Here is a 55,690-nt window from a genome sequence, read left to right as displayed (position 1 = left end):
CCGGACCTGACGTCCCACAGCCCTACCGAGCCATGCAGGCCAACGGTGGTGAGGGTGCGGCTGTCGGGGCTGAATGCCATCGACACGACCGAGGTCGCATGCCGGGTAAGCCGGTGTTTGAGAGGCGCACCGGCAGCGACGTAGAGGCTCTCGACAGCCTGGGATGTTGGGCTGGTCTGGTAGGCGTGGATGGCCAGCAGCGATGCGAGATCGGAGTCTGTGCCGATGAGAGCGGTGGATTGTGCGGCGAGCTGACGGGATAGAGCCACCTTCCGCGCGGCGTCGGCGTTCTGCCGCTGCTGGTCGCTGAGCCCGCTCTGGTTCCACGCGATCAGGCTCGCGGTCACTGCAAGGACCAGCAGCACCGACAGTGTCACGGTGAGGCTGCGCAGGCGTCGCGTGGTGCGGGCCGCAGCGCGTCGTTCCTGCTTTCGCGTGGCAAGGCTGGCGGTGAGGAATGAGTGCTCCAGGCCGGTCAGGTCCCCGGGAAGCGCGTCGCCGAAGTTTTCCTGGGCGGTGGCGAGGCGGGTGCCGCGGTACAGGGCCCCCGCGTCGCGGCCCAGTTCCTCCCAGGTGTGCGCGGCGTCGGTCAGTTTGCGGTGGATGCGCAGGCGTTCGCGGTCCTGTTCTATCCAGCCGCGGAGCCGGGGCCAGGCGGTCAGCAGGGCTTCATGGGCGAGTTCGACGGTGTCGCCGTCGAGGGTGAGCAGCCGCGCCCGGGTGAAGGCCTCCAGAACGTGCCCGGTTTCCGTCTCCTGTTCGGTCTCCTGCCTGCGGGAGACCTCAAGCTCGTCTTGGCCGGTGGGTCGGCGGGTGTCGGGGGTGCCGTCGCCGGGGGCGACCAGGCGCAGCAGCATGCGGCGGGCCGCTACAGCCTGGGCTTGGGTGAACTGGCGGTAGGCGTCCTCGGCGGTTTTGGCGACTGCGCCCTCGATGCCTCCGGCTGCTTCGTAGCCGGTCAGGGTCATCGTTTTGCCGCGGCGGCGCCGCCAGGTTTCCATCAGCACGTGTGACAGCAGCGGCAGCCCGCCGGGGGCGTCGGCGACTTCCTGGACCAGGCGGGAGGTCAGGGCGCGCTCCACGGTCAGGCCGGCCACAGTGGCCGGCCTGACGATGGCCTCGCGCAGTTCGGCCGGGGTCATGGGGCCGGCCAGCAGGTTGGCGTCACGCAGCGCGTGGGCCAGGTCGCGGTGTTCGGCGCAGCGGCCGTAGAAGTCGGCGCGCACCGCGATGAGTACCCGCAGCCGGCTCTCGGGTTGGCGGGCGGTCAGCAGCAGGTCGAGGAAGCGGGCTCGCTCGGCCGGATCGGGGCAGAGGGTGAAGACCTCCTCGAACTGGTCGACGATCACGAACGTGTCCGCGGCTGTGCTTCCCGGTCTGGTGTCACCGGGATCGAACACTCGGGCGTGGGTGCGGGCCGGGTGTGGGCCGGGGGTGAGGATGCGGATGGCGGCAGGGCGCAGGCCCAGCGCCTGGGTGTGCTGGAGGGCGGGGATCAGGCCGGCGCGGAGTATGGAGGACTTGCCGCTGCCGGACGGCCCGAACACCGCCGCGAACCTCTGGCGGCGCAGCAGGTCCACGAGGTCGGCGGTGAGCCGGTCACGGCCGAAGAACCGTGCGCTGTCACCGGTCTCGAACCGCACCAGTCCCTTGTACGGCGGCTCCGTATCCTCCCCGCCATCTGCGTGGCCCAGGACGGCAACCTCGTCCACGGCCTGCTTCCACCGGGCCTCCCAGTCCGCTGCATCACCCCCGCACGCCGCCGCGTAGGCCAACACCACCGGCAGCGTGGGAAGTTGCTCACCGCCGGCTGCCTGCGACAGCGTTGTGATCGAGTAGCCGGCCCGATCCGCCAGCACCCGGTAAGTGACCCCGCCCGACTCGGTACGCAGCTTGCGCAGCTCGAAAGCGAACCGCTGCACCGGACCCGCCCCAGGATCCACCGGCACCTCACGACGCCCCGCCACGCCCCCACCCCCGTCAGCTGCCTTCGCACCAGACCGGCCAGCCACGCTACGGACCCACCACAAACCCGGAAAGATCGCGTCCGGCCATTGTTCGGCCGCCTGACCAGCAGTGCCAAACAATGCGCCGGCCGCTGAACTCGCTGATGCGAGCGGCGAAAGCCCGCTCTGGGGGGCTCCCTTGCTTCGCTGTGAGGGCGAACAAGCGTGAGCCCTCACAAGATTCGAATTCAAGAATCCAGCAAAGGAGTACAGCATGCGTATCCGTCATGCCCTCACAGGCGCGGCCTTGGGGGCAGTTCTCACCCTGGGGGCGATAGCAGCCCCCGCCCAGGCGGCCGGACCGGCCCGGGCCGCCGCGGGGTGCGAGACACTGCGGGCAACCGTCCTCAACTCCCAGGGCAGCAGCGGCGGCACCGTACAGGCGACCATATGCATCGACCCCACCGGCGGAGCCATCCTGAACGACTCCTACTACAACTACGTCCAAGACCATCAGGCCGACGGCGTCGCGGCCCGCGCCTACATCCACGACAGTTGGGGGCCGTACGGGCCGCTCGCCGTGGACGACACCTCCACGTCCGGCGGCCAGGACCTGGGCTCCTGGGAGTCCACGGCCACGAGCAACACCTACGTCCGCGTCTACGTCTGCCTCGGTCTGAAGAGCCCCGGCCAGTCCGGGGCGCGCTGCGCCTCCGACGTCACGTACGCGTAAGCGACGCCCGACGGGACCGCGCACCCACAGTACTTACGGCCCCGCCGCCGACCGGGCGCCAGTGCCTTCACCGGCCATGCAGGAGCCAATCCCTTGGAGGACTTATTGCGAATGTCGGCAAACGCCTCGCATGCAGCACGATCGCGGCCGCGCTGCTCACTGGGGCCCTGGCCCTCGCGCCGACGGCCCGGGCCGGCGAGGAGACGGCCGCGTCCTGCTACGGAAGCGCGATCAGCTACTCCAAGCCGGAGGGTGACGTCGATCTCCCAGCCGGTCGGCTGTTCGTGATGTCGGGCAACTGCGCCGACATCAACATCAAACCCAAGACCAACCGTTACATCAGTGAGAGCCGGCGCCTGTCGTGTCCTGGACTGCAGCCGGTGGGGCCGTCGAAGGGCAATTCGCGGATCAGTTCCTGCTGATGAAGCAGGTTCAGCCGTTTCGCCTCACTGTGGACGTCCACGACGGCGGGCCTGCCGCTTGGAGGCGGGCGGGCCCCCGTCGTGGCTCTGCTCAGTAGCGGGACTCGACCCACCAGGCGATCAGCCCGACGGCACTGGTCCCAACCGCGTATGAGGCCCCGCGGAGCGCGTTGAGAGCCATCATGTGCCGGCGACGGCGGAACCACCGTGCAAGGCGCTTGGCCCACCCGCGCGTTCCCCTTGGCGTCCGCGACCCGGACTCGTTCAAGTTCACGTTGCCCCAACTCCTTTTCGCGATCTTGCTAGATGAGCCGACGGGTTGGGATCCCAGTCCTTCTCGGTGCGGAGGACAGTAGTGAGCGGGTACGACCTGCGTCATTACATCTGAGGGGAAATTGAGCATCACGATCGGATAGCAACCGGACACGTGTCGTAGCGGGTGTGCGCGGTCGCGTATCGGCCGGGTAGCCCAAGCGGCGCTGTGCGCGGTACCGGCACGGCACGGCTTCGACGTCACGCGGGCGGGGTGTGTTTCGTACTCGATATATGGTTCACTGGGGGCATGACAACCCTCCGGCTCACCAAGCCGACGATCGCCGTCCTGGCGGCCCTGCTGTCTGCGACGGAAGAAGAGCCGACCTGGGGCCTCAAAATCTGCCGCGACGCCGACCTCGGCCCCGGCACCGTCTACCCCATCCTCGACCGGCTCACCGAACGCGGCTGGGTCGCCAGCCAGGAGGAAACAGGCCCGCACCCCGGTCGCCCCGCGCGCCGCTTCTACGAACTCACGGACACGGGGCGCCAGCAGGCGGCCGATGCTTTGCAGAAGCGCAAGCTGAGTCGCTTCAGCCTGGGCCTGGAGGGAAACGACGGCTAAAGTGCCGTCGTCGTCCCTCAGCGTGACTGCCTTGGTGCACGCGTTTTTCCCATGGTGAGTACGTACGATTGATGAACCGGGCGCACGGATGAGACTGCTGGTCGCCGAGGACGACAACCATGTCGCCGCCGCTCTGTCCACGGTACTGGCGAGTCGCGGCTTCGAGATCGCCGTCGCCCGTGGCGGCGAGGAGACTCTCCAAGCACTCGCCCCAGACGGAACCGTCAGCTCTCCTCGGCCTTGGCCTGCCCGACCAGGACGGGTACGAGGTCTGCGGCAAGATCCGCAAGCGCACCAGCACCCCGGAGTCGTCTTCCGCCAGGAGTAGATCATCAGCGAGGTCTGGCGCACCGGTTGGGAGGGGACCGGAAGCACCACAACGAGATGGCGGACAACGTCGAGGACATCCTGGAGCAGTAGCGTGCCTTCGTCGCCGACGCCTCGCCCCGGCTGCGCAACCCGCTCTCGGCCCTGCTGCTCGTCGTCCTGATGGCGGCTGTGCTGCTCCCGCTCGGCATCCTCCTCGCCGTGAGCGTGGCCGCCTCTGAGCGGCAGAAGGTCGTCGCCGACCGGATCGCACGGCACACCTCGCGGCTCGTCTGCCTCGCAAGTACCGCTAACAATCGTTCACTTCGCGCGTTATCCAAAGAACATCAGCACGGTCATCGACACTTCCATCGGCGGATGCGCCACGCGACACGTTCGAGGAGGCGGAAGAGGCCTGGAAAAGCGTGTGAATTGGGCATGGTCCTTCAAGTGCGACGGCATCGAGGGGCGGCGGCGGGCTCAGGGGATCCGGGTTGTCTGCGAATGCGGGTGGCGCGGACCTCGCCGGCCGGTGGATTTGACGGACCCTGATCAGTGCGATTCGGCGTTGAGGCGGGAGTGGCTTCGTCACGTCGAGATCAGCATGTCCCGCACGCTGCCGGAGCAACTCCAGCGACTGCTCGACGAGGTGGAGGAGACGGTCCGCGGCCTGAGTGCGCCCCTGCGACCGGGCGGCGAACCTGACGAACGGCGCCCTCTTCTTGCCGCCTACGCGGCGACCCGGCTTCAGGCGGCCGCCGAGAAGTGGCAGCAGGAGGCCGTGCGCGCCGCCAGGGCAGCGGCTACTCCTGGGATGAATTCGCCAAGCCGCTCAGGACGACCAAGCAAAGCGCACACGGCAAGTTTCTCAAGTACACGCAGGATGGTTCATGACTACCGCCCTGTCGACGCCGCCCGCCATTGCCCCTGGCCACCTCCCTGACTCTCCCCAACCTGCGCTTCCCGCCACTGCGGGCCTGCTGCTGCGTCCCTGGGAACCATCCGACGCTCCAGCATTCCTCTCCGCTTACCAGGACCACGAGATCCGCCGCTGGCACACGCGTCGGCCCTTCTCCGAGGGCCAGGTCCGGGAGTGGTTCGACGCATACCGCCAGGACTGGGAACGCGAGGAGGGCGGTCACTGGGCGACCACCCGCGACGACGGCAAGGTGCCGGCCGGATCGCACTGCGCCGCCTGGATTTCGACGACGGCATCGCCGGCGTCGCGTACTGGGTGCTCCCGGCCGCCCGCGGCGCCGGTGTCGCCTCTCGCGCCCTCACTGCCTGCGCGTTGGACGAGATCAAGCGCGCCAGGTGGATGTTGGTGGTGCCTCAGTGATGGATCGAGCCGACGACTGGGGCGGGAGCGATGTGACCGGTTGCTGGAAGGGTCTGCGCCAGGGCGAGGCCGATGTCGACCAGCGATGACCGGCGCAGGCCGCCGACGTTGGGTATCGGAGTCCAGACCGGCTTGGCGATGTCGCCGTTCGGCTCGGGCCGAAGTTGCCCGCCGGTGATGCGGGCCCGGTAGAAGACGCCGACATTCTGGTGCTCGACAATCTTTCGGTGCAGAAGTCTTCAGCACATCGGATTCTGTGCGACAGCACGCAAATTGGGCGGAGGCCCGAACTCGAGCCGCACGGAGTCGCTCTGCGGGACAACCAGGGCAACGCCGTCGGCGCGCGTCCATTGGTATGGCAGCAGGACGTACTGGTTGCCGGATCGGAGGATGAGAGTCAGCCCGTCGTAGCGGTAGGCGTAGGCGGCTTTAGGGTCGTGACAGCGAGTCTCACGGACACCGGGTGCACTGATGCTCAGGCTGCGCTCGCTATAGAGCACAGCAGACGGGTAGTCGGCTATCTGCGCTACGAAGGTGCGGGCCCGACTCTCGCCGACAGAGGCAGCGTAGTCGTTGGCGGCCCAGACGAGACCGAGCCCGATTAACACGAAGACCACTGCCCATTCGACGAGTGCGGCCCATTCGGGGCGTGCGGCGGGCGCGAGACGAGTGCTGCTGGCAGTGTCGTCGTCCGTGGTGCCGACGGAGTCGGGGTCGCTGCCCGGGCTGCCAGCGTCGTCTCCTGAGGGATCTACGGCAGCGGGCGGTGGGTGGGGCGGCGCCGCAGCGACAGCACGTCTCAGATGGAGGGCATACGCCAGCAGCGTCACGCCGACGGACAGGCTCAGAGGCGCCAGCGCGAGGATCCGGCTGAGGAAGGTCTCCGTGAGCGTCGACCAGAATCCGCCGAGAGCCAGTAGGAACCCGACGCCCGTGAGGGTCGGGACGGCGTACTGCAGGACCTGCGGCGGCGCCTCGGCTGTGAGCCGTCCCCGCAGTAGATCGTGCCCCCAGAACGCGAGCAGTCCAACGGCTGCTGTGACTGTCATCGGCACCCACAGAGCATCGAGGCTGCGCCTGAGGTAGTCGGCGGTACTGAAGTCCAGGACGGTCGAATTCACGCCGAAGTACGCGAAGAACCAGTACGCGTGGTAATAGCCGAAGTAGTACAGCAGCCCGGTGACCAGGCTGGTCGGCGCGACGAGTGCCCCTACGATCGAACCGAGCCGTCTTGGCCCGGTGCTCCCCTCGTTCATGAGACGCCGAGGGCGGCCGTGGTAGAGCTGTCAGGCGGTGATGAGATGGGCGGAACAGAGGGCGGGGTGACCGGCGGGACACTGGGTGGGCTGTTGTCGGGGGACGGCTCGACGGGTGGCGATTCACCGATCGGCTGGTCCGTTCGGGGGTCGCAGGGCCCCTTGCCGACGACTTTCACCGTCGTATGAGGGTCGACGGTCTCGCCCGAGGCGGGCTCCATGTGCCAGTAACCACAGACCGTTTCGATGGGCGCGTCGTCTCGGTACTCCCGTACCAGGGTCACGCACAAGGACTGGCCGCCGCAGCGCTCCACGAAGAGCGCGGTCAAGTCATCCCAGTTCCTCTTACCTTCCCCGACCTCGCCGAACGGCCGAGTGTCCCGGTCCCACGGCGGAATCTTCAACCGTGAGGGCTTCGCGCCGCCTTTGGCCCCGCCGCTCCCCGGTGCCGGCACCCCTCCGATACCTTCACCGCCGCCGCTGTTCGCACTACCGCCGCTTGAGGTGCTACCCCCGCTAGCTCCATCACCGGGTGTCGGCACCCCTCCGATGCCTTCACCGCCGCCGCTGTTCGTACTACTGCCGCTGGCTTCCGCACCGGATCCAGCGCCACCGTTGGTGTCGCAGGCGAGCGCGGTCGACAGACAGAGCAGCAGAACAACAGCGAGCCGGACGGCACGCGTTGATATCACCATGTCACACCACCGATCCCCCGAAACTGCGTGGTATCCGGAGAATGGCACGCCAGATCACCGAGTGCATCCTAATTCCCCTGATTTGGTGCGTAGTTGGTCCTGTGAGGCGGAGGAGTGCTCGATTTGGTGTGCCGGGCGTCCGGGGACTCTGCGGGTGCCGATAAAGCATCCGTGTAGGTCGCGGCCTTGATCGCTGGATCTGTGGCTGCCCCCGACACTCGCCCGGGGTCTTCATCTGCACGGGCCGCCGGCGGCATCATGATGTGTCGTGCTGCTGCGCCTGGCCTACCTCACCGCGGCCAACGCTCTGGCGCTCCGGCACCAGCTGCTCGTTCTGCAGTGCCAGGCGGCCGGCGAGGAGATGCGAAACCTCGCATGACCGTTCCCGTCGGCACTTCCCAGTCAAGTTCTTCTGTTCAGCTTCTTGAAGCTGGTGGCTTCCCGCGGTCTTCGATCATTGAGAAGATCATCATCCTCATGACCACTCCGTTCCGCATCAACCGAATCCTCGGTGACCGTCCCTTCGCCGAGGTCGGTGATCCCGCCCTCGCTGTCGTTGACGAGGGTCGCCGCCTGCTGGCAGTGGCGGGCATGCACGAGTTCAGCAGTACTGCGCCGGTTGGTGTCTACGGCACCGATGACTTGGCCTGCCGTGCCCTTCTCCGTGCGCGCTACCCAGTGCACGCGATGGCCTTCCACCCCCGGCTTCCCCTCCTCGCAGTCGGCACGGGCGGTTACGACGGCGGCTACTTCTTCGAAGGGGAACTGCTCCTGCTGGACCTGGAGACGGGCACAGCCACGTCGCTCATCGAGCACGAGCTCGGCCGCCAGGTCCTGGGCCTGGAATGGCTCAACGAACAGGAACTACGCGTGCTGATGGCACCGCCTGACGACTGGCAGGACAAAGACGCATGGGTCGAGGGGCACGTCGCGGTGGTGCATCAGCCCGACTGGAGGTCGGTAGCGCCCCGGTCGATCACCGGATACGACCTGGCCGGACCACGGGTGGCGGCCGCGCGGCCCGACGGCCGGGAGGACGCCCGCCGATCGGTCTCCGGTCTGAGTACGGACTGGGATCCGCGGCGTAACGTCCGCGCGATCGAGGAACTGTCCGACGGCAGAGTCGTGGCGACGCTTGAAGGTGTCCAGCTGGAGTCCTGGCTGCCCTCGGCACAGCGACAGTGGGCTGTTCCAGACGACGACGGCGGCCGTGACATCGTCATCGCCGCAGATGAGCGATCGGCCTGGGTAGGTCTGTTGCGGTCTGAGTGGGAGAAGCGTCCTCAGTCCGTAGTCCGACTCTCGCTCGAGGACGGGGCACAGCTCGACCATCTCACTCCCGCCGCCCCGATGTCTGTGTTGCGCTGTGCTGACGGCCTGCCGGCCCTCGCGCCCGCAGGATCCGCCGGGGAGCGGAGCAGGCTTCGTATCCGGCGTGGCAGCCGGATCTACTTCCGGGAGACCTTGCGCAAGGAGGGCGAGCGCAGTCCTAGACGGGGTGAAACGTGGCTCGCCGCAGCCGGCCTGGAGGTCGTACCAGTTGCCGAACGCCCGCGTGAGCCGGCGGAGGCGGAAGTCAGACGGCTGTTCCCCTACTCCTGGACACCAGGTGAGACACACTTCGCCGGTCCCGGCGTGGAGACCGCGGACGGTCACCTGGTCCATGCCGGCACCGTCTACCACGGCCACGGGTTGCTGCCCGGTGGCTCGTTCGTCGTACGGCGCGAGGTAACGAACGGGGAGCCGACTTGGGTCTTCCGGACCAACCGGAAGGCCACCGGCCTCGACTCCGACACGGAGACCGTCTATGTCACCTACGACGATGGCGAGATCGTCGCGCTCGATCTCCATGACGGCGCCGTGCGCTGGCGCCAGCACCTCACCGTTGCCGCAGTGCCCGTCGTGTTGACCGCGCTGACCGTGGCCGGACCTGGCCGGCTGCTCATTGGCACCAGCGACGGGCGACTCCTGGATTGCTCGGTCGGATAGGGGGTTGCCCGCGCAGTCCAGGCCGACTTCGAGCCTCTGCCATGCACAACCGGCGGTATGCGGACATCAGCTCTGTCACGTTGTCGATCGAGGGAACGGGATAACGTTGTCGGAGGCTGGCTCTGTTGACGCTGTCTTCCCGTCCGGGTTGGCGTCCTCGATCAGTTGCAGGAACTGCTGGTAGAAGACGCTGTTGCGGGAGGACGCGGTCATCGTGAGGGCCTGGCCGTCGGCGGGGCGAAGACCGCCGTAGGCCCAGGCCTTCTCCGGTCCGCGGCTGTAGTCGAGTTCCGCTTTGATGCGGTGGCCGTCGGGTCACCAGGCGGGTGCGGGCGGGAAGGTCCGCGGGATCACCGGCCCCAGCTCGTCGGCGCAGATCACCGTCGCACCGTCGGGCGGGTGGGTGTAGAGGCCGATGATCCTGGTCCTTTTGGGACGAAGTCCGGGTCCTTCGATCGCATCCAGGACCGGGTGCGGCGCCAGCGCACTCCCTTGGCGAGCAGGATGCGTCTGACCTGCGAGCGGCCCACCTCGATCCTTTCGGCCCGCGCTGCCGCGGCCAGGGAATCCAGGGTCCACTCGGACGGTCCGGACTCGTCGAAGGCCCACAGTTCCCCGACGGGCTCCCACCTCAGTCGCCCCGGCGGCACGGTCTTGACCAGGGAGATGATCCGGGATCGTTCCTCTTCGGTGATCCGCCGTTTGCGGCCCTGCCCGCCCAGATCCTCCAGCCGTTGCAGGCCCGAGCGGTTGAAGCGGTGAAGCCAGCAGCGAACCGTTTTCTGGCTGCAGTCCAGCTCCGCGGCGATCGCCGGCACCCGAAGCCCCGACCAGCTCAGCTCGATCATCCGGGCCCGCATCACTGCATCCCGTGGTGCCTTCCGTACCCGCGACAAGCGGCGAACGACGGCCCGCTCGTCCTCGTCACGCCCCGGCCGTGCCCATAAAACCATCGTTCAGCACACCCGCCCCCGGAGCACCCGAACCACCCCGCCACCAGGACATATACCCAGCTAAAGAGGAATCCAGCAGTAGGTGCGGATCGTTTCAAGTGACGGCCTCGATTGTGGGCGACCTTGACCGTGCCCCGCGGCGAGCTGCATCGTCGAGCCATGAACTCAGCTACCGGTCGCAGTCATGACGAGGCGTGGGTTGAGCTGTTGGACAGCCATCGGCCACCCCATTCGGAAGGTGACTGGGCGTCGCCTTCGATGTGGCTGCTGCTTCAGGCCGCAGTGGCCGATCCGCTGTTGTCCTCGCTCTACCCGTGGAAGGGCATGAACACCCTGAGCGTGTGTACATCCGATGCATGGCGTGACTTTGGCACGGAGGGGTTCCCGGGAGTCGCGGCCGGTTCTGGTGTGTACTCGGTGATCGCCCACCCCGTGGCCGAGGGCCGTGTCGTTCTGGAGACCGATGATCCGGCCGTCGCGGTCGAGGTCATGGCTGGGGAGGTCCAGAGCCGGTTGGTGAGGCGCACGATGTGACGGACGACCAGCCGCGCCCGAGTGGCGCTGGCCTGGGTGATGCACCAGCCGGCCGTCACCGCGCCGATCGTCGGCACCATCAAGCCACACCACCTCGCCGACGCCGTCGCCGCCACCGAGCTCAAGCTCAGCACCGAAGAGCTGACCCGACTGGAGCAGCACTACACCACACGCCCCGCCTCCGGCTTCTGAGCCGCGCCCACTCGACTCTGCCCGTTCGGAACAAGACGGTCACCCCGGGCCGCGGTGAAGTGCGGGTCCGCCCCGCCGCGCACCGATACTGGCACGCACCCCGAAACGGAGCCGCGATGCGCGGCGACCTTCGAGGCGACGCCCCCCCGGAGGGCGGCGAGAACTCGGCGTCGGCAGTGGCGGCGGCCGCCTGGACGAGCGCGGCGATCTACGCAGAACGCATCGTCAACGCGGCCGATGGCGTACCAGGGCAGCTACGGCTGGAGGACCGAGATCTCCAGCTCAGGATCGAATCCGGAGTCCGAAGCAACCCTGCGAGCGAACTCGCGAACACCCGCCAACTGGCGTTCGCCGAACGAGAAGTCCAGAGCCTCGGTGTAGTAGCGACGCAACGCCTGCTCGTCGAACGCCTCCCACCGGGCGGCCTGCTCGCACACCTTGTCAACTTCGGCCATCGAGAGGTCCCGGGACTCCAGGAAGGCCCGGTGCACCTCGCGCACGATGCGAGGGTTCTGCTCCAAGTAGTCCTTGCGGACGGCCCAGGCCGCGAAAACGAACGGCAGACCAGTCCACGCCTTCCACATCTCGCCCAGGTCGTACACCAGCAGTCCCAGATCATCGGCCTGGTGAAGGTAGGCGCGTAGCGCGGCGTCACCGATGACGACCGCGGCGTCCGCGTCCTGCATCATCACCGGCAGGTCCGGCGGGCAGGTGAAGTACTCCGGGCGGACCCCTTCCCGCTCCTCCAGCAGAAGTCGAGCCAGGCGTACCGACGAGCGCGAGGTGGAACCCAGGGCGACCCGGCGCCCGTCCAACTCGCGCAGTGGGACCTGGCTGACGATCAGGCAGGAGGTCACCGCACCATCGCTGCCCACCGCGATGTCCGGGAGCAGCACCAAGTCGTCGGCGTGCTTGAGGTACTCCATGCAGGCGATCGGACCGATATCCAGGGTCCCGTCGACGAGCAGACTGCTCAGCCGGTCCGGAGTGTCCTTGGTCAACTCCAGGTCGAGCAAGGTGCCTGTGCGGGCCAGTCCCCAGTAAATCGGCAGACAGTTGAGAAACTGGATGTGCCCGACCCGGGGACGCTTCGCCGGTTCATGCGGGACGCGAGCTACGTGTGAAATATCCACGCCCACAGGCTAGTACTTCGGAGTCTGCCCGGAGCCAGGGGCACCCGGTCAGGGATCAGGCAAGCCAAGGGCGGTTGTGGGGCGGCGGAACATGTCAATCCCCGCAAAGGCTGTGGTCACATGTACTTGTCGGCGATGGCCAGCCTCAAGTCCTGCCCCGCGTCCAAGGCGTACTACCAGGGGAAGAGGAGCGAGGGAAAGGGACACAAGCAGGCTCTCCTGGCCCTCACCCGTCGACGCGTCAACGTTCTGTGGGCGATGCTCCGTGGCAAAGGGTGTTACGACCCTTCACTCCCCGCCGCGGAGGCGGCTTGACATCAGCATTGGGAAGTCCCGTAACGGCGGGGCGCGAGTGAGATGATCTCTCATGCCGTCAGTGTGCTCGCGACCACTGACAACGCCCGCGGCGGCCCAGTAACGCCCATCTGGACCTGCCTGGGCGGGCGGCGGCCACCGGCGGGTGCTGGCGGTGCTGAGATTCCCGGAAGGAAACGGCTGACCCCGGGCGCTCGCCGAAGGCCCGGCCGACGCCGGGGTGGCGAAAAGGTTGGTGTGCGGGGCCGACGGAAGCGGGTAACGTCTTAGTCATGTTCTTCCAGGCGCCGATTTACGAGTGAGAGCGTGATGGGCCCCTGCTGACGTCCTTCGACGTCGCCGCCCGTCCTCCACCGATGAATCCGTAGATCACTTCAAATCATTACCGGGAGAACCCGTGACCGTGAGCAAGAACATCAACAACCCCGTGGGCATGGGCGGCGGCCAGCGCAAGAAGCTGTCCCGCGCCGAACGGCAGAACAACGGTCCGCACCGCAACCTCGACCGCCAGGGTGCGGCCGACCAGAAGGCGGAGCTGGTGCGCAAGATGCGCGAGAAGGCAGGCGCAGCTGAGGGCGCCGGGCAGGCGGGCGACGACACCGCACAGAGCTGACGCACCGCCGCCGTAGGGCGGCACCGCACGGGGCAGGGCCCGGACCGCGACGCGCGGTCCGGGCCCTGCTGTCGTACCGGGCGCGGCCGGTCCCGCTCAGCTCTCGGCCGACCAGCCGCGTCTCAGCTGGCCACCCGGGGCAGCCGCAGATTCGGCAGCCCCGTCACCGCCACCACCCCGAGCTGCACCAGCAGCTCAGCGCGTTCTCCGTGCCCAGCCGATCGGCGGGTCCGCCTAAGCGCAGTCGTCGCCCTACCCGGCGAGGGCGAGATTGTGCAGGCGGGCAAGGCCGCGGATGGCGTGGTGGACGCCTTCGCCTTTGAGGCGGCAGTCGCGCAGGATCTTCCAGTCCTTCATGCGGGCGAAGACATGCTCGACACGGGCGCGGACTTGCTGGTGCGAGCGGTTGTGCGCCTCTTTCCAGGCCGCGAGCTCGGCTTTCCCTCTTTCACGGCGGTGGGGGATAAGGAGCCCGGGGCGGGGGCGGTGCGGCCGAGCAGGTCCAGCGCGGCCTGCGGGCTCAGTTCGCGGCGGGCCGCTGTGACTTCTTCCAGGTCCCAGGCCATTGCGCCGACGACGGTGCGGCGCGGGCCGCGGGTCTCGACGGTGCCGTCCAGTTTACCGACTCTTGGACCGACCGGATGGGCTGTGAACTGGGCAGATGCCTCGCGTAGGTGTCCGTGACGGGGTGAGCTCGTTGGCGAGGGCGATCTCGCTCGTGTCTGCGTGGAAGCAGAGGGCGGCGCTGAACGCTTCGCTGGCGGGGTTGAGGCCGAAGTGGGCGGCGAGGGCCTCCTCGACGCTCTCGCCGAGGCCCTGGACCCACATTGCTGGCTGAGACGGTCGGACTCCCTAACGCTGGATTCCTCGAAGGAAGTACACGTATCGGCGGCGTAAGCGCCTGGTGGGTGGTGCGGGTCTGCCCCAGATCCGGGGTCGGGCGCGGGCGTTGAGCTGGGCCGTGGCCACTTCGGTGGCGTGGGTGTTGTGGTCGCGTTCGCCGAAGGAGCGTCCGGCCAGGGCGGTCTTGCGGAAGATGCGCCACCAGCCTTCTTGGAGGTTGAGCCGGCAGGCGCCGACCGGGATGAATACATGCTGGATGCGGGGATGTTCCTCGAGCCAGGTCCGGGTGGACACGCTGTTGTGGGAGGACGGATTGTCGGTGATCGCGTAGATGTCCCCGACGGGGTTGGCGTCCTCGACCAGCTGGAGGAACTGCTGGTGGAAGGCACTGTTATGGGAGGTGGCCGTCATCGTGACCTCGTGGCCGTCCCGGATGCGTAAGGCGCCGTAGACCCAGGTTTTCTCCGGTCCGCGGGAGTACGGGTCCACGAGCGCGTGCGCCGCCGGCGCACCCCCTCGGCCAGCAGGATCCGGCGTACCTGGGAGCGGCTGATCTCGATGCCCAGGTCCCGGGTCGCGGCGGCCAGCGCGTCCAAAGTCCACTCCGAGGGCCGTGGCTCGTCCGCGGGCCACATCTCGTTCGACGGCTGTACTTCCAGCCGACCCGGCGGCGTCAGTTTGACCAGGCCGTTGATCCTCGAGCGCTCGGCCTCGGTGATCCTTCGCTTGCGTCCCTGCCCGCCCAGATCCTCCGGTCCCTCCAGCCCCGAGCGGTTGAAGCGGTGCAGCCGGCGGCGCACCGTCTTCTGACCGCACCGCAGCTCGTCGGCTATCTGCGGGACCAGCCAGCCGCCCCAGCTCAGCTCCACCATCCGGCAGCGCTCCACCACAACCTTCGGCGCCTTTCTGGCCGACGCCAGGCGGTGGACCACCGCTTGCTCACCCTCGTCACGGCCCGGCCGTGCCCTCAGCACCACTACCCAGCACCCGCCCCCGAGCACCCGCAACTGCCCCGCTACCAGCAGCTATACCCACCGAAGGAGGAATCCAGCACTAGGCCGTTGCCCGCTGGACACGGTAGCTCCAGCGTGTGAGTGACCGGACGACGGTTTCGGCACCGATGGGGTTGGCACTGTGAACGAAGACCGCTCCGATCCGAAAGGGCCGTCCGTTGAAGGCGGCTTCTTCCATGAGGGTCACCACCGGCATGATGGTGTCGTCGCCGCCAAGATCATGGTCGAGCCATAGCTCGTCAATGAAGCTGTCGCGGTGCTCTTCCAGAAGCTGGATGCCTTCGCGGCTGGTGCGGGCAATCCGCGTGGCCCTGGGGAGCGGTCGGAGGTCGTCTATGCCGAGGACGATGGGCATCGGCGCAGTCTGGGCTTCCTTCACTGGAATATTGTCACAGCGGGCGGGCGGGATAACCACGAGGTATTGAGGCTCTGCTGGGCGGGCCGCCGGTGCCCACAACAATGTGGGCCGCAGGCTCCTGCTGATCCGTGCTGAGCGGACCGGCACCCGTCTTGCCCGACGAGAGTGAGCGGAGGAACGGGACAGACGGGTGTCAGCCCAACGCTGGCCACCTCTCCCGGCAGAACTACCGGGACTCCTGGTAAGGGTGAAATAGCGGACCAGTTCGGCCTTGCCGATTGCCGGGAAGGACCGCAGACCCTCCAGCTCCTCGTCCGAGAACACCCGCGTGGCCATCGGCCCTCCCGCCCCGCGCGATCAACGCAGACGGGCACCGCCGGTACCCGGCCGAGCCGAGCGGGCAGAAGATATCTCCGAACTGACCCAAGCAGAACGGGGGTTAATGTAGCCTCCAGCGCCCCGTCGAAACGACCGGGGACCCTCTCGACGGGGCGGCTGCGACACTGCCGGGCGAGAGCGCCTGCCGCCGCTCGCCGACCACATGCCTGGGGGCACACATGGGCACATTCCAGCGCACCAACCTGTTCTACGGCGTCGACCACGAGCAGGTGTACGCCGCGCTGGAGGAGTTCTGGCGCCGCGAGGAGCACACGCTCAAGCTGGAGGACGTCAACGACGTCAACCGCGACTCCTACGCCCTGCGCGAGCGGCGCGGCGACTGGACCGTGCTGGAATGGACCCGGGGTTGGGAGTGGGACCTGCGCCGACGCGCCCAACTCTACGTCTCGCGCGCCTACGACTGTCCCGGGCTGCTGGTCTTCATCTACGACGACGACTTCTGGGGCTGCGAGCTGTTCCACCACGGCACGGCGATCGACCGGTTCCAGCAGGAGACCGACAACATCGGCTCGTTCTTCGGCGATCTTCCGTGCCAGGGGCGCCCCGACCTCCTGCTGGCCCAATTCCCGGCTCTGGACCTGGACATCGAGCATGCCCGCGCCTACCTGACCCATTACAGCATCGACGACCCCGCGTACGAGGACATCGAGTGGGAGAACGAGCACGACCCTCGAAACAGCCCCGCCCGCCCCGGCGATGGGTACGGCCGCCTTGAAGGAGGCGCGGACGCTGTACGCCCGTTGCGATAAGCGTCACCCCGTGACGGATATCCGTCACGATCGGAGCCTCTCCGGCCGCCGCCCGCGAAGGACCGGACGATTTTGGCGGTAGAGCGGTGATCTTGATATTGGACCGGCTGATCACGTGGCTGGCGCATGAGGTATGCCCGGCCGAGCTCAGCTGACCGCCCTGGCGTCGCTCTCGCCTCGCCACGGGCTGACGTGAGAGAGGACGGGATCGGTGTGAAACTGGGCACGGAAGGGTGATCCCCGTGTCGGACCCACCGCAGGCGTCCTCGGGTCCCGACACCGCCGTCGACGAGAATCGGCTGGAAGAGCTGATCATCGAGGCGCAGACTGCCCTGCCAGTCGAACTGCCCGCCCTGGCGAACCGGTGCGCCTCCGCCCTCGGCCTGGACACCGCGTTGATCTACCTCGCCGACCTGCAACAACAGCTGCTCATCCCGCTCGACGAGGCTTTGGAGCCGCTGCCGGTGGACCGCTCGTCGGCCGGCTGGGCGTACCGCACGGTCTCTCCGCGGGTGTCCGAGGCCGACGACGGCTTGATCCTCTGGATGCCTCTGGTCGATGGTGCGGAGCGGCTGGACGTGCTGGCGGTGCGAACCGCCTGGCTCGACGGGGTGCGGATGCGCCGCAGCCGGATGCTGGCCCATCTGTTCGCCATGCTGATCACCTCCAAGCGCGCCTACAGCGACTGGCTCGCCGCCCGCACCCGCACCGCGACCATGCGGTTGCCCGCCGAGATGCTGCGGGCCTTCCTGCCACCCCGCACCATCGGCAGCAGCAGATGCGTATCGACCGCGGTCCTGGAACCGGCGTACGGCATCGCTGGTGACGCCTTCGACCACTCGGTGGTCAAGAACATCCTGCACACCATGATCCTCGACGCCATGGGGCACGATCTGACCGCCGGCCTGACCACGTCGGTCGCCATGGCGGCAGCGCGCAACGCCCGCCGGGGCGGTGCCGACCTGGCCGACGTCGTCGGCTCCGTCGACCAGGCGCTCGCCCAGTGGCTGCCCGACTCCTTCTGCACCGGCGTGCTGTGCCGGCTCGACGCCGAGACCGGGGTGCTGCGCTGGGTCAACTGCGGTCACCCCCCCCACCGCTGCTGATCCGTGCCGAGCGGGTGGTCGCCCGGGCGCTGGACAGCCCCCACAGCCGCCGATCGGCCTGGCCGGCCCACTCGCCCCGGCAGCCTGGCAAGTCCACGAGGCGACCCTGGAACCGGGCGATTGCGTCCTGCTCTACACCGACGGCGTCGTGGAAGCTCGCGACGCGGACGGTGCGGAGTTCGGCCTTGACCGGTTCACTGACTTCATCATCCGCTCCTCCTCCGCCGGACAACGCCCGGCCGAGGTGCTGCGGCTGCTCATCCACGCCATCCTCGACTACCAGCGCAACCAACTGCGGGACGATGCATCCATCCTGCTCTTCGAATGGCGTCCACAGCACCGGTGACACGGCAGTCGGTGCGGGATGTCCTGTGCAACGGCGTCGCCGCGGCCGGACATGACCCTCACGCCATTCTTCTGCATCAGGCGAGTGTTCGTCACTTTTTGTGGACAAGGCATGCACAATGGGCGATGATCCACCTTCCTCTCCGTGGACGTGTTGGTGGGAGGTGGTTTCCTGCTGCTGTGGGCACCGTGGCAGGCCAGGGCGGTCGCCTTGCCGTTCCCTCACCGGGGCGACCGCCTCTCTTTCGTCAAGCCGGGTGAGGATGGTGGGCATGACGGATCGGGATCGGTTGGGGCGGGCCGCGGTGCACTCTGCGGCTGGCAGTGGAGACGTGGACGGCCTGAGGGCGCTGTTGGCTGAGGGTGCCGCCCCGGGGGCTGCCGATGTCGAGGATTGGACTCCGCTGCATTTTGCCGCTCAGGCGCAGGTGCCCGCTGCCGTCGAAGTCCTGTTGGCTGCGGGTGCGGCGGTTGATGTCGTGGACCGTCATGGCAATACGCCGTTGTGGAGGGCGGTGTTCTGTTCGCGGGGCGAAGGCGGGCAAGAACTACAAGACCCGCCTGTCGATCGCACTGCGCCTGCTGTGGCCCAAGCGCCCCTCGCCGCGCTCCGTTCTGGCGGCCGGGCTGGCGCATGGTCGAGGCGCCCGCCCTCGTGGGGGCGACAACTGCGTGAAAGCGCTCGCGGTCCTGGCCGACAGCACCGGTGAAATCCGCACCATTGCCAACCCGCGGCACCTCGACACAGCGCTCAGGCATCTGCGCCGGGCCTCCCACGTCGTGTGCCGCCGCCGGGGCCCCGACCGCCGCACTGGCCAGAAGCCGTCGAAACGGTGGGAAAAGGCCAACACCCGCCGTAACAAGGTTCATCACCGGGTGGCGAACCTGCGCACCGACGCCCTGCGCAAGCTCACCACTGCCGTGACCGCCGAGTTCGGCACCGTCGTGGTCGAGGACCTCAACGTCGCCGGGATGCTCCGCAACCGGCGCCTGGCCCGCCGGATCGCCGACGCCGGGTTCGGGGAGATCCGCCGTCAGCTCACCTGCAAGACCCGGAGGAACGGCTGCCGCGTCGTGGCCGCCGACCGCTGGTTCCCCTCCTCCAAGACCTGTTCCGGGTGCGGCGCGGGGAAAGCCAAACTGCCGCTGCACGTGCGGACCTACGAATGCGACGCCTGCGGCCTGGTCATCGACCGGGACGACAACGCGGCCCGCAACCTCGCCGCCCTCGCAGCAACAACAACACCAACTGGTACCGGAGTGGCCGCAGACCAGGACACCGCCAAGGTGTCGAAGCCTCGTGGAGTCGACCACAAGACCCGCACCACCCGTCCCCGCCGCACGACAGGGACGGGGCGGGCAGGCGGCGCAACCCTGCCGCACCAGCGCCAGACAGAAACGAGAGACCGTACTCAAGCCCAAGCCCCCCAGGCTTCGGTGATGTGACGGACCATCCAGGCCGAAATGAACCGGATTACCGAGAACTGACTACAGTCTCGGCAACGGAGATATGCGGGTGCCGACCGCCCGCAGGAGCGGGTGGGCCCCCTGCCAGCCCGCTCCTGCACGCATACGGCAGCCCGGGCGCCTCAGTGGCATGGGCGCCTGGGCTGCCGTTGTCGACGACGGCGTGGCCGAGAGGGTCGCCTGCCCGGCCCGCTGTCCGTGACCCCTCGACATCGTGGATGCCACTCCGGCCGGTAGCCGGGATGTCGCGTATACGGCTGCGGGAGCAGGGCCTGGGTGTGACTCAGAGCGAGGGCCTGATCTTCCAGTCGGACGGCATGGACGAGCTCGCCCGTCTGCGCTGCGGCACTATCCGCCGGTATTTCCGTGACCCGTCGGGTGGGTAGCCACCGCACCCGGGGCGCATCAGCGCGCCATTGAGATACCGGCGACACGAGGAGCAGTAGTCCATTTGCGGTCTTCCGGGGCGGCATGCCGTCCGGCCCGGTCACGTTCGCACGCGGAATCGAGCGGCCAATAGCACCAACGGCGCTTTCGAAAGGTTATGTGCAGCCCATGTGATGCTCCTGCGGGGATTATCGGTAATTGCATGTGCGCGTCGTGCGCGCCTGGGTGTCCGCAGTCGCGCCCCGTGATCACGCCAGGCAGTCCTCGAGGTCATTACTGGTCGGCCTTGGCGGTCGGCAAAAGGAATCCCTCGTCCGCATAATTGGGAAAGTTGCAGAATGTGTGCCCAAATGTGGGATATCCCGGGTGGTGTGTAACGCGGCGGCGGCTGCGTGACGCAGACCTATACGGGCCCGCGATGACCCATGAGGCGGTTGCCTCACCCCGGCTTGCAAGACGATGCGTCAGATTGGATTCCAGTGAGTAATCCCGACCCGATGCCCGGATACCCCTCCTACGGCCAAGCCCCGGGCGAACCACGCCGCTACCAGCGGAACCAGGGCGCTGCCCGACGGGCGGCCCTGGCCATCCAGACGGTCGCCGACATTGCTGCCGGCTTCCTGTTCCTGTGGATCCTGCTCCACTTGCTCGGAGCCAATGAGGGAAACGCCTTCGTCGAGTTCGTGCACGGAACGGCCGACTTGTTGGCCTGGTGGGCGCAGGACATTTTCACCATGGACACAGAGGCCCTTCGGGTTCTCCTCAACTACGGTCTGCCCGCCCTGCTTTATGTGCTCGTCGGCCATGGGATCGCTGTGCGGCTCAGTCGCGTCTGACCGCATTCCTGCCCTTGAAGTCACCAAGGATTTCAGGGTCCGTTCAGGCGGCACAGAAGTACGACACCAAGGAGGACGAGCCCTGTGACATCCAACCCGACCGAAAATGATCACCTGCCGGTTTACGAAAGCCTGGTGCGTGAACGCGGCGATGCCGTGGCAGAAGCTCGCGTGGTGGCCGAAGAGACGCAGCGCCGGATAGCGCAAGTCTTGAACTGGCATGACGCACGCCATCTCGGGCACCCTTCGAGCTAACTCGCCCTGGAAGTCGGAGTGCGGAGCCTTGTATGAGCAGCCTGGACATCGTGGAGCCTGAACACCTGGAAGTGTCCCATCTCTTTTACCGAGACCCCGCTCTGTACGACAGCGTGCAGTCCGACCTGAACGCAAGGAGTCCCGGCTCGATCTCTACAAGTTGAGCCACCGGCTTGTCACCCTCGGCGCGCCCCCTGGGCGATGTAGCGGTGGAGCAGAGTGAGTCCGCCGGTGTATCCGAGCTCGCGCGCCGCTCTGTCCCCGTGCGTGGGTGAACGAGGTCTCCACCCTGAAGGCCGTTTGAGTGACTGGAGCATCAGCTTCCGTACGCGGACACGCAACGTGTGGTGCGATGCCCACGTGAAATCCGGGGGTCGGGCTCGGAAAGTGACGCCCGCCCTGGATCCGTGGACGATTGAAGGGAAGCCCATGGTGCTCCGCGCGCTGGCCGCGACTGGTGTTGCCGCATCATTGTTCGGCTCGTCGGCCTTCGGCGGCAACCTGCCCTCGCCGTCGGACCGGATCGTCATCGACACGGTCGCGGTCAACGGCTCCGGCTGCCCGGCGGGGACGGCCGCCGTGACCGTGTCCCCTGACAACACCGCCTTCACCGTCATCTACAGCAACTACCTCGCCCGCGTGGGGCCCGGGTCGGCGCCGACCGACCGGAAGAAGGACTGTCAGCTCAACCTGCGAGTGCACGTCCCCGGTGGCTACACCTACGCGATCGTGTCCGCCGGCTACCACGGCTTCGCGTCACTGGCGCCGGGTGCGTCCGGGACCCAGCGGGCCAGCTACCACTTCCAGGGCAACGCCCACACCACCAACTCGACCCACCACTTCACGGGCGGGTTCAACGGCAACTGGCAGACGACCGACACCGTGGACGTCGCCGCCCGGGTCTTCGCCCCCTGCGGAGAGGAGCGCAACCTCAACATCAACACTGAACTGCGGGTCGAGCGCGGCACCTCGAGCCCGAGCGCCACCAGCTTCATGGAGATGGACTCAACGGACGGCAGGATCAAAACCGTGTACCACATGGCCTGGAAGCGGTGTCGTTGATCTCCTGGCGCTGCGATCGGCGGGTGCGTCCAGCCCAACGGCTCTCGTCATCGGTGGTAGCACTGTGTAGTGATCACCGGAGGAGAATGCGCTGGCGGAGCAGGGGTAACTCGGCTCGCCCGTGCATCTGCCTCTTGCGGCATGCGAGCTGCCGAGTGACATCCAAAAGTCATCAACGTTGATCAAGCCGACACCTCCTTGAGTGACTCCCGAAGTCACCGACGAAGAAGCAGGCGCAGTCAAGCGACGGCCCGAGGTGGTCGATGATGCGGTCGGCCGCAGACAGCAGAACCCGGTCCGGACGGATGCGGGCGGTGTGGCGAGGACGCGGTGTCAGGGCTGGTCGATCTGCGCGGCGGCCTCCTCCAGGTCGGCGACGGTCCCCGACATGATCATCCGTACATGCCTGGTGATGGACTGCAGGGGCCAGTCCCACCACGCCACGGCGAGGAGCCGGGCGATGTCCGCAGCGTCGTAGCGGGTGCGGATGAGCCGGGCCGGGTTGCCGCCGACGATGCCGTAGTCGGGGACGTCTCCGGTGACCACGGCGCTGGCGGCGATGATCGCGCCGTGACCGATGCGTACACCGGGCATGACCGTGGCGCCGTGGCCGAACCACACGTCGTTGCCGACGACCGTGTCGCCCCGGCCGGGCAGGTCGGTGATCAGGTCGAAGTGCTCCGCCCAGGAGCCCCCCATGGTGGGGAACGGAAAGGTGGAAGGACCGTCCATGCGGTGGTTGGCGCCGTTCATGATGAACCGGGTGCCTGTCCCCAGCGCGCAGTACTTGCCGATGACAAGCCGCTCGGGACCGTAGTGGTAAAGGACGTTGCGCGCCTCGAACGCGGTCGGGTCGTCCGGATCGTCGTAGTAGGAGAAGTCACCGACCTCGATAAGCGGCGACTTCACCAGCGGTTTGAGCAGAACCACGCGCGGGTGCTCGGGCATCGGGTGGAGCACGGTGGGGTCAGCGGGAACGGGCGGCATCGTGGAGGCGGTTCCTCTCTAGTGGACCTAGGGCGTCATCCTGGTGTGTGCTGGGAGGTGTCCCGCTGGAGGAGCCTCCAGCGGGACACCTCCCAGCCGAGGCGGTTGTTGTTGTCAACGGCTGTTCGCGGATGCCACGTTCGAGGTGGTGACCGCATCTGCATCGGTGGAACGTTGCGGCGCCACGGAGCCTTCCGCGGGCTTGGCCCTCGCCAGCCACAGGCCGGTGAACACGGCGGTGGCCAATGTGATGGCGCCAGCCGCGACGAAGGCGCTGTTGAGGCCCGTCTCGAAGGAGGCGCCGCCGGATTGCCGGGTGCGGACGATAGCTCCGAGTACCGCCACGCCGAGCACCGCGCCGATCTGCCGGGTGGTGCTGCTGATGCCTGATGCGAGGCCGCCTTCCTGCGGGCTGACTGCTTGGATGGCGGCTCCCGTCAGTGGGGACATGGTCAGGGCGAAGCCGATGCCGACGACTCCCAGCCGCCACCACACGTTCCCGTAGCCGGTGTCGGCGTGCACCATACCGAGCGCCAGCAGTCCCAGGCCGGCCAGGACCAGGCCGGTGGTAACCACGATTCGGAAGCCGTACCGGGCGGCGAGCCGGCCCGCGTACGGGCTGACGATCACCATGGCGAGGGATACCGGCAGGGTCTGCAGGCCGGCGCGCAGGATCGAGCTGCCCTGGACGTACACGAAGAACTGGGAGAAGAAGAACGACGAACCCATGAGCGCGAACCCCACCACGACCATGGCGGTGTTGGACACGGTGAACAGGCGCTGCCCAAACAGCCGCATCGGCAGCATCGGCGCGGAACGACGCGCTTCGACGGCGACGAAGGCGGCGAGGAGGATCACCGCGGCGGTGCAACTGCCCAGGATCGCCGGCGACGTCCAGCCGCGGGCACCACCCTCGATCAGCCCGTAGGTCAGCACCCCCACTCCCAGAACGGACAGCACCGTCCCCGGGATGTCGATCGCGGGGGCGCTCGGATTGCGGGTCTCTTCAAGGCTGTGCAGACCGAACAGCAGAAGGACCACGCCGATGGGCAGATTCACCAGGAAGATGGCGGGCCAGCCGAAGGCATCCGTCAGCACGCCGCCAGCCACGGGGCCTGCGGCCAGACCGATTCCGCTGAATCCGGCCCACATCCCGATCGCCTTGATTCGTTCTTGCGGCGCGGGATGGGCGGCGGCGAGCAGGGCGAGCGAGGCAGGGCTCAGCGCCGCGGCCCCGATGCCCTGCAGCACCCGGCCGGCGATAAGCCAGCCGAGCGAGGGCGCGAGGCTGCACAGCAGCGACGCGGCGGTGAACACCGCCACGCCGGTCAGGTACACCCGCTTGCGGCCGAACCGGTCGGCGAAGACACCACCGGACAGCAGCAGCATGGCGACCAGCAGTACGTACGCGTCGACGATCCATTGCAGACCGGTCAGCTGAGTGTGCAGCCGGTGCTGCATATCGGGCAGCGCCGCTCCAACAATCGTGTTGTCGAGCAGGACCATGAACTGGCCCAGGCAGGTCACCGTGAGCAGCACAGCCCGGTTCGATCGACTGCCTACGGTCGCATGCGATGCAGCCATGGGGATCCCCCTCAATCGGTAGTTGCGCCCGGTCACGGTCGATGCGGGTGGCGATACAGCTGAGCGCCCTAAAGCAGTCAGTGACTGCGTTAGGCGACTATAAAGAGGGTGGCCTCGCAAACGCAAGTCGTGACTGCGTTAAGGTGGGGGCATGAACGAGCGACAGCGAGCCCGGCGGCCCGGTGGGCGCAGCGCCCGCGTCGGCGCGCAGGTGCACCAGGCCGTCACCGACCTGATCAGTGAGCGCGGCTACGGCAACTTCACCGTCGGCGAGGTCGCAGCCCGCGCAGGCGTAGCCGACAGCAGCATCTACCGCCGGTGGGCCAACCTGGAAACCCTGCTCACCGACGTGGCGCTCACCCGCCTCAATGCGCAGTCGCCGATGCCCGACACCGGGAGCCTGGCTGGCGACCTGCGCACTTACGCGGCCCAAGTGGCCCGCGAGATCACCGGACCCGACGGTCCGGCGGTGCTGCACCTGGCCGTCGCCCTGTCGAGCAGCGGTCGGCAGGGCCTGCAGGCTGGTGCCGACCTCCGCGCCGAGCGCACCCGCCAACTGCAGTCCATGCTCGATCGCGCCCGCGACCGTGGCGAGCACGCACCCGACGCGTTCGACGTGCTGGACCACATCCTGGCCCCGATGTATATCCGCGTCCTGTTCGGCATGGGCCCGCTCGCCCCGGACTACATCGACGGCCTGGTCGACCGATTGCTGTGACCTCAACCCGGTTCCCGCGATCAGCCCTCGGACGCGGTGCCAGGGCTCCGTGAGGTGCTCGCCGACACGCGCCCGGCCAGCTCAGGCATCCGGCCCTTGGCTGGCTCACGCGGCCTGGCTGAATCCGTCGGTCGGCGGGCCGTCGCCGCGGATCGGGGTGAAGTCGACGTCCAGGTGCGGGTTGTAGGCGTCGAGTTCGTCGGCGGCCATCCGGACTCCAAGATCATCCCGTGGCGGGTTTCTGGCGTATCTGGGTCATTCCCCTTGTAGCGGCGCGGGGCGACTCAACTCTCGTAGTGCTGGACCGTGCTCCACCGCGCGGGATGCCCGCAGCTCAGTGGCCCCGGTCTGGGTGTGGCTGGGTCGGCAGGGCCCGGACCGGAGGATTGGGCTGGGACAGCGCGTGGAGGAGCTGTCGGTTGTGCGTGGTCAGTTGGTTGACGACGCGGACGAGATGCTCGACGTCCGTCCGCAGCTGGGCGAGTTCGGTGGCGTCCTTGGCGCGGAGCTCCGGCAGTCACGCCCGCGGGGGGAACAGCGCCGACCACCTGTATGTGAAGTCGGCGGCCGCCGCCTGGCTCCGCAACCGGGACACGCAGGCCGACCTCGAGTTCGTCCAGCCGGAGGGGGCGCCGATCGGCTCGGTGGTGGACCTCCGGTTTCAGCACGGCGGGCTGCCCGTGCACTTGGACCAGGCCTCGGGGTCCTAGCCCAGACACCAGCCGCAAAGTAGCGGATGATCACACGCTCGCCGCTGTGGCGGCCTTCGCGTCGTGCTCGAGCAGCATCCGCATGACGGTGGCGGGTGAGGGGTGCTGGCCCTTCTTCGTGCCGGTGGTGATGACGAGCCTCTTGGCGATGTCGCGAAGGCTCATCTCCTGGTCGCGCAGGTGGAGGGCCATGGACAGCATGTCGTCGTTCGTAACGCCCGCGCCGCCGATGGTCTTGCCGCGCTTGCGGGCGGACTCGTGGCCTTCGAGGGTGCGGTCGCGGATGTACTCGCGCTCCATGCCGGACATGGCCGCGAGCACGTTGAACACGATCCCGGAGGGGTCGTGCGAGCCCTTCAGTTCTCCGGTGAGGAACTCCAGGCCGACGTCGCTGGCCTTCAGCTCTTCGGTGAGCATGGCGAGTTCGATGCCGCGGCCGAGCCGCTTGTGCTCGTGGGCGACGAGGGTCACGGCGACGCCGGAGGAGCGAATCTCCCCGGCGAGCTTCACGGCGGCGTCCAGCTCGGGGCGCCGGGTGGCGCGGGTGGAGATCTTCTCTGAGAAGACCCGGGTCGCCCCGGCCTCGGCGAGGGAGTCGAGCTGCGCGTCGAGGGACTGTCGGGCGGTCGAGGCCCGTGCGTAGCCGAGGCGGATGTGCCCGACCGGTTCGGCGCCGGCGCTCACCGGCCGGGGCAGCACGGTCCACGCCGACCCCGGCTTGCGTAGGGCGGGGGTCGGCACGCTGAGCATCTTGGCGAGTTGGGGCACGAGGCGGAAGCGGGCGGTGTGGTACTGGATGGCCACTTTGCCCTTGCCGGTCCGGCACGGGGAACCCGCGGGGGCCGCGCAGGTGGACATCGGGCAGTCGCGCGATTCCACGAGCTTGAAGTCGTTGCTCGCGCCCTGGAGCGTTTCATGAGGGTGTTTCAGGAGTCCAGCTGTTTGCAACAACTCATGAAACGTGATCGCCGCAGGTGGACCGCCGGGCGGGCGGGTGTTTTACGAGCGACCGCCTATGAAACGGGGTGTCACATCAGGCGCGTCCGGCCGACGGTCGATCTCGCGGCGGATCAGTCAGGCGAGTCGGCGCTCGCCGAAGGTGGCGATGGCCTCACCGCCGGACCCGGCGACCGCGACGGCGATCACTGGGGTCGGGGGGCGGGGTAGGGCTGGACACGCGACCCGCGTCGTAACAGAATCAGTTGCGACACAGTTGACGGGAGGCATCATGGGCGCAAGCAGTCGCATGACTGTGGCCACGCACGCGCTGACTTGGATGGCGCGGGTCTGCCCCAAGCGCCCCGATGGCATCGTGACGTCCGAACAGATCGCCGCCAGCGTCAACACCAACCCTGTCGTCATTCGCCGCACCCTCGGACGTCTGAGGGATGCGGGTCTGGTGGAGTCGCAGCGCGGTCAAGGGGCGGGCTGGCGGCTGGCCCGCACTCCGGAGTCGATCACCCTGAGGGATGTCTACCTCGCTGTCGAGCCCAATCCGCTCATCGCGCTTCACCCTGCGCCTCCCAATCAGGAGTGCCCGGTCGGCAGGGGCATCCCGCCCGTGCTGCGGGAGGTGTACGGCCGTGCGGAGGGGGCGATGAGAGCCGAACTAGCAGCCGTAACCGTTGCTGACATGGCGAGGGAGACGGTTCCCGGCCCTTGATTCCAGCCAGCAGTTCCAGCCAGCAGCTCCTGTCGGCCGGTCCCCGCGGACCGGCCTCTCTTCGGAGCGCAGTCGTAACCATCTCTGTTACATCAGAATACCTGGAGGCCCCTGCATCGTGTACCGATCGCTTGTCGTCCTCGCCGCCGGAATGTTCGCTATCGGCACTGACAGCTTCGTCATCGCCGGGATCCTGCCGGACGCGGCGGACTCCCTCGGCGTTCCCGTCGGCACCGCGGGTTGGCTGCTGAGTGCCTACGCCTTAACCTACGCCGTCCTCGGCCCTGTCATGGCGGCACTCACCACCCGCTGGCCACGCCGCATGCTGTTTCTCGCCGGATTCGCCATCTTCACCGCCGGCAACCTCGTGACCGCCTTCATTCCCGTCTTCGGCGTGGCCCTGGCCGCGCGAGCGCTCGCCGGGCTCGGCGGAGCCATGGTCACCCCCGCCGCAGTCGCCGCAGCCGCCGCGCTGGCTCCCCCGGAGCACCGCGGCAGGGCCATCGCCACCGTCATGACCGGCCTCAGCGCCGCGACCGCCCTGGGTGCGCCCATCGGCACAGCGCTCGGCAGCCTCACCGGCAACTGGCGCGCCACCATGCTGTTCGTCTCCGCACTCGGAATGCTGGCCGCCGTCGCCATCGCCCTGCTCCTGCCCGCGATCTCCACGCCCCCGGCAGTCCCGCTGCGCACCCGCGTCGCCCCGCTCACCGACCGCCGCATCGGCCTGACCCTGTTGACCACCCTCCTCGTCTACACCGGCCTGTACACCGTCTACTCCTTCATCGGCGAAAGCCTCAACCGCGCCACCGGCGGCAGCGGCACCACCCTCGCCGCGCTGCTGTGCGTGTGGGGCCTGGCTGCCACCGCCGGAACCCTTGGCTCGGGCGGCCTGATCGACCGCTTCGGCAGCCGCCGCATCATCAACACCGCGATCACCGTGGCCGCGATCGACTTCGCACTGCTGCCGTGGACGAGCGCACACCTGACCTCCACCATCGCGGCACTCCTGGTCTGGGGCGTGTGCGGATGGGGGCTCCTGGCACCGCAAACCCACCGCCTGATCACCACCCTGCCGACAGCAGCCCCCCTGCTCACCGGACTTGCCTCAGCCACGGTCTACATCGGTGTCTCGGTCGCACCCCTGGTCGGACAAGCTGGCATGGCGCGGTTCGGCGCCCACTGGCTAGTGCCGCATCAGGCAACGTTTGCCCTGTCCACGAGGGCGCGTAGGCGCCGGTCATCGGCGTGGCGGTTTCGCCAGATGATGTAGCGGCGGATCATGCTGCCCTGTTCCTTGTGGCTGGCGTGGTCGGTGCCGTCGAGGGTGAAGTAGCGCAGGGCGGTGAACTGGGCCTCGATGCGGTTGAGCCAGGAGCTGTTGGTGGGGGTGTAGGCGATCTCGACGTTGTTTGTGGTGGCCCAGGTGCCGACCCGCTGGCACCGTTTCGTGGTCAGGTGCGGGGAGAAGTTGTCGCAGACGATCGCGATGCGGACCTCGGGTGGATAGAGGCTGCGCAGGTAGCGGCAGAACTCCAGGAACTGGGTGCGCTTCTTGACCGGCTTGATGTGGCCGTAGAGCTTGTCCTTGGCCAGGTCCAGGGCGGCGAACAGGTGCCGCACTCCGTCGTAGCGGTTGTAGGTCGCCCGCCGCCTGCGGCGGGGTTCGCGGTCGGGGTCTTTGTGCCTGCCGCCGCGTTCGGCCCACTGCCGGCCCGGGTGGGGCATCAGGTTGAGGGGCCCGAACTCGTCCATGCAGAAGACGACTTCGGGCTCGCCCTCTTCAGGTATGACCTCGCCGTCGGCGATCGCGTAGAGGTGTTCGACGCGGGCCTTCTTGGCCGCGTAGTCGGGGTCGCGGGAGGTCTTCCAGGTCTTCAGGCGTTGAAAGGAGACGCCTTCCTCGCGGAGCAGGATGCGCAGGCCCTCGTGGCTGATGTCGTCGACCACCCCCTCGGCGACCAGGAAGTCCGCCAGCTTGGTCAGACTCCAGGTCGAGAACGGCAGGTCGTGCTCGGCCGGCTTGGACTTCGCGATCTTCTTGATCTCGCGCCGCTCAGGCAGGGTGAAGGTCTTCGGCCGACCACCCTTGTACTTCGGATACAGGGAGTCGAAGCCGTCGGTGTTGAAGTTGTGGATCACATCGCGGACCCGGTCATCGCTGGTGAACGTCACTTCGGCGACCTTCGCCACCGGCATGCCCTGCGCGGACAGCAGGATCATCTGGGCACGCCGCCAGGTCACCACCGACCCGGTGCCCCGGCGGATGATCCGAAGCAGCCGTCTGCCCTCGTCATCGTCGATCTCGCGTACACGTACTCGTTCCGCCACCCGGACAGCGTGACGGACCCGCGCCGCCCGGCACAGCACCGAGGCGGCGCGTCACATCACAACAGGGCAAACGTTGCCTGCCGCGGCACTAGTAGCGTGTCGCTGCTTAGGTATGGGCTGTTTGATTGAGAGGCTTGCGTCTGGCAGATTCCTCTCCCGCTCTGCCGGACAGGACTGGTGCGATGGGTTCGCAGAAGAAGAGGCCGGTGGTGCTGACCGCGCAGGACCGCGAGGAGTTGGTCCGGGTGACCACGACGGGGGTTCATCCGGCCTCGGTAATCAGGCGGGCGAGGGTGCTGCTCGCACTCGACACCTCTGCAGGCGGGATCGGCTCGCAGGAGGTGATCGCGGCCCGGCTCGGCGTCTCCGGTGAGACGTTGCGGCTGGTCGCCAAGCGTTTCACCGAAACCGGTGGCGATGTTCACGCCACCATCGCGCGGAAGAAGCGCGACCTCCCGCCGGTGCCCTCACCGGTGACCGGTGAGGTCGAAGCCCGGCTGATCGCGATGGCGTGCTCACAGCCACCCCAGGGCTATACCCGGTGGTCGCTGCGGCTGCTGGAGAAGCACGTCGCACTGGTCGAGGACATCCCCGATCTGGACCATTCCACCATCGGCCGGGTCTTAAAAAAACGGAACTGCGTCCTCACCTGAAGAAGTGCTGGACCATCCCACCACGGGCGAACGCGGAGTTCGCGGCCCGGATGGAAGACGTACTGGCCGTCTATGCCCGGCCCTATGACCCGGCACGTCCGGTCGTGTGCATGGACGAGAAGCCCTACCAGCTCCTCGGCCATGTCCGCGACCCGCTCCCGGCCCGCCCAGGTCACGACGCCTGCCAGGACAGCGAGTACATCCGCTGCGGCACGTGCTCGATCTTCGTATGGGTCGAACCCCTGCGCGGGTGGCGTCGAGTTCAGGCACTGTCCCAGAGGACCCGGATCGACTGGGCCGGCCAGGTCAGGCAGCTGCTGAGCGTGGACTACCCCGATGCCGAGACGGTTGTGCTGGTGATGGACAACCTCAACACCCACGGCATCGCCTCACTGTACGAGGCATTCGAACCAGAAGAGGCCTTCGCCCTGGCTCAGCGCCTCGAGATCCACCACACGCCCAAGCACGGGTCATGGCTCAACATCGCCGAGATCGAACTCTCCGCGCTGACCAGGCAATGTCTCGACCGCCGGATCGGCGACCTCGACACCCTCAACACCGAACTCTCAGCCTGGCAGAACGCCACCAACACCGACCAACGTCAGGTGGACTGGCAGTTCACCACCCACGACGCACGCATCAAACTGCGCCACCTCTATCCCAGGAATTAGCTGCGACAGTCTACTAGGCACCGTCGGCGCCGTCTTCATCACGCTCGGCCTCGGTGCGGCCGAAGCGGCGCACGCCGTCATCCGCCGACACGCGCCACAGAACACATCCTCAGCACAGACGCAGCCAATGCCGTCGGCCAAGTAGCGCTCCGCCTCAACAACCCATGGAAAGCAAGGGCTGAACAACAGTGATCACCACAGAACGCCTCCGGTTACGCCCGCTCACCGAAGCCGACGCCGACTGGTGGGTGCGCCTCCATGCCGACAACGAGGTCAACCGGTTCGTCGGCAGCTACACCCGTGAGCAGGCGGCCGCGCGCCTGCGCGACATCCAGCAGCAATGGACGCAGCGTGGTCACGGACTGTGCGCCGTCGAACTGCTCAGCACCGGACAGACGATTGGACGCTGCGGCCTCAACTGGTGGGAGCAGTTCGGCGAGACCGAGATCGGCTGGACCTTCGCTCGCACCCACTGGAGGCGGGGCTACGCCACAGAAGCGGCCCAGGCCGTTCTCGCGTGGGGCTTCGGCTCCCTAGAGCTCAAGCAGATCACCGCCATGATCCATCACGGCAACACTGCTTCGTCCGCCGTCGCCCAGCGCCTCGGATTCACACCGCTACGCGAGGACAGGGTCCTCAACCGCCCCTGCACCGTCTACGCCCTGGCCCGAGACGACTTCCCCTGCCCTGACAAGCGCTGACCGTGCCAATGAGGCAAACCCTCGCACAGCCGCACCGCCCTTGGCGGAACCCGGGGGCCCTCCACCTTGATCGTGGACACCTCGACACTGGATCTTGAGTCCAGGGAGGGGAGTCCCGGGTGGGGACCTACAAGTACTCGGCGGAGTTCCGGGCCGACGCGGTGGCGTTGGCCCGTTCGTCGGGCCGGCCCGTCTCGCGTATCGCCGCCGAGCTGGGTGTGCATCACGAGACGCTGCGGCAGTGGACCAAGACGGCGGAGAAGGCCGAGCGGCCCGAGGCAGTTGCGGAGTCGGCGAAGGACGCGGAGGTCGCGGAGGTCGCGGCCTTGCGCAAGCAGGTGCGCGAGCTGGAGATGGAACGTGACATTCCGCGCCGGGCGGCCAAGTATTCTGTGGGCGAGACGAACTGGTGAGCCGCTTCGAGTTCGTTGCCGACCACCGCGGCGCCTTCGGCGTGAAGCGGCTGTGCACCGTGTTGAATTGGTCGAGGTCCGGGTTCTACCGGTGGCTGAAGACCGCCCCGGCCCGCGCCGCGAAACAGGCCGCGGACGCTGCACTCACCCGCCGGATACGCAAGGTCCACACGGAATCCGGAAAGACGTACGGGGCCAAGCGGATCACCGCCGGGCTTCGCGCGGACGGTGTGGTCGTCAACCGCGAACGCGTCGAACGGCTCACGCGCCAACACGCCATCCAGGGGCGGAGGCTGAAGCATCGACACCGCACCACCATTCCGGACCCCGCCGCCCAGGCGGTGCCCAACCCGCGTGGTCTGATCAGCGGGTTGCGGGCATGACGTCGAAGTACGCCTTGGGCTTCTTCGCGTGATGCTGTGCTGGTGGGGTTGTAGGTGCCAGAAACCTCATCCATGCTGGTCAGGCCGTGTAGGGGGGTGTCTTGAGTTCCTGCCGGTCGACGGTGATGGTGGGTCCTCGGTGATTGCCGGGCGGCCCCGGGCGGCGCCAGGATGGTCGGGTGCTGCTGCGACTGCCCTACCTGGCCCTGACGAGCATGTTCACCTTGATACGGCTCCTGCCGATGGGCGATTGAGGCAAGGACGCCGAGATCCTGGCGCTGCGCCACCAACTCGTCGTGCTGCAGCGGAAGATCGACAGGCCGAGGCTCACCTGGCCGGACCGCGCGCTGCTCGCCGCACTCCTGCACCGCCGCCCCCGGGTACAACTTCGCCGACTCCAGCTGATCGTCTCCCCGACACGGTGCTGCGCCGGCACCGTGACCTGCTCCGCCGACGCCACGGCAATGCCTCCCGGACCAAGCGCCCCGGGAGACCGCGCACCATACGCTCTGTCCGGGTCCTGGTGCTGAGGCTCGCCGGCCAGGACCCCCACTGGGGGTACCGGCGCATCCACGGCGAACTCGCCGCTCTCGGCATCAAGGTCGCCGCCGCCACCGTGTGGAACATCCTCAAGGAGCACGGCATCGACCCCGCGCCCGACCGGGACCACACTGCCTGGGCGAACTTCTTGAGCTCCCAAGCACAAGCCATCGTCGCCGCCGACTTCTTCGGGTCCGCCTCGCTGCCGGCGCCCTGGCCGCCCGGGTCAACGCAGCGCGACGTGCGGAGCGCCTGGGCTCCCGGCCGTACGCCGTCGCCGTGCCTGCCGCATCGAGGTCGCACCCGCGGCCGTTCCACACCGGCCGGAGGGCCGGCCGCCTTCTGGAACAGGAGTCCGGCGTCGACGTCGACACGGTGGAGCAGTCCCGCCGGACCTTCGAAGCAGCCGCCCGGCTGGCCGCCAGGCTCCAGGACTGCATGCGGGAACGCGCCGTCGCCCGTGGCCCCCGGCCACAGCCCGCCCCGGTGACGGCCTCGCCGCCGCACACCAAGCAGCCCGGCGTCCAGCACACGCCGGGCCGGACCGCAGGAGGAGTCGCGTGAGCACGGGGCGGTCTAAATTTCTGGGCACTCTCGCGAGCCGTGCTGTCAGAGGCGGCTTGTACCCTGCACTCATTCGACGATCGGACGCTCGGACGATCACGGGTACGGGCATGCGGGCACGGGGCGGGCGTCCAGGGGCGGGAGCGCGGGGATTTCGATGAGTGACGCACATCCGATACGAAGCCGCAGACCGGGCCTCTCGGTCGGCGCGCGCATCATCGCCGGGGTCGTCCTCGCCGCGATCGGGGCCGTCGGCGCCTGGCTCCAGCACGACGCTCGCGGCCGGAGTGCGGAGCCGCGTACGGAGTTCACCGCGAACAACCCGCCCGCCGGTCTGCCCACCGCGCTCACCACCGGCCAGCACCTCCACTGGTCCAACTGCACCTCGCCGCCCACCGCGCGCACGGGCTACGACTGCACCACCATGAAGGCCCCCCTCGACTACCGGAAACCAGACGGCAGGACGATCGACGTCGCCCTGATCCGCCGCAAGGCCACCGGCCCGAACGCCCTGCGCATCGGCTCGCTCGTCCTCAACTTCGGCGGCCCCGGCGTGTCCGGCGTGAGTGGACTGCCCGAACGCCTCAACCAGTACAAGCCGCTCCTCGACCGCTACGACCTGGTCTCCTTCGACCCGCGCGGCGTTGGCGCGACCATCCCCGTGCGCTGCGGGAAGACCGCGGACGACACCGGCCACGACGGGGCCGACGCCTGCGCCGAGCACTCCCGGGCGCTCCTCCCGTACATCGGCACCTCGCACACCGCGCGCGACCTCGACCTGATGCGCTACCTCCTCGGCGACGAGCGGCTGCACTACTTCGGCGTCTCGTACGGAACGGCGCTCGGCGCGGTCTACGCCCACCTGTACCCGTCGCACGTGGGACGGCTCGTCCTCGAAGCGTCCATCGATCCGACCGAGGACCTCGACGAGGAGCAGGTGTCGCAGGTCAAGGCGGTCCAGGCGGCGTTCGACCGGTTCGCCGCGCACTGCGCGGCCCGTATCCGCCACTGCCCGACCGGCGACGGGCCCGAGGAGGCCGCGCGGCGCATGGCGCGCCTGGCCGACCGCCTGGAGAAGAAGCCCGCCCCGGCCGGCGCCGGAAGGAACCTCGACGCCGACGACCTCGCGTACGCCGTCAGCGACCATCTCCGCCTCGGCACGGACGGCTGGGCGCCGCTCGCCAAGGCCCTCACCGCGCTGATCGACCACAACGACGGCCGTCCGCTGAGCAAGGGCGCGGACGACATCGGCTCCGCCGACCGCGCGGCGACCCCGCGCGACAGCAGCCGCGCCGCCCGGACCGCGATCACCTGCGCGGACTCCAGCCTGCGCCCCGGCTTCGAACGCCTCGACCGGGACGAGGCCCGCGTCAAAGCCGCCTCACCCGTCTTCGGCGCGGCCTGGTCCACCGGCGTCTACCTCTGTTACGACTGGCCGTTCGACGGCGAGCGCGCCACGCCCCAGGTGAACGCCGACGGCGCGGCCCCCGTCCTGGTGGTCGGCGGCACCGGCGACCCGATCACCCCCTACCCCGGCGCCCGCCACATGGCCCGCGCCCTGGGCGACGGTGTCGGCGTGCTCCTGACGGCCGAGGAGGAGGGCCACGGCACATACCCGCAGAACCGCTGCGTCACGGAGACGGTCGACCAATACCTCCGCACGGGCCGCACCCCGGCCCCGGGGACGGTGTGCCGGGGCAGCATGTCCTGAGGCCCGTACGGATCCGCCCGGCGGCCGTCAGCACACCGGTTTCGCTCGCAGGGGCCCCGGGCGTGCACCACCACACCGCCCGGTCCGAGACCGCCTTCGGGTGGATGCCGGGTCGATCGCCTGGGGCATGATCGCCGACGGATACCGCCCCGATCGCTTCGACGTCATCGGAGCCCTCGTCTGCCTCACAGGAATGGCCGTGATCATGTACGCCCCGCGTGGTAACTGACGACCTCAACCGCAGGTCATTCCGCAGGTTCTGATAGCCGGACTTACCAGCATGCTCGCTGTTCAAGCGGTCTTCTCCGGTCGGTTGAGGCGGGGTTACGGGTGCGGGGCGAAGCAGGCCGGCCGTTCAAGGTTCATGCACTTCACGGCGGACCACCGGGAGGTGAGGACTTCGGTCTTTGGCGCGGTGATGCCCAGGGTCTTGCGAGGGTCGGCTTCCTCCCGGAGCCAGGACACGGCGGGACGCGGTCGAGGAAGGCGCCTTGGTCGGCGACGAACCGGTGCACGAGGGGCAGGTGGCCAACGCGTATGCCGGGTCGGGGAGTTCGCTGAGGTCGTCGGCGGCGAAGTTCATGACCAGGTAGTAGTCGAGGACGGTGCGTAGGGCGGTGGGCGGGTCAGGTGGCTAGAGGGTGAGGGACCATGAGCCACGGGACAGGGTGGTCTTGCCGTCCGGGGTGATGGTGACCCGGGCGCCGTGCAAGGGAGGTCCGCCCTCGTGGTTGAGCCGGTGGCGGATTCGTTCCAGTGCATCCCACAGGCGGCGGGGACCGCCCTGATGCACCGTCGGTGAGTCGAGGAATCCGTGGACTCCAGCGGCCACGGCGGCCTTGGCGAACCGGACCGTGCCGGCGACGGTGTCCCGGTCGGTCAGCGCCAGCGACGTCATCCCGCGCTCCGCGGCGCGCTGGACCAGGACGTCGGGCAGGGCGGCGCCGTAGCGGGCTGAGTAGCCGGAGGCGGTGTGCAGATGAGTAGATCCATGGCCCCACACCTCCTGTCGCTCGCGTGCCCCCTGCCTGACCTGCGTCTCTTTAGGTGTCCATCACTCAGAATTCAAACAAACGTTCGAAATGGTGCGTTCGGGCGTGTTTGGCGTCAGGGGTTTCCTGCCGTGACCGTTCGCGATAGGTGGCGGATGCTCACGCTTGTCGGTGAAGGCCTCGAGTCGGCTGCCACTCTCCGTCCCAGCCCTTGCTTAACCTATCGAGATTCGATAGTTTCCCATCGTTATTCGATGGAAGGATGGGTCGTGGGAAAGCTGACAGTGCGTGTGCTGCGCGCCGTGCTCGTGGTGGTGCTCGCGGGCACCGTGTTCGTACAGGCGGGGATGGTGTGGGCGTTGGTCAGCGGGAGGGACCCGGAGGACGGGTCGGTCCCGCTGACCGCGCTGCGCGTGATCACGATCCTGGGCATGGTGTCGGTGCAGGTCGCCCTGGTCTGTGTGTGGCGGCTGGTGGCGATGGTGCGACGCGGAACCGTGTTCTCCCACGCCGCCTTCCGGTACGTGGACGGGGTGATCGGCGCGATCGTGGCGGCTGCCCTCGTGTGGTTCGCGGTCACGGCCGTCAACGCGCCGGGCCAGCGGGACGACCCGGGCGTCACCGTCATCATGGGCGGGGTCGGCGTGGCCATCCTGGGGGTCGCGCTCATCGTGCTCGTACTGCGGATGCTGCTCGCCCAGGCCGTCGCGCGCGACGTCGAAGCAGCGCAGATGCAGGCCGAGTTGGACGAGGTGATCTGATGCCGATCGCCGTCGACATCGACGTGATGCTGGCCAGGCGGAAAATGTCCGTGGGCGAGCTCGCGGACCGCGTGGGGATCACGCCCGCCAACCTGGCGGTACTCAAGAACGGCCGCGCCAAGGCGGTGCGCTTCGCGACGCTCGCCGCGCTCTGCGAGGTGCTCGAGTGCCAGCCGGGCGACCTGCTGCGCTGGGAGGCCGAGGACGCCGCCGGCGGATGACGTGCCCTTCCACGGTCATGGACTTCTCGGCGCCCCGGGATCCGAGGGGAAGGCCGTGCCTGCCGACGCGTCATCGCCGATTCTGCCTGCCTTTTGACCAACTCCGTGAGCACCCCGGGGCCGTGCCCGGGGAGATCCGGGGCCTGCTGGAGCGACTGGCCGAGGTACCCGATCGTGCGATCCGCGGTGTACGGCTGTTTGTCAGCACCTTCTTGGGCTCCAGTGCATGGACTGGAAGTGGCCCCACGACGTGAGAAGTTGATCTGGCTCCACACACGGCGAGGCCATGCCAGAGGGCGTTCTGCGAGTCTTGGGTGGTTCTCGTGGTCCTTGAAGGCGGATTGTTCGTTTCCAGTGCTTCACGGCCGGCCGTCGGCGCGGTGTTCTGGTGGAATCCGGCGCAGGTGAGGACGGTATGGAGCGGGCCGGCGTCGGGGCAGCCCCGAAAACCAGGTGCCCCAGCCGCCGCCCCTGCCTACGCTCCCCGTCATGGAGAGCACCTGGACCGAGCGCCTCGTCAACGTCGTGGACGTCGAGGCGACCTGCTGGGCCGGTTCCCAGCCGCCTGGTGCGGTCAGCGAGATCATCGAGATCGGACTGGCCGTCATCGATCTGGACGCCGGTGAGCGCCTCGCCCGGCACCGGATCCTGGTGAGGCCCGTCCGGTCTGCGGTGAGCGAGTTCTGCACGGAGCTGACCGGCCTCACCCCACACGAAGTCGATCAGGGGGTCAGCTTCGCCGAGGCGTGCCGGCTGCTGGCGGCCGAGTACCGCGCAGGCATCCGGCCGTGGGTCAGTTGGGGCGACTACGACCGACACCAGTTCACCCGGCAGTGCCAGGCCACACGGACGCCCTACCCCTTCGGCCGCCACCACACCAACGCCAAGGCGGTCTTCACCGAGGCATATGGTCTGCGCAAACGCCCCGGCATGGCACAGGCCCTGGAGATCGCCGGGCGGCGGCTTGAAGGCCGTCACCACCGGGGCGAGGACGACGCCTGGAACATCGCGGCCCTCGTGCTCCACCTGTCCGGACGGGGCGTCTGGCCGGCCACGGTCGAACACCCCGTCTGACGCACCCACCCGGACCAGCAGAACCACCCGATCGAAGTGGGGCCGAAGCACCTTGCTGCAGGGGCGCGAATACCCTTCCCGCACGCCCCATCCAGCCCGCCTATGGAGCCCAAAGAACTCCGTGCAGTGGAGCCCAAAAAAGAAGAGTCTGGCACAAGTTCCGTGAACCGGTTGCTGACCGTATCGTCAGTGGCATGTATTGAGATGACGGGACTCTGTTCGCCGACCTGCTGGGAGTTCGTCTCGATGTCTGCTGCGCACCCCTCCTTGACGCGAGCTCTGGCCGAGACTCTGGTCGATGTTCTCTGGCTCATCGAAGACTGTGAACACGAGCAAACGGATCAAGACGATGCCGTCAAGGTTCTGGAGGGCGTCGCCCACGTCGTGAGCAGGCTGACACGTGAGCAGCAGGACGAGTTCCTCAGCCTGCTCGCCACCATGGCCCGCGAGGAGTCTGATCCGTCGCGGCGGGTGTTTCTGGAACAGTTCCAGGACGGCTTCGGACTGGTGGAGGACGCGGGCTGACCGCAGCCTCAGGACAGCAGGACCCGCTTACGCAGCAGCCCGAAGCCTGCGCGGCCGGACATCTGCAGTTTGAGCATCTTGATCCGGTTGACTGTTCCTTCGACGGGGCCGGAGTTCCAGTCGGTGGTCAGTGCGGCGGTCACCGCGTCGAAGTCGCTGTTCAGACCGGTGGCGAAGCTGCTGATGCCGGGCAGGCCGGCGTCGGTGGCCTCGGTGATCCACTCGGGCAGACGGTCGCCGCTGAGGGTGGTGAGCATCTCGGCGAACGAGCTGGTCAGCTCTGCGGCGGAGGCCAGTTCCGGGCAGCGGTCGCGTACGGCCTTGCGGTGCAGCTTCTCCTGGTCGGTCAGTGTGGCGGGATGGCGGGTGAGCCAGCCGGTCACCTGCCGTATCGACAGGGGTGGTGGGCCGGGCGTGAAGTCTTCCTGCTGCGGCAGATCGCGGCGGATCCGGTCGCGAACGGTGGAGTAGTGGCAGCGGAAACCGCGTGCGGTGATCTCCCGGTGGAAACCGGGGACGGTCACGTTCCCGTCGGTCTCGGCCCAGCGGTCGGCCAGGTAAGGCTTGAACGGGTCGAGTTTGCTGCGAGTTGACGCTTGCGGCCCTTGGCCATGTCCTGCCAGCGGGCCGCCCGGGCGTACCGCTGGACGGTTTGCCGTCCCCAGCCCAGGTGGCGGGCGATTTGGCGCAGGCCCATGCCCTGGGCGAGGAGATGGTGGACGAGGGCGTGGTGGGCGCGAGCCCGTTCGGCGAACTTGCCGGTCGGTTCGTCCGGCTCGGTGTCCTCGCCCGATGCCGCAGCGATGGGCGTCTCCCACGCGGGTTCAGGTTCCGGGGCGGTCGGCGGAAGGGCATGCAGGCAGGAGTGGTGGTTGGCGACGGCCTTCTCGACCGCAGAGGCGAGGTTCTGCCAGAGGTGAAAGCGGTCGGCAACCTGGAGGGCCTGGGGCGGGGCGGTGTCGGCTGCCTCCGCGTAAGTGCCCGTGTCAGGTCCTTGCATGACAAGTCGAGTGGTCTGTTGATGCAGTTCAGGGGCTCGTCGCTTCGGGCGGATCCGCCCGAAGCGACGGCTGGGCCACAGGTACCGCCCGCCGTACGGTGGTCGTACGGGAAGGGACGGGGTGCCCCGGCTGCGTCTGGTCGTCGTCGCGGTCGACGGGGGCGGGCCGAGGTTGTGCCGGGGGTGCGGTGGTCCGTTGATGCCGTCGACGAAGTCGACGGCGGTGTACTGCTCTCCCGCCTGCCGCAAACGGGCCTGGCACACGCGGCGGCGAGGTCGACCTCGACGAGCAGCTTCAGAAGTTGCTGAAGGGCTCGGGTGAGTAGCGATGGGGCGGGGCGTTCCCACTCACGTCCACGCGGAAGCCATCCTGTCCGCTCTGCTGGAGGCCGCGATGCAGTTCAACGCGGTCGTCGAGACGAACGTGCATGCGGTCAAACTGTATCGGTCCATCGGTTTCGAGGTGCTTGGCACGTTGCCGGAAGGCTTCCGGCATCCCTCGAAGGGCTACGTCGGGCTCCACATCATGCACCGCGCACTCTGAGCCACAGCAGAAACTGAGACAGACGATCCAGAACCCGCCACCCGCCGTTCGGATCAGCGTCGATGGACGCCGGTCCGAACGGCAAACAGAGACCTGTCCCGCTGCATAGCCCCGTGAGGAGCGCAAAGAGGTTCAGAAAGCTTCTCAGCTTGTTCACTATCTTCGGGGCGGTCGGCGTACAAAGATCATGTACTTAGCTGGGTGCAGGCGGCATGCGCAGAGGCTGCCGCCGCCCTGAAGGATGGCCTTGCCGGAGTCAGTCAGCGGTCTTGTAGACCCCACACAGGAAACAGGCCATCCCACTTCTACGCGCGGCGTGCACGACCTCCGTTGATGTGGTCGATCTGTTCGAGGAGAACGGCATTCAGCTGTGCACGCGCGGCCCTGACCTGCTCCAGGGCCTCCAGAACCTCGCGACGTACCGGGACTTCTGGCCGGGCAGGGCTCTGCAGGACTTCTGCACGGACTTCGTGAGTCGCCTCTCGCAACCGGCCCAGGAGCTGGGACAGGGTTGCGGAGGCTGAACCGTTTGCATTGCCCGCTTCCGGACGGCCAGGGGGAGCCTGGACCAAAGGGATGCCGTGTGGTGGCGTGTCCTGCGATTCGAGCCAAAGACCACTGTGAGCGAGAGCGTGCCCAGCCTCGGTAGTCTCTGCGCTGACTCGGTCGATGCTCTCATCGAATCGGTCGACGTCCACAGGACGGTGGGCCTCCAGATCTTGGACGGTGCGCTCCAGCGCATCGACCCATGCTCGACCCGTGGTTCGCATCTTCAGTAGCCGAGTGATCTCTGTTTCCCTTCGACGGGTCTGCTCCTCACTCGTCCTCTGCTCTGACTGTCGCCGATGCAGAAGTGCCGGGCCGTAGACCGTCGCGAGGCCGGCGATTCCAGCTCCCCCCAGCGCCCCGAGCAGTCCATACAACGCGCCGTTGTCGCTCATGCCCCGACTCCCTCGGAATCTCCGCCTGTACGCATGCCATCTCGATCACCGTTGCCCCCTCGGCCAGAGGGGGGAAGCCTGAACCCTTGCATGAGCATGTACCCAGCTCTGCAGATGAACCCGTGCCTTGACACGGGCTCGAATAAGTCTCGAACTTGAGGCGCTTTTGCCTACATAGTGTCTCTTCGATCAGTGATTCGTTGTTCTGGTCATGCTCAGCAGGGGGGATCTGACCGACGACGAATGGGCGGTGCTGGAGCCATTGCTGCCCAACAGCTCCGCCACCGGCACTGCCCAGTACCTCAAAAGGGGCCCCACAAAGATCAGTTCACCTGCACGCGCACATGCGTCTGCGCCCGTTCCTGGCGGAGGCGGTGCGTCAGGCGAAGCACTCGGCCGCTCCCGCGGCGGGCTGACCACGAAGGTCCATCTGAGCGCGGACGGTAAGTGCCGACCGCTCTCACTGGTCGTCACACCCGGCCAGCGGGCGGACTGTACCCAGTTCGAACCGGTCATGGACAAGATCTACGTACCCCGACTCGGGGCGGGCCGACCGCGGCGGCTGCCGGACAGCGCCAGCGCCGACAAGGCATACAGCAACGGCCTGATCCGCTCCTACCTGCGACGACGTGGCATCCGGCACGTGATCCCAGAGAAGAGCGACACCAAGTCCGCCCGCCTCGGCAGGGGTTCACGCGGCGGTCGGCCACCCGGCTTCGACAAGACCCGGTACAAAGCCAGGAACACCGTCGAGCGGGCGATCAACAAGCGCAAGCAGTTCAGAGCCGTCGCCACCCGCTATGACAAGCGCGGATACGTCTTCCTCGGCACCGTCACCGCTGCCGCACTCCTCATCTGGCTCCGCTCGTGATCGAGGAAGCAAGGCGCTAGGCGTCCCGGTATTGGTCCCAGACCTCGGGGCATTGCTGGAAGCCGGCTGACTTGTAGGTGGCGATGGCGCCGACATTGGAGCTCGGGGCGCAGACGATCGCGCTCGACGAGCCCAGCTCCTGGAGTGCGGCCGCCGCGGCTACGGTGACCGCCTCACCGTAGCCGTGACGGCGATGTTCCCGGTGCACGCCCATCGGTTCGAGCAACCCGGGCCTACCCGGACCGGCCGACCACACCGTCACCGCCGCCACCGCGTTGCCCTGGTCGTCGTACGCGACCAGGCACCGGGCGTCGGCGTACGGCAATCCGGCCGCCATCGCGTGCCAGCGCTCGTCCGTGAACCTCGACCCGTCGAACGCTGCCCGATGTACTGCGGCAAACACGTTCGCCTGCTCCGGTCCGACCACCTCGATCCGCACGCCTGGGTCCTTCACCGGCTCCGTGAGGTCGCGGCGCAGCGGCGTCCACGGCTCGTCGGCGTTCCAGCCGTCCTCGAACAGCAGATCTTGGACCAGCGCACCCATCGGCGCCTCGATGTTCGCCTTCCCCTCGGGCAGCACGCCGCGCTCCGGCTCGGCCACGTCTTCAACCAATCGCTGCGCCAGCTCCTCGCCCTGCTGAGCGTCTGGCGCGATCGTCAGCCGTAACAGCCCGGGACCGTCCAGCAGGCCGACGGCGAGAACCTGTCCGTCCCGGCTCCACGTCCGGACCGCAGCGGCGGTCGCTTCCGCACCTGACCGCCAGAACCAGCCCAGGTCCCCCGGATGCAGTTGCATCGGCGCCCCGTCGTACTGCCACTCCCGCAGCACACCCACAGCCTCGCTCAGCCCGTCGACTCCAGGCTTGCCCAACACAATCGCCATACCCCCGATCACACACCACCGCACCGACAGTCCGCACCCGGTTCCGACCGGCCGGCGTGGTGCGGGTTTGGAGACTCGGGAACGCAGCCGATGATCGAAGAGACACGGCCCAGTTCGTCGAGCACGTAGGGCGGCCTTCACGCGATCGTGTGCCAAGTCGAGTAGGCATCTGGACCGTGCGAAGGCCGTGGCCATGAGTGTGCTCCTATCCGGGCTCAGGATGGAGGCGTTGGCGCAAGCCTCACGCTTCCGGGGCGAGTTCTACGCGTGCTTGTCCGCCCGGCGGGACGAGCTGTTCGAGCTCACCGACGCGGTGCTGTGCGTGGACGGCCCGGTGGTCTCGCCGGTCGATCTGACGATGGTGCCCGAACACCGCCGTGGGCACGGAACGTTGTACGGAGCCCTCAACCGCGGCGGGATCGATATCGAGCGGCTGCGGACCCTGCCGGCCGGGCTGCCGCTGCCCCGGTTCGAGGATCGGCGCCTGGTGCTGGCGGTCGATGTGTCGCCGTGGCTGCGGTCGGACGCGCCGTGCTCGGCGGACAGGCTGTTCTGCCATGTCTACGGTCGGGCGAAGTCCGCGTCGCAGTTCATTCCGGGCTGGCCGTACTCCTTCGTCGCTGTCCTGGAGCCTGGGGCCACGTCGTGGACCGGCATCTTGGATGTGGTCCGGCTCGGGCCCGAGGACGACGCGACCGCGGTCACCGCCGCCCAGCTGAGGGGTGTGGTTGAGCGGCTCGTCGCGGCTGGCCGGTGGACGCCCGGGGACCCGGACATCACGATCGTCATGGACGCCGGCTACGACGTCACCCGTCTGGCCTGGCTCCTGCGGGATCTGCCTGTCGAACTGGTCGGACGGATCCGCGGCGACCGCGTGATGCGACTGCCGAAGCCTCCCCGTGTCTACAACCCCAACGGCGGCCACCCGCCCAAGCACGGGCCGGAGTTCCGCTTCACCAAGCCCGAGACCTGGCCCGAACCGGCGATCACCACCTCCACCGACACCGTGAACTACGGCAAGGCCGAAGCCCAGGCGTGGGACCGGGTCCACCAGAGGCTGACCCACCGCTCGGCCTGGCTGGAGCACGACGCTGAACTCCCCATCGTCGAGGGCACCTTGGTCCGCCTCGAGGTCGAGCACCTCTTGAAAGACCGGGAAGCCCCGCCGGTCTGGTTGTGGTCCTCGAAGACTGCTGCCGCCCCGGCGGACGTGGACCTGTTGTGGCAGGTGTTCCTCAGGAGATTCGATCTGGAGCACACCTTCCGGTTCGGAAAACAGACCCTCGGCTGGACCACATCGAAGATCCGTGCTCCCGAGGCGGCGGACCGCTGGACCTCGCTCCTGGTCGTCGCCCACACCCAGCTCCGCCTCGCCCGGCCGCTGGCCGGCGACCTCCGCCGGCCCTGGGAGAAGCCGACCAAGCCCGAACACCTCACCCCGGCCCGGGTCCGCCGCGGGTTCAGGAACATCCGCGCCTACCTGCTCTGCCCGGCCCGTGTTCCCCAACCGACCGGAACTGGGCCCGGACGACCCCCCGGCTCGAAGAACCGGCGGCCCGCCACCCGCTACGACGTCGGCAAAACCGTCAAACGCCCCGAGACCCTCAAGGCCATCGGCAGACCTCGTAGATCCTGTAGATAAGGAACAAGCTCAAGGGCCCGGGGGTCCCCGGGCCGGGACGGCAGTGGTTACGCGGCGCGCTCCTTCATCGTCGCTGCGACCTGGCGGACCGTCCCCGACCCTTGAAGGGGCGGGGCCGTATCGGCATCGGGTCTCCCGCGGGCAGGCGGAGGACGAAGCACGCCCCCGAACCCTTCGGCTGCACCGCGAGCACGAGCAGGCCGCCGTGCCGGGCCGCCAGGTCGCGGGCTATGGCGAGACCGAGGCCGGTGCCGCCGTCCGTACGGGTGCGGGACTCGTCCAGGCGGGTGAACCGCTCGAATATCCGTTCGCTGTCGGCTTCCGTGATGCCGGCCCCGTCGTCGCGGACGGTGCACAGCACCGACCCGGGTGCGGCCGAGTCCCGGGCCACGGTCAGCAGTACGCGGCCGGCGGCGTGGCGCATGGCGTTGTCGAGCAGGTTCCGGAGGATCCGTTCGAGGTGACCGGGTGCCGCGAACACCGTTGTCGCGGCATCCGGCGCGGCGACGAGGAGATCCACCTTCGGGGAACCCCCGGCGCGTTCCGCGTACTCCTTCGAGAGCCGGCCCGCCAGTGCCGCAACGTCGACCTGTTCGGCGGGGGCCGGCGGGGCGCCCGCGTCCAGCCGGGCCAGCAGGAGCAGTTCCTCCGTCAGACCGCTCAGCCGCCGCGCCTGCCGGCCGGCCGCGGACACCACGGCGGGCCAGTCGGCCCGGTCGGGGTAGGCGGTGGCCACCTCCAGCCCCGCGAGCAGGGTGGCGAGTGGGCTGCGCAGTTCGTGCGCGGCGTCCGCCACGAACCGGCGCTGCGCCGTGGCCGCCTCCTCCAACCGCTGCAGGGTGGCGTTGATGGTCAGCGCCAGTTCCGCCACCTCGTCGGCGGTGTCGGGTACCTCCACCCGTTCGCGGGGGTCCGTCGCGGTCACCGAGGCGGTGCGCGCCCTGATCGCCTCGACCGGCCGCAGCGCCCGCCGCGTGGCCAGCCAGGCCACCCCGGCCACCAGCGCGGTCGCGACGGGAACAGCCACGACGAGTTCCCCGTCGAGGTCGCCGACCGCCCGCTCGGCATCGTCCGGGACGATCAGGACGTACACCCGGACCCGGGCGTCGGCGGCCACCCCGCGCCCCTGCGTCTCGCCGGGCAGATAGGAGGCGGGCACCGTCCCGTCGACGGTGGTCAGGCTCCGTCCGGACAGCGAGCGGGCCGCCGGCTCGGCCACGGCGGGGAACGTGAACCGGCGTCTGGTGTACAGGGGCAGGCTCCCACCCCGGCCCGGGCCCGGGAGGAACGCGTGGCCGTCCTTCTCGTACGGCGCCAGCTCGGGACTGGACGCCAGGAGCATGCCGTCGTCGGCGACGATTTCGTACGGCGCTGCTCCCCAGGGGCCGCCGATGGACGCGTAGGCGGTGGCGCTGAGCAGGGTGTCGACCTGCTGCTGGGCCACCGACGAGGTGGCCCGCAGCCGCTCGTCGTACAGCTGATGCCGCATCAGCAGGGCCCCGGAGGTGAAGAGCACGGCCGCGGCGAAGGCGGCGGCCAGCGCCGAACGCGCCCGCACCGAGCGGGGGAGAAGGCGGGCGCGCCGCAGCCGGCGGAGCACGCCGGACGGGAACGCGGGTACCAGGGCGCGGCGCCCGCTCGGATCCCGGCCGTTCGGATCCCGGTCGTTCGGAACGTCAGACACCGGAGTTCCGTCCGGCACCGTCCCACCGCCTGGCCGGGGGCTCCTGAACGGCGCCTTCCTCCGTCTCCACGCGGTCGTCGACCAACCGGTAGCCCACCCCGCGCACCGTCAGGAGGGACTGCCGTCCGAAGGCCGTGTCGATCTTCCGGCGCAGGGCGCTGACCCGGACCTCGACCAGGTTGAGGTCCTCGGCCTCGTCCGGCCACGCGTGGTGCAGGATCTCCGACTTCGTGACCGCTTCGCCCGGCCGCCGCGCGAGCACCTCGGCGACTCCGAACTCCCGGGGCGTGAGCGGTACGGCGACGCCCGACCTGCGGCAGGTCCTGGCCGCCACGTCCAGGACCAGGTCGCCCACCGCCAGCAGCGGGGAGGCGGGTCCCCGCGCCCGGCGCATGAGCGCGCGCAGCCGTGCGACCAGGACCAGGTAGGTGAACGGCTTGGTGACGTAGTCGTCGGCGCCGGTGTCGAGGGCCTCGGCCTGGTCCCAGTCGCCGTCCTTCGCGGTGAGCACCAGCACGGGGGTGGTGATGCCCTCACGGCGCAGCTGGGCGCAGACCCGGTAGCCGTTGAGCAGCGGCAGCATCAGGTCGAGCACGACGGCCGCGTAGTCACCCGTGCGGGCCTTCCACAGGCCCTCGCGGCCGTCATGGGCCACGTCCACGCGATAGCCCTCGGCCGTCAGCCCGAGGCGCAGCGTCTCCGCCAGCTCACGCTCGTCCTCCACCACCAGAATCCTCACCCCGCCAGCCTGCCACAGGCTTCCGGCGGCTCCCTGACCGCTTCGTCAGGTTCGGTCAGGGCCTGGTCAGCGGCTCTCCGGCACGGTGTCCGAGCCCCGGAAGGGTGCTCGCCGCGCCGGCCCACCCGCGCGGCGAGCGCCGCACCGGTGATCCGCCGTACGAAAGGCCCCGACATGCCGACCCGCCTGACCACGCTCCTCTCTACGCCCCGCCCGTCCCGCCCGCCGTCTCGCAACGACGCGGCCGGACCCGTCACCGGAACGGCCCGGCCATCACGGGATGCCCCCGGCTGGGCGACCGCGCTGTCGCTCGCCCTGGTGTGCTTCGTGACGTACACGGCGCTGTCCGTGCGGCTGCACCAGCGGATGCTGACCACCGGCTACGACCTGGGGATCTTCGAGCAGGCGGTACGGTCCTACGCGCACGGGCACTTGCCGGTGGCCGAGCTCAAGGGACCGGGGTTCCCGCTGCTCGGCGACCACTTCTCGCCCGTACTGGCCCTGCTGGCACCGCTGTACCGGGTCTGGCCGACGCCGGTGACCCTGCTGGTGGCGCAGGCCGCACTGCTCGCGGTGGCGGTGATACCCCTGGCCAGGTGGGCCGAGGAGGTACGCGGCCGACGGGCGGCGCTGGTGATCGGCCTCGGCTACGGCACCTCCTGGGGTGTCGCACAGACGGTCGGGTTCGACTTCCACGAGGTGTGCTTCGCCGTGCCGCTGCTGGCGTTCTCCCTGACGGCGGTGGGCCGCGGTCGGGCGCGTGCCGCGGCCCTGTGGGCGCTTCCGCTGCTGCTGGTGAAGGAGGATCTCGGGCTGACCGTCGCGGTCGTGGGCCTGCTGATCGCGCGTACCGGCGAGCGCGACGACCGCAGGACGGGAGGTGCCCTGTTCCTGGCCGGAGTGCTCGGGTCCTTCCTGGAGATGCTGGTCGTGATACCGGCGTTCAACCCCGGCGGCACGTTCGCCTACAGCTCCAGCGTGCCCGGCGCGGGGTCCGCCACGCCGGGCGCCGGCGAGTTGCTCCTCCACTACACGGTGGGGATGGTCACCCCGGACACCAAGGCGCAGACGGTGCTGGCCCTGCTGTCCGTGACCGGGTTCCTGGCCGTGCGCTCCCCGCTCCTGCGGGCGGCCCTGCCGACGCTCGTGTGGCGCTTCGCGTCGGACAACCCGGCCTACTGGGGAACCAACTACCACTACAGCGCGGTCCTGATGCCGATCCTGTTCGCCGCCTTCGTCGACGCGCTGACCCGGCCCGGACCGGTGCGGTACGCGCTGGCGGCGAGCGCGGCCGTCACCGTGCTCCTGCTGCCCCAGTTCCCGCTGTGGCAGCTGACGCAGCCCGCCACCTGGCACACCGATCCCCGGCTCGCGACCGCGCGGCGGCTGATGGACCGCATCCCGGACGACGCCACCGTCGCCGCCTCCAACCGGCTGGTCCCGCAGCTCACCAACCGCACCCGGGTCAGCGTGTTCGGCCTGGGGGGCAGCCGTCCCGACCCGGAGTGGATCATCGACGACAACGCGCAACCGATGGGCTGGCCGATCTCACCCGACGACGACCGCAGGATGCTGTCCGAGGTCCGCAACAACGGCCTCTACCGAACCGTCGCGGACCAGGACGGCTACGTTCTCCTGCAGCGGCGGCCCTGACAGAGCCGCAGGCCTGCGACGCCGTGGAACTCGTGGCGCCTCCTACGCCTGTCCTACGCCTGCGCCCGCCCCTGTTCCCGTACCTGGGTGAGCCGTCGGACGCCGAGGTCGAGGGCCTGTCCGGTGGCGTCCGCCGGGACGGTGCCCAGGGCGCCGGCGGTGAGGACGATCGCGGAGCAGCTCGGTAGCTCGCTGGGCTCATAACCCAGAGGTCGCAGGTTCAAATCCTGTCCCCGCTACAAAAGCAGGGGCCCGGCACCAGCCGGGCCCCTGACGCGTTCTCCGGCCACAGATTCAGCACCGGGCGAAGCGGGGGAGTTTGCCGTCCCGCCCTGGTCTTCCAGACACACGTCCCTGCGCTTCTTCGGGGTCGGCTGCCGTGCCCGGCGGCTGGCCGAACGGCGGCGGACCGGGCCGGCCGCCATCACCCTCATGTCCCGCCGCCTGGCCCGTCCCCGCCGCCAGACCGAGGCGTCGAGGGTCACCCTCGCAGCCGCCTGAAGACCAGTACGCCGCCGCTGCCGGGCCTCTTCTGGGCTGCTGTCAGCTCAGATCGTCGGTGTGTCGTCGATGACGTCCTTGTGCGGTTCGAGGATGAACCTCCAGCCATCGCTGGGCTCCATGAACCGCACTCGGGTGGGGTAGATGTCCAAGGCGCGGCGGTCGCGGATCTGGCTGCTCGTGTTCTTCCGCCCGCGGGTCGGCTCTTCGTACAGGTCGACCTTGACGTCCGGCACCGGGATGACTTCCTCGTTCCAGCGCTGAACGATTCCCACGCCGAACGCTTCCCTTGCGGCGGTGTACAGCGACTCCAGAGATTCCTTGTTCCCGTTGGGCACGAAGAGGGCGAGGTTTAGGAGGACGCCAGCACTCTGGAGAACTTCGATTTCTTCCCCTGCCTCGTCGGAAACCCAGATCCCGCGTTCTTCGGTATTGTCCGGGAGAATATGAATTTCCTTACCGAAGATCGTCCTTGCGGTGAAGGATCCTCCCTCGAAATTCTTACCTGGCTTCGCGAGGAAAGCCGGGGCGTAGCAGTCGAGAGGAATACCATCCATCTCTGCCGAAACGAATATACTGTCCTGGAGGTTCAGTTCTGAAACCTCCTCAGTCGTAAGGCGTCGGGCCGTAACCTTCTCGGTGTTCACGCTATTCCCCTTCTTCGTATGGCGACAGTTTGCCGAGCCGCTGCTCGTGGCTCGGCCACGGCCCACCAGTCGGTCTAGTGGTGACCTCGGGTCGAGTGGTGCCGGCCGCTGGGCGCGTCGCTTGACGTCGCCGCCCCCGGACAAGATCCCAGAGACGGACCCGGGCAGCAAATCCGCGTAGAGAAAGGCGGAGGCGATGGCATCGCGTCCGGGTATCGTGGCGACTTCCCGGCCTGATGACAGGTATTGGTTTGTTGGTGTGAATTCGGAGGGGTATGTCACTGGTCAGGCACCCGGCTTCGCCACCGCCTTCATGGGGCAGATCACGGCCTTCCAGGGCACGCCCAACGACGTTTCCGAAGCGGTCGCCGCCCGGGTCGCCCGCTCGCGCTTCCTCTATGAGGGCGGACACCGCTACGTCGTCCTCATGGAAGAGTCCGTCCTGCGCTACCGCACCGCAGGCCCCGACGCCATGCGCGGCCAGCTGCGCCACCTCCTGGCCGTGATGCCGCTCGCGTCCGTCTTCCTCGGCATCGTCCCGTTCACCGCGCAGCTCACCGTGTGGGGGCAGTCTTGGACGCGGGGTCGTCGTCGTATGAGGGGTTCCGGTACCCGGCGGAGATCATCGCCTACTTGCGTGTGGCTGTATCACCGCTTCCCGCTGAGCTTCCGCGAGGTTGAGGAGCTCATGCTCGCCCGCGGCGTGATCGTCTCCTAAGCGTTGTCCCGTAAATGATCTCTGGCGTACGGGAGGACCTGCTCGCTTCTCCGTCACCCGGTGAGGGCGAGGTTGTGCAGGCGGGCGATGCCGAGCATGGCGTAGTGGACGCCGTCGCCTTTGAGGCGGCGGTCGCGGAGGATCTTCCAGCTCTTCATGCGGGCGAAGGCGTGCTCGACGCGTGCTCGGACCTTGCGGTGGGAGGCGTTGTGTTCCTCTTTCCAGGCCCGACAGTTCGGTCTGACCGCGTTCGCGTCGGTGCGGGATGACCAGGCCGGTGCCGCGGTAGCCGCCGTCCGCGATGACCGTGGTCTTGCCGACGGCGTCTTTCGCGCCGGAAAGCTCCCCTGCCTTGCAGTCATTGCGGTTGCCAGGCAGGGGTCGGCCGACGGCGACGACGAGTCGGGTGTCGGCGTCGATGACGACCTGGTGGTTGGTCGAGTAACGGTAGTTCTTCGACTGCTCGGCGATGCTGTGATCGCGGGTGGGCACCAGGGTGCCGTCCACGATCAGCACGGTGTCCTTGCGGAACCGCTTGCGCTGTTGCAGCGCCAGGGAGGGCCCGAGGTGGTCGATGATGCGATCCGCTGCCGACTTCGAGATACCGAAGACCGGGGCGAGCTGCCGCAATGTCAGGTTCGTCCGCCAGTACGCGGCGACCAGCAGCACCCGGTCCTCCAGCGGCAGGCTCCATGGCCGTCCCTTGCGAACGGGGTCTGCGCCCTCGCGTCGTAACGCGGTGACCAGCTTGTCGAACTGCCGCGGGCTCAGTCCGCTGAACGGGGCTATCCAGGAAGGCTCCGACGCCGTGATCACACCAGTCACTGCGTGATCATTCCACTGCTTCAGGTGCTCCTTGCTCGAACGCGAGGCGGCAGCGTTCAACCTGCTCGGCCACCTGCTCCATGAACCAGCGCATGATCTCGTAGGGGATGACGTGCTCGTCGTGGCTGTGGACGTGGACGGTCGGCTCCAGGCTCGGGTCTTCGTCGGGTATCACCGCCACCACGAAGGCAGCTCCAGGCAGGTGAGTTTCTGCGTTGGGAATCTCAGCCCACGCAGCCGGCGCCGGGACGGCCTCGCTCAGCTCCACACACCAGGCGTCGTCTGGCAAGGCGTAGTGGAACTGGATCGCGTAGTGACGGCCTGCATGCACGCGCAGCTCTGGCATGCCCGCAGGCTGCCACAGCGGCCTCGTCGGAGTCTTGCGAGTATCCGCTCAGCACCTCGCCCCACCCGCCATTTGCGGGACAGCTCTTAGCTTAGGAGACGATCCGCCAGTGGTGCGCCAAGTTCGGACCCGCGTACGCGGCCGGGCTGCGCCGCCGAAAGCCCCGGGCCGGTGACAAGTGGCAGCTGGACGAGGTGTTCGTAGAGATCAACGGCGAGCGGTGGTAGCTGTGGCGCGCGGTCGGCCAGGACGGCAACGTGCTGGACGTCCTTGTCCAGAGCAGGCGCGACGCCAAGGCGGCCAGGCGGTTCATGGCCAAGCTGATGAAGAAGCAGTGCCGGGTGCCGCGGGCGCTGGTCACCGACAAGCTCCGCGGCTACAGCGTCGCCCACCGCGAGCTGATGCGCTCCGTCGGGCACCGGCAGTCCACGTACCTGAACAACCGCGCGGAGAACTCCCACCAGCCGACCCGCCGGCGCGAACGCGCCATGAAGGGCTTCCGCTCACCCGCCGGCGCCCAGAAATTCCTCTCGGTGTTCAGCGCCGTCTCGCCACACTTCCGGCCCCGCCGCCCCCTTCTGACCGCGCCCGACCACCGCGCCGAGATGACCCTCCGCTTCACGATCTGGAACAAGATCACAGGCGTACCCGCGGCACCCTGACCACAGCACCGGCCGACGGCTCCCTTCGCCCCGTCAAGCCCCAACACACTTCGAACCCCACCAAGTTGACAAGACCCCAAGGGGCGTTGCCTCGCGCCGTGGGGCAACCGGGCAAGACGACGCCACCTGGATCGCGGACTCTGGCGGTTGCGGTCCAGGTGGCGTTCAGCGGGCGGTGGTTACTCGGCGAGCAGCTCGACCGGGATGTTGCCGCGCGTGGCGTTGGAGTACGGGCAAACCTGGTGGGTGGCCTCGATGAGCTCGCGACCGGCTTCCGGGGGCAGGCTGTCCGGTAGCTTCGTCCGCAGGCTGGCTTCGAGCTGGAAGCCGCCCTGCCCGTTGGGGACGAGGCCGACTTCGGCGGTGACCAGCATGCCCGAGACGTCGATCTTCTTCTTCTGCGCCACCAGCTGCATGGAGGTGGCGAAGCAGGCCGCATAGCCCGCCGCGAAGAGCTGCTCGGGGTTGGTGCCGTTGCCGGTGCCGCCCAACTCCTTTTGGAGGGCCAGCACGACGTCCAACTTGCGGTCCGAACTGAAGGCGCGGCCGTCGCGGCCGGTCGCGGTCGCAACGGCGGTGTACAGGCTCATGTCCTGCCCTTCTGGTAGACCAATCGGTCAATCCGCTTGGCCCACTCAGCGTATGGAGGTCAGGAACCGCTCCCCATGGCTCACCGTCTTCGTTTCATATCTGATCGTCTTACCTGTAGTAGCTTCACGATACGATCTGGCGATGGACGTGCTCAGCGATGCGATCGGCGTCATGCGTACGGGGCGCCCGCATTCCAGTGAGATCCGCAAGCACGCTCCGTGGGGAGTGCTGGCCGAGCCGTTCTCGGGGGCCGGCTTCCATGTGGTACTGGAAGGGACATGCTGGCTGATCCCGTCGGCTGGCGCCGCGATCGCCCTGAGCGTGGGCGATGTGGTGTGCCTTCCGCACGGCTGCGGGCACGCTCTGGCCGATAGCCCGTCGACGTCTCTGACGGGCGCGCCCTCGGCCTCCCTGCGGGAGATAGTGCCGAGCGCCGACGACGGCGAGGGGGCCAAGTCGGTCCTTCTGTGCGGCGCATACACGCTCGACCAGACCCGGCCGCATCCACTGTTCGAGGAACTGCCTGAGGTCATCCATCTTCCGGCACGTCTCGGCCACCGCACGCCGCTACTTGCTGCCGTCAACCTGCTCGGCGACGAGATCGCCAACCCCAACCACGGAACCGAAGCGGTCGTGTCGGCCCTGCTGGACATCATGCTGCTGTACATCCTGCGGGCCTGGCTCGACGAGCAAACCGACGACGGCCCGGCCACCGGGTGGGCCGCGACGCTGCGCGATCCGGTGATCACCGCAGCGCTGCGCCATATCCACCAGGAACCCGCCGGGCAGTGGACGGTCGAAGCGCTGGGCGCGAAAGCCGGACTGTCGCGCGCGGCCTTCTCCCGCCGGTTCACCTCGCTGGTCGGCAAACCGCCGCTGGGCTACCTGACCTGGTGGCGGATGACCCTGGCGGCGCGACTGCTACGCGACAGCGACAAGCCGCTACAGACCGTCGCGCAACGCACCGGATACACCTCCGAATTCGCCTTCGCCAAAGCGTTCAAACGAGAGTACGGCTTGGCCCCCGGTCGCTACCGCCAGCAGTCGCGGAGGTAGTCCAGTCAGCACGCCGTGACGACGACGGCCTCCTGTTGGACGCCATACTGACCTGCCGCTGACCGCTCGAAGTCCGTAGTCGATCGGGCGCCGATCTCCCCGGGTTCGCTGCTCTCTGCTACGTCGCTCACGGAAATGCGGCCGTTGCTCCGCGAGTACCGGATATCTCAACACCACGGTCGCAATCTGACGGTCGCCACGGCGCGAGACCGTTAGAGCTGTGCACGTTTCCCCGTACACGCTTGTGCACGTTGACGGCTCTGGCAAGATTTTCGTAGCCGGAGATCATTTCGACGCGGCGGTCGGTCTGCCCGCGTAGCGGCGGCGTATGTGGGCGATCAGTATGACTCGGTGGCGCAGGAGCGGGACGCCGGCGCGCCCTCCCATGATGCGTTTCTGGAGCTTCACGTCGGTGATACGGCCTTCGTTGACCCCCGAGTTGGGGGGTGATGATTCCCTGGGTGACCGCCTGCTGGTCTTCACGCAGAGCTGTGGCGATACCGGCGAGCGGAGCCAGTCCACTGACGCTGAGTTTGTCGAGCCGGTGCGGCAAGGGTGCCGTGTCACGGGCATCGAGCGTGGTGGCGAACTGGCGGACAAGGTCGTGGGTGCGGCGGAGTTCCGGGCAGTGCTCGAGTAACCGCTGCAGACGTTGCGCGGTGTGCGGGCCGTGCCGGTTGTGAGTGGTGATGATCCACCGGGCGGCTTCGCGCGGGGAGGGTGGTCGCTCGCGTGGCTCGTCCAGGGGCAGGCCGCGCCGTAGAGGAGCGACGGCCATTTTCACGCGCTGGTAGTGACCCAGGTAGCCCTTGGCGAGGAGTTCCTGGTGCAGGATCTTGGCGCTGTGTTCGCCCCCGTCCCAACGTTGCTGCAGGTAGTCGAGGTTTCCCGCCCGGCCTGCGCGAACAGCCCGATCTGTTCCTTCTTCTTCGTGTCCACGCTGATCACGGGGTCGCCGGCGTCCAGGAACTGGCGCACCTTGTCGTTGAGGTGGCGGAACTGGGCATCGCGGTCCCGGCGACCGCTGCCGGCCAGGACCTTGGCGTTGCTCCGCAGGCTGAA

The 55,690-nt window shown here is 68.2% G+C and carries 54 protein-coding genes, 1 tRNA gene and 16 pseudogenes (2 of these 71 cut by a window edge); 45 read left to right on the top strand and 26 right to left on the bottom strand.

Translation table 11 applies throughout. The features are described 5' to 3' along the window. On the bottom strand, positions 1-1,922 hold the 5' portion of the coding sequence (locus tag OG568_RS56295) for an nSTAND1 domain-containing NTPase (RefSeq protein WP_329537732.1). 1,756 nt of this gene lie to the left of the window's left edge; 1,922 of the gene's 3,678 nt are visible here — the first part of the coding sequence; the start codon lies at positions 1,920-1,922; its stop codon lies beyond the left edge, outside the window. Positions 1,923-2,220: 298 nt separating this feature from the next. Here OG568_RS56295 and OG568_RS56290 point away from each other — a divergent pair, with 298 nt between their 5' ends. The 5 genes and pseudogenes from OG568_RS56290 to OG568_RS56270 all read left to right on the top strand — a co-directional run. Then, positions 2,221-2,679, top strand: coding sequence for a hypothetical protein (locus OG568_RS56290; protein WP_329537731.1), 459 nt, complete (start codon positions 2,221-2,223; stop codon positions 2,677-2,679). Positions 2,680-3,663: 984 nt separating this feature from the next. Next, entirely contained in the window at positions 3,664-3,978 is a 315-nt protein-coding gene (locus OG568_RS56285; RefSeq protein ID WP_329537730.1) for a PadR family transcriptional regulator, read from the top strand. A gap of 88 nt (positions 3,979-4,066) precedes the next feature. After that, positions 4,067-4,322: pseudogene (locus OG568_RS56280) on the top strand (response regulator); the annotation flags it as partial. A 34-nt stretch (positions 4,323-4,356) separates the two neighbouring features. Further along, positions 4,357-4,494: pseudogene (locus OG568_RS56275) on the top strand (histidine kinase); the annotation flags it as partial. 680 nt (positions 4,495-5,174) lie between these two features. Continuing rightward, positions 5,175-5,587, top strand: a pseudogene (locus OG568_RS56270) (GNAT family N-acetyltransferase); the annotation flags it as partial. Between the two features lie 29 nt (positions 5,588-5,616). Here the strand turns inward: OG568_RS56270 and OG568_RS56265 are convergent. The 3 genes and pseudogenes from OG568_RS56265 to OG568_RS56255 form a co-directional block, all read right to left on the bottom strand. Further along, positions 5,617-5,838, bottom strand: a pseudogene (locus OG568_RS56265) (hypothetical protein); the annotation flags it as partial. A gap of 24 nt (positions 5,839-5,862) precedes the next feature. After that, positions 5,863-6,879, bottom strand: coding sequence for a hypothetical protein (locus OG568_RS56260; RefSeq protein WP_329537729.1), 1,017 nt, complete (start codon positions 6,877-6,879; stop codon positions 5,863-5,865). A gap of 1,097 nt (positions 6,880-7,976) precedes the next feature. Beyond that, a complete protein-coding gene (locus OG568_RS56255) occupies positions 7,977-8,273 on the bottom strand; it encodes a hypothetical protein (RefSeq protein WP_329537728.1) in 297 nt (98 codons plus the stop codon). Here OG568_RS56255 and OG568_RS56250 point away from each other — a divergent pair. Further along, positions 8,262-9,563 (top strand): hypothetical protein, encoded by a 1,302-nt coding sequence (locus tag OG568_RS56250; RefSeq protein ID WP_329537727.1) that lies wholly within the window; start codon positions 8,262-8,264, stop codon positions 9,561-9,563. The genes OG568_RS56255 and OG568_RS56250 overlap by 12 nt on opposite strands. Positions 9,564-9,940: 377 nt before the next feature. Here OG568_RS56250 and OG568_RS56245 read toward each other — a convergent pair whose 3' ends face one another. After that, the gene (locus OG568_RS56245; RefSeq protein ID WP_443077957.1) at positions 9,941-10,423 is read right to left on the bottom strand and encodes a helix-turn-helix domain-containing protein; all 483 of its coding nucleotides are present in this window, start codon (positions 10,421-10,423) and stop codon (positions 9,941-9,943) included. Positions 10,424-10,675: 252 nt separating this feature from the next. Here OG568_RS56245 and OG568_RS56240 point away from each other — a divergent pair, with 252 nt between their 5' ends. Both OG568_RS56240 and OG568_RS56235 read left to right on the top strand, forming a co-directional pair. After that, positions 10,676-11,050: a DUF6193 family natural product biosynthesis protein gene (locus OG568_RS56240; protein WP_329537725.1), complete on the top strand. Its 375-nt coding sequence runs from the start codon at positions 10,676-10,678 to the stop codon at positions 11,048-11,050. Positions 11,051-11,071: 21 nt separating this feature from the next. Beyond that, positions 11,072-11,242, top strand: coding sequence for an aldo/keto reductase (locus OG568_RS56235; RefSeq protein ID WP_443077956.1), 171 nt, complete (start codon positions 11,072-11,074; stop codon positions 11,240-11,242). Positions 11,243-11,496: 254 nt separating this feature from the next. On the opposite strand, the gene OG568_RS56230 is transcribed toward OG568_RS56235, so the two are convergent. Beyond that, entirely contained in the window at positions 11,497-12,375 is an 879-nt protein-coding gene (locus OG568_RS56230; protein ID WP_329537724.1) for a menaquinone biosynthetic enzyme MqnA/MqnD family protein, read from the bottom strand. Between the two features lie 120 nt (positions 12,376-12,495). Here OG568_RS56230 and OG568_RS56225 point away from each other — a divergent pair. Both OG568_RS56225 and OG568_RS56220 read left to right on the top strand, forming a co-directional pair. Next, positions 12,496-12,690: pseudogene (locus OG568_RS56225) on the top strand (IS110 family transposase); the annotation flags it as partial. 397 nt (positions 12,691-13,087) lie between these two features. Further along, positions 13,088-13,303 (top strand): DUF6243 family protein, encoded by a 216-nt coding sequence (locus OG568_RS56220; protein WP_243627090.1) that lies wholly within the window; start codon positions 13,088-13,090, stop codon positions 13,301-13,303. 252 nt (positions 13,304-13,555) lie between these two features. Here the strand turns inward: OG568_RS56220 and OG568_RS56215 are convergent. The 4 genes and pseudogenes from OG568_RS56215 to OG568_RS56200 form a co-directional block, all read right to left on the bottom strand. Further along, positions 13,556-13,786: pseudogene (locus tag OG568_RS56215) on the bottom strand (transposase family protein); the annotation flags it as partial. A gap of 369 nt (positions 13,787-14,155) precedes the next feature. Then, a complete protein-coding gene (locus tag OG568_RS56210; RefSeq protein WP_329537722.1) occupies positions 14,156-14,635 on the bottom strand; it encodes a transposase in 480 nt (159 codons plus the stop codon). Continuing rightward, on the bottom strand, positions 14,554-15,018 hold the full coding sequence (locus OG568_RS56205; RefSeq protein WP_329537721.1) for a helix-turn-helix domain-containing protein: 465 nt from the start codon (positions 15,016-15,018) through the stop codon (positions 14,554-14,556). The genes OG568_RS56210 and OG568_RS56205 overlap by 82 nt, the downstream gene beginning before the upstream one ends. A gap of 181 nt (positions 15,019-15,199) precedes the next feature. After that, positions 15,200-15,514 carry a cyclic-phosphate processing receiver domain-containing protein gene (locus tag OG568_RS56200; protein WP_329538303.1) on the bottom strand — a complete coding sequence of 105 codons (315 nt, stop codon included), beginning with the start codon at positions 15,512-15,514 and terminating at the stop codon, positions 15,200-15,202. A gap of 560 nt (positions 15,515-16,074) precedes the next feature. Here OG568_RS56200 and OG568_RS56195 point away from each other — a divergent pair. The 8 genes and pseudogenes from OG568_RS56195 to OG568_RS56165 all read left to right on the top strand — a co-directional run bounded on the left by OG568_RS56195 (position 16,075) and on the right by OG568_RS56165 (position 22,123). After that, positions 16,075-16,665, top strand: a complete 591-nt coding sequence (locus OG568_RS56195) for a hypothetical protein (protein ID WP_329537720.1) — start codon at positions 16,075-16,077, stop codon at positions 16,663-16,665. A gap of 233 nt (positions 16,666-16,898) precedes the next feature. After that, positions 16,899-18,117 (top strand): annotated as a pseudogene (locus OG568_RS56190) (PP2C family protein-serine/threonine phosphatase). A gap of 118 nt (positions 18,118-18,235) precedes the next feature. After that, positions 18,236-18,589 (top strand): annotated as a pseudogene (locus tag OG568_RS61980) (ankyrin repeat domain-containing protein); the annotation flags it as partial. A gap of 16 nt (positions 18,590-18,605) precedes the next feature. Next, positions 18,606-19,562 (top strand): RNA-guided endonuclease TnpB family protein, encoded by a 957-nt coding sequence (locus OG568_RS56185; protein WP_329537719.1) that lies wholly within the window; start codon positions 18,606-18,608, stop codon positions 19,560-19,562. Positions 19,563-19,825: 263 nt separating this feature from the next. Continuing rightward, entirely contained in the window at positions 19,826-19,969 is a 144-nt protein-coding gene (locus tag OG568_RS56180) for a hypothetical protein (protein WP_329537718.1), read from the top strand. Between the two features lie 480 nt (positions 19,970-20,449). Continuing rightward, complete coding sequence (locus OG568_RS56175) at positions 20,450-20,806, top strand: hypothetical protein (RefSeq protein WP_329537717.1); 357 nt, start codon at positions 20,450-20,452, stop codon at positions 20,804-20,806. An 84-nt stretch (positions 20,807-20,890) separates the two neighbouring features. After that, the gene (locus OG568_RS56170) at positions 20,891-21,061 is read left to right on the top strand and encodes a hypothetical protein (protein WP_329537715.1); all 171 of its coding nucleotides are present in this window, start codon (positions 20,891-20,893) and stop codon (positions 21,059-21,061) included. Between the two features lie 432 nt (positions 21,062-21,493). Continuing rightward, positions 21,494-22,123 (top strand): DUF4360 domain-containing protein, encoded by a 630-nt coding sequence (locus OG568_RS56165; RefSeq protein ID WP_443077984.1) that lies wholly within the window; start codon positions 21,494-21,496, stop codon positions 22,121-22,123. Between the two features lie 333 nt (positions 22,124-22,456). Here OG568_RS56165 and OG568_RS56160 read toward each other — a convergent pair whose 3' ends face one another. After that, positions 22,457-23,110 (bottom strand): CatB-related O-acetyltransferase, encoded by a 654-nt coding sequence (locus OG568_RS56160; protein ID WP_329537711.1) that lies wholly within the window; start codon positions 23,108-23,110, stop codon positions 22,457-22,459. 114 nt (positions 23,111-23,224) lie between these two features. After that, positions 23,225-24,694, bottom strand: a complete 1,470-nt coding sequence (locus OG568_RS56155; RefSeq protein ID WP_329538302.1) for an MFS transporter — start codon at positions 24,692-24,694, stop codon at positions 23,225-23,227. Between the two features lie 151 nt (positions 24,695-24,845). On the opposite strand from OG568_RS56155, the gene OG568_RS56150 reads away from it, so the two are divergent. Then, positions 24,846-25,412: a TetR/AcrR family transcriptional regulator gene (locus OG568_RS56150; RefSeq protein WP_329537710.1), complete on the top strand. Its 567-nt coding sequence runs from the start codon at positions 24,846-24,848 to the stop codon at positions 25,410-25,412. 497 nt (positions 25,413-25,909) lie between these two features. Beyond that, positions 25,910-26,122, top strand: coding sequence for a hypothetical protein (locus OG568_RS56145; RefSeq protein WP_329537709.1), 213 nt, complete (start codon positions 25,910-25,912; stop codon positions 26,120-26,122). Between the two features lie 30 nt (positions 26,123-26,152). Here the strand turns inward: OG568_RS56145 and OG568_RS56140 are convergent, their stop codons facing one another. Further along, the gene (locus OG568_RS56140; RefSeq protein ID WP_329537708.1) at positions 26,153-27,073 is read right to left on the bottom strand and encodes a recombinase family protein; all 921 of its coding nucleotides are present in this window, start codon (positions 27,071-27,073) and stop codon (positions 26,153-26,155) included. Between the two features lie 277 nt (positions 27,074-27,350). On the opposite strand from OG568_RS56140, the gene OG568_RS56135 reads away from it, so the two are divergent. Both OG568_RS56135 and OG568_RS56130 read left to right on the top strand, forming a co-directional pair. Continuing rightward, positions 27,351-27,785 (top strand): Rrf2 family transcriptional regulator, encoded by a 435-nt coding sequence (locus OG568_RS56135; protein ID WP_329537707.1) that lies wholly within the window; start codon positions 27,351-27,353, stop codon positions 27,783-27,785. A 118-nt stretch (positions 27,786-27,903) separates the two neighbouring features. Beyond that, positions 27,904-29,058 (top strand): MFS transporter, encoded by a 1,155-nt coding sequence (locus OG568_RS56130; protein WP_329537706.1) that lies wholly within the window; start codon positions 27,904-27,906, stop codon positions 29,056-29,058. On the opposite strand, the gene OG568_RS56125 is transcribed toward OG568_RS56130, so the two are convergent. Then, entirely contained in the window at positions 28,983-30,116 is a 1,134-nt protein-coding gene (locus OG568_RS56125) for an IS630 family transposase (RefSeq protein ID WP_329537705.1), read from the bottom strand. The genes OG568_RS56130 and OG568_RS56125 overlap by 76 nt on opposite strands. 182 nt (positions 30,117-30,298) lie before the next feature. On the opposite strand from OG568_RS56125, the gene OG568_RS56120 reads away from it, so the two are divergent. The 9 genes and pseudogenes from OG568_RS56120 to OG568_RS56080 form a co-directional block, all read left to right on the top strand. Then, entirely contained in the window at positions 30,299-30,769 is a 471-nt protein-coding gene (locus tag OG568_RS56120; RefSeq protein ID WP_266624875.1) for a helix-turn-helix domain-containing protein, read from the top strand. Further along, positions 30,658-31,440: an IS630 family transposase gene (locus OG568_RS56115; protein WP_266624874.1), complete on the top strand. Its 783-nt coding sequence runs from the start codon at positions 30,658-30,660 to the stop codon at positions 31,438-31,440. Before OG568_RS56120 ends, OG568_RS56115 begins: the two co-directional genes overlap by 112 nt. Before the next feature lie 188 nt (positions 31,441-31,628). Next, positions 31,629-32,141 (top strand): GNAT family N-acetyltransferase, encoded by a 513-nt coding sequence (locus tag OG568_RS56110; RefSeq protein WP_329537704.1) that lies wholly within the window; start codon positions 31,629-31,631, stop codon positions 32,139-32,141. A gap of 119 nt (positions 32,142-32,260) precedes the next feature. Beyond that, positions 32,261-32,554 carry a transposase gene (locus OG568_RS56105; RefSeq protein WP_329537703.1) on the top strand — a complete coding sequence of 98 codons (294 nt, stop codon included), beginning with the start codon at positions 32,261-32,263 and terminating at the stop codon, positions 32,552-32,554. Further along, entirely contained in the window at positions 32,551-32,937 is a 387-nt protein-coding gene (locus OG568_RS56100) for an IS3 family transposase (protein WP_329537702.1), read from the top strand. Before OG568_RS56105 ends, OG568_RS56100 begins: the two co-directional genes overlap by 4 nt. A 269-nt stretch (positions 32,938-33,206) precedes the next feature. Continuing rightward, a pseudogene (locus tag OG568_RS56095) lies at positions 33,207-33,682 on the top strand (transcriptional regulator); the annotation flags it as partial. Positions 33,683-33,756: 74 nt separating this feature from the next. Continuing rightward, the gene (locus OG568_RS56090; RefSeq protein WP_329538340.1) at positions 33,757-34,041 is read left to right on the top strand and encodes a hypothetical protein; all 285 of its coding nucleotides are present in this window, start codon (positions 33,757-33,759) and stop codon (positions 34,039-34,041) included. A gap of 157 nt (positions 34,042-34,198) precedes the next feature. Continuing rightward, positions 34,199-35,752 carry an alpha/beta hydrolase gene (locus tag OG568_RS56085; RefSeq protein WP_329537701.1) on the top strand — a complete coding sequence of 518 codons (1,554 nt, stop codon included), beginning with the start codon at positions 34,199-34,201 and terminating at the stop codon, positions 35,750-35,752. Positions 35,753-35,858: 106 nt separating this feature from the next. Then, positions 35,859-35,981 (top strand): annotated as a pseudogene (locus OG568_RS56080) (YnfA family protein); the annotation flags it as partial. Positions 35,982-36,386: 405 nt separating this feature from the next. On the opposite strand, the pseudogene OG568_RS56075 reads toward OG568_RS56080, so the two are convergent. Further along, a pseudogene (locus OG568_RS56075) lies at positions 36,387-36,557 on the bottom strand (protein-L-isoaspartate(D-aspartate) O-methyltransferase); the annotation flags it as partial. A gap of 12 nt (positions 36,558-36,569) precedes the next feature. Further along, positions 36,570-36,755, bottom strand: a pseudogene (locus OG568_RS56070) (PHP domain-containing protein); the annotation flags it as partial. A 258-nt stretch (positions 36,756-37,013) separates the two neighbouring features. On the opposite strand from OG568_RS56070, the gene OG568_RS56065 reads away from it, so the two are divergent. The 4 genes from OG568_RS56065 to OG568_RS56050 all read left to right on the top strand — a co-directional run bounded on the left by OG568_RS56065 (position 37,014) and on the right by OG568_RS56050 (position 39,325). Further along, positions 37,014-37,505 carry a DUF2975 domain-containing protein gene (locus tag OG568_RS56065; protein ID WP_329537700.1) on the top strand — a complete coding sequence of 164 codons (492 nt, stop codon included), beginning with the start codon at positions 37,014-37,016 and terminating at the stop codon, positions 37,503-37,505. Beyond that, positions 37,505-37,726 carry a helix-turn-helix domain-containing protein gene (locus tag OG568_RS56060; RefSeq protein WP_030724363.1) on the top strand — a complete coding sequence of 74 codons (222 nt, stop codon included), beginning with the start codon at positions 37,505-37,507 and terminating at the stop codon, positions 37,724-37,726. Before OG568_RS56065 ends, OG568_RS56060 begins: the two co-directional genes overlap by 1 nt. 489 nt (positions 37,727-38,215) lie before the next feature. Further along, entirely contained in the window at positions 38,216-38,800 is a 585-nt protein-coding gene (locus tag OG568_RS56055) for a 3'-5' exonuclease (protein WP_329537699.1), read from the top strand. A gap of 189 nt (positions 38,801-38,989) precedes the next feature. Next, entirely contained in the window at positions 38,990-39,325 is a 336-nt protein-coding gene (locus tag OG568_RS56050; protein WP_329537698.1) for a hypothetical protein, read from the top strand. 8 nt (positions 39,326-39,333) lie between these two features. On the opposite strand, the gene OG568_RS56045 is transcribed toward OG568_RS56050, so the two are convergent. Next, complete coding sequence (locus OG568_RS56045; RefSeq protein WP_329537697.1) at positions 39,334-39,849, bottom strand: transposase; 516 nt, start codon at positions 39,847-39,849, stop codon at positions 39,334-39,336. After that, positions 39,846-40,325 carry a hypothetical protein gene (locus OG568_RS56040; RefSeq protein ID WP_329537696.1) on the bottom strand — a complete coding sequence of 160 codons (480 nt, stop codon included), beginning with the start codon at positions 40,323-40,325 and terminating at the stop codon, positions 39,846-39,848. The genes OG568_RS56045 and OG568_RS56040 overlap by 4 nt, the downstream gene beginning before the upstream one ends. A gap of 391 nt (positions 40,326-40,716) precedes the next feature. Between OG568_RS56040 and OG568_RS56035 the strand changes: the two are divergent. From OG568_RS56035 to OG568_RS56025, 3 genes and pseudogenes are all read left to right on the top strand, one after another. Continuing rightward, positions 40,717-40,869 (top strand): annotated as a pseudogene (locus tag OG568_RS56035) (GNAT family N-acetyltransferase); the annotation flags it as partial. Between the two features lie 335 nt (positions 40,870-41,204). Next, a complete protein-coding gene (locus OG568_RS56030) occupies positions 41,205-41,393 on the top strand; it encodes a hypothetical protein (RefSeq protein WP_329537695.1) in 189 nt (62 codons plus the stop codon). Between the two features lie 628 nt (positions 41,394-42,021). Continuing rightward, complete coding sequence (locus tag OG568_RS56025) at positions 42,022-42,681, top strand: IS5 family transposase (protein WP_329537694.1); 660 nt, start codon at positions 42,022-42,024, stop codon at positions 42,679-42,681. 16 nt (positions 42,682-42,697) lie between these two features. Here OG568_RS56025 and OG568_RS56020 read toward each other — a convergent pair whose 3' ends face one another. Then, positions 42,698-43,564 (bottom strand): GNAT family N-acetyltransferase, encoded by an 867-nt coding sequence (locus OG568_RS56020; protein WP_329537693.1) that lies wholly within the window; start codon positions 43,562-43,564, stop codon positions 42,698-42,700. Positions 43,565-43,757: 193 nt separating this feature from the next. Between OG568_RS56020 and OG568_RS56015 the strand changes: the two genes are divergently transcribed. Beyond that, positions 43,758-45,206, top strand: coding sequence for an NF041680 family putative transposase (locus OG568_RS56015; RefSeq protein ID WP_329537691.1), 1,449 nt, complete (start codon positions 43,758-43,760; stop codon positions 45,204-45,206). Positions 45,207-45,270: 64 nt separating this feature from the next. Here the strand turns inward: OG568_RS56015 and OG568_RS56010 are convergent, their stop codons facing one another. After that, complete coding sequence (locus tag OG568_RS56010; protein ID WP_329537690.1) at positions 45,271-46,890, bottom strand: sensor histidine kinase; 1,620 nt, start codon at positions 46,888-46,890, stop codon at positions 45,271-45,273. After that, positions 46,883-47,629 (bottom strand): response regulator transcription factor, encoded by a 747-nt coding sequence (locus OG568_RS56005; RefSeq protein ID WP_329537689.1) that lies wholly within the window; start codon positions 47,627-47,629, stop codon positions 46,883-46,885. The genes OG568_RS56010 and OG568_RS56005 overlap by 8 nt, the downstream gene beginning before the upstream one ends. 174 nt (positions 47,630-47,803) lie before the next feature. Between OG568_RS56005 and OG568_RS56000 the strand changes: the two genes are divergently transcribed. Together OG568_RS56000 and OG568_RS55995 are read left to right on the top strand one after the other, a co-directional pair. After that, positions 47,804-49,282, top strand: a complete 1,479-nt coding sequence (locus OG568_RS56000; protein ID WP_329537688.1) for a DUF2079 domain-containing protein — start codon at positions 47,804-47,806, stop codon at positions 49,280-49,282. Between the two features lie 170 nt (positions 49,283-49,452). Next, positions 49,453-49,521 (top strand) — tRNA-Met (locus OG568_RS55995). Positions 49,522-49,830: 309 nt separating this feature from the next. Here the strand turns inward: OG568_RS55995 and OG568_RS55990 are convergent. Beyond that, a complete protein-coding gene (locus tag OG568_RS55990) occupies positions 49,831-50,430 on the bottom strand; it encodes a hypothetical protein (RefSeq protein ID WP_329537687.1) in 600 nt (199 codons plus the stop codon). A gap of 286 nt (positions 50,431-50,716) precedes the next feature. Between OG568_RS55990 and OG568_RS55985 the strand changes: the two are divergent. Then, positions 50,717-50,995 (top strand): annotated as a pseudogene (locus OG568_RS55985) (Scr1 family TA system antitoxin-like transcriptional regulator); the annotation flags it as partial. Between the two features lie 206 nt (positions 50,996-51,201). Here the strand turns inward: OG568_RS55985 and OG568_RS55975 are convergent. Both OG568_RS55975 and OG568_RS55970 read right to left on the bottom strand, forming a co-directional pair. After that, a pseudogene (locus OG568_RS55975) lies at positions 51,202-51,817 on the bottom strand (transposase). Positions 51,818-51,980: 163 nt separating this feature from the next. After that, a complete protein-coding gene (locus OG568_RS55970; RefSeq protein ID WP_329537686.1) occupies positions 51,981-52,319 on the bottom strand; it encodes a hypothetical protein in 339 nt (112 codons plus the stop codon). 95 nt (positions 52,320-52,414) lie between these two features. Between OG568_RS55970 and OG568_RS55965 the strand changes: the two are divergent. Beyond that, positions 52,415-52,981: pseudogene (locus OG568_RS55965) on the top strand (IS6 family transposase); the annotation flags it as partial. Positions 52,982-53,160: 179 nt separating this feature from the next. On the opposite strand, the gene OG568_RS55960 reads toward OG568_RS55965, so the two are convergent. Beyond that, positions 53,161-53,571 carry an organic hydroperoxide resistance protein gene (locus OG568_RS55960; protein ID WP_329537684.1) on the bottom strand — a complete coding sequence of 137 codons (411 nt, stop codon included), beginning with the start codon at positions 53,569-53,571 and terminating at the stop codon, positions 53,161-53,163. Positions 53,572-53,713: 142 nt separating this feature from the next. Between OG568_RS55960 and OG568_RS55955 the strand changes: the two genes are divergently transcribed. Both OG568_RS55955 and OG568_RS55950 read left to right on the top strand, forming a co-directional pair. Continuing rightward, complete coding sequence (locus OG568_RS55955; RefSeq protein ID WP_329537683.1) at positions 53,714-54,628, top strand: AraC family transcriptional regulator; 915 nt, start codon at positions 53,714-53,716, stop codon at positions 54,626-54,628. Positions 54,629-55,013: 385 nt separating this feature from the next. Continuing rightward, positions 55,014-55,268 (top strand): hypothetical protein, encoded by a 255-nt coding sequence (locus OG568_RS55950; protein WP_329537682.1) that lies wholly within the window; start codon positions 55,014-55,016, stop codon positions 55,266-55,268. A gap of 140 nt (positions 55,269-55,408) precedes the next feature. On the opposite strand, the gene OG568_RS55945 is transcribed toward OG568_RS55950, so the two are convergent. Beyond that, positions 55,409-55,690: the 3' portion of an ISAzo13 family transposase gene (locus OG568_RS55945; RefSeq protein WP_329537681.1), read on the bottom strand. The gene runs 435 nt beyond the window's last position; the window shows 282 of its 717 coding nt (coding positions 436-717); its start codon lies beyond the right edge, outside the window; its stop codon occupies positions 55,409-55,411.

The sequence above is a fragment of the Streptomyces sp. NBC_01450 genome (assembly GCF_036227505.1).
GTDB lineage: Bacteria > Actinomycetota > Actinomycetes > Streptomycetales > Streptomycetaceae > Streptomyces.
The sequence above is the reverse complement of the archived record's forward strand: the minus strand, read 5'-3'. Positions and strand labels throughout refer to the sequence as shown.

Excerpts from the sequence above, each read along its gene's own strand:
- OG568_RS56290 (WP_329537731.1), top strand. The coding sequence starts at position 2,221 with ATGCGTATCCGTCATGCCCTCACAGGCGCGGCCTTGGGGGCAGTTCTC.
- OG568_RS56285 (WP_329537730.1), top strand. The coding sequence starts at position 3,664 with ATGACAACCCTCCGGCTCACCAAGCCGACGATCGCCGTCCTGGCGGCC.
- OG568_RS56260 (WP_329537729.1), bottom strand. The coding sequence starts at position 6,879 with ATGAACGAGGGGAGCACCGGGCCAAGACGGCTCGGTTCGATCGTAGGG.
- OG568_RS56250 (WP_329537727.1), top strand. The coding sequence starts at position 8,262 with ATGGCCTTCCACCCCCGGCTTCCCCTCCTCGCAGTCGGCACGGGCGGT.
- OG568_RS56245 (WP_443077957.1), bottom strand. The coding sequence starts at position 10,423 with ATGCGGGCCCGGATGATCGAGCTGAGCTGGTCGGGGCTTCGGGTGCCG.
- OG568_RS56240 (WP_329537725.1), top strand. The coding sequence starts at position 10,676 with ATGAACTCAGCTACCGGTCGCAGTCATGACGAGGCGTGGGTTGAGCTG.
- OG568_RS56205 (WP_329537721.1), bottom strand. The coding sequence starts at position 15,018 with ATGGTGGAGCTGAGCTGGGGCGGCTGGCTGGTCCCGCAGATAGCCGAC.
- OG568_RS56200 (WP_329538303.1), bottom strand. The coding sequence starts at position 15,514 with ATGCCCATCGTCCTCGGCATAGACGACCTCCGACCGCTCCCCAGGGCC.
- OG568_RS56195 (WP_329537720.1), top strand. The coding sequence starts at position 16,075 with ATGGGCACATTCCAGCGCACCAACCTGTTCTACGGCGTCGACCACGAG.
- OG568_RS56185 (WP_329537719.1), top strand. The coding sequence starts at position 18,606 with ATGGCAATACGCCGTTGTGGAGGGCGGTGTTCTGTTCGCGGGGCGAAG.
- OG568_RS56180 (WP_329537718.1), top strand. The coding sequence starts at position 19,826 with ATGTCGCGTATACGGCTGCGGGAGCAGGGCCTGGGTGTGACTCAGAGC.
- OG568_RS56160 (WP_329537711.1), bottom strand. The coding sequence starts at position 23,110 with ATGCCGCCCGTTCCCGCTGACCCCACCGTGCTCCACCCGATGCCCGAG.
- OG568_RS56155 (WP_329538302.1), bottom strand. The coding sequence starts at position 24,694 with ATGGCTGCATCGCATGCGACCGTAGGCAGTCGATCGAACCGGGCTGTG.
- OG568_RS56150 (WP_329537710.1), top strand. The coding sequence starts at position 24,846 with ATGAACGAGCGACAGCGAGCCCGGCGGCCCGGTGGGCGCAGCGCCCGC.
- OG568_RS56135 (WP_329537707.1), top strand. The coding sequence starts at position 27,351 with ATGGGCGCAAGCAGTCGCATGACTGTGGCCACGCACGCGCTGACTTGG.
- OG568_RS56120 (WP_266624875.1), top strand. The coding sequence starts at position 30,299 with ATGGGTTCGCAGAAGAAGAGGCCGGTGGTGCTGACCGCGCAGGACCGC.
- OG568_RS56085 (WP_329537701.1), top strand. The coding sequence starts at position 34,199 with ATGAGTGACGCACATCCGATACGAAGCCGCAGACCGGGCCTCTCGGTC.
- OG568_RS56060 (WP_030724363.1), top strand. The coding sequence starts at position 37,505 with ATGCCGATCGCCGTCGACATCGACGTGATGCTGGCCAGGCGGAAAATG.
- OG568_RS56055 (WP_329537699.1), top strand. The coding sequence starts at position 38,216 with ATGGAGAGCACCTGGACCGAGCGCCTCGTCAACGTCGTGGACGTCGAG.
- OG568_RS56040 (WP_329537696.1), bottom strand. The coding sequence starts at position 40,325 with ATGCAAGGACCTGACACGGGCACTTACGCGGAGGCAGCCGACACCGCC.
- OG568_RS56025 (WP_329537694.1), top strand. The coding sequence starts at position 42,022 with ATGCTCAGCAGGGGGGATCTGACCGACGACGAATGGGCGGTGCTGGAG.
- OG568_RS56020 (WP_329537693.1), bottom strand. The coding sequence starts at position 43,564 with ATGGCGATTGTGTTGGGCAAGCCTGGAGTCGACGGGCTGAGCGAGGCT.
- OG568_RS56015 (WP_329537691.1), top strand. The coding sequence starts at position 43,758 with ATGAGTGTGCTCCTATCCGGGCTCAGGATGGAGGCGTTGGCGCAAGCC.
- OG568_RS56000 (WP_329537688.1), top strand. The coding sequence starts at position 47,804 with ATGCCGACCCGCCTGACCACGCTCCTCTCTACGCCCCGCCCGTCCCGC.
- OG568_RS55970 (WP_329537686.1), bottom strand. The coding sequence starts at position 52,319 with ATGCCAGAGCTGCGCGTGCATGCAGGCCGTCACTACGCGATCCAGTTC.
- OG568_RS55960 (WP_329537684.1), bottom strand. The coding sequence starts at position 53,571 with ATGAGCCTGTACACCGCCGTTGCGACCGCGACCGGCCGCGACGGCCGC.
- OG568_RS55955 (WP_329537683.1), top strand. The coding sequence starts at position 53,714 with ATGGACGTGCTCAGCGATGCGATCGGCGTCATGCGTACGGGGCGCCCG.
- OG568_RS55950 (WP_329537682.1), top strand. The coding sequence starts at position 55,014 with ATGATGCGTTTCTGGAGCTTCACGTCGGTGATACGGCCTTCGTTGACC.